At 71.0% G+C, this 57671-nt stretch carries 46 protein-coding genes and 3 pseudogenes (2 of these 49 running past the window's edge); 16 read left to right on the forward strand and 33 right to left on the reverse strand.

What is annotated here, in order from left to right:
- The 3 genes in view from ACWH4W_RS00280 to ACWH4W_RS00290 are tightly spaced (at most 45 nt apart) and all read right to left on the reverse strand, a layout consistent with a single transcriptional unit that may run on beyond the window.
- On the reverse strand, window positions 1-20 hold the start of the coding sequence (locus ACWH4W_RS00280) for an SCO2523 family variant P-loop protein (RefSeq protein WP_473073844.1). It extends 898 nt beyond the left edge of the window; 20 of the gene's 918 nt are visible here — the first part of the coding sequence; the start codon lies at window positions 18-20; its stop codon lies off the left edge, out of view.
- Between the two features lie 3 nt (window positions 21-23).
- Window positions 24-1868, reverse strand: coding sequence for an SCO2524 family protein (locus tag ACWH4W_RS00285; RefSeq protein ID WP_473073845.1), 1845 nt, complete (start codon window positions 1866-1868; stop codon window positions 24-26).
- Window positions 1869-1913: 45 nt separating this feature from the next.
- Window positions 1914-2684, reverse strand: a complete 771-nt coding sequence (locus tag ACWH4W_RS00290; protein WP_473073846.1) for an SCO2525 family SAM-dependent methyltransferase — start codon at window positions 2682-2684, stop codon at window positions 1914-1916.
- Window positions 2685-3005: 321 nt separating this feature from the next.
- Between ACWH4W_RS00290 and ACWH4W_RS00295 the strand changes: the two genes are divergently transcribed.
- Window positions 3006-3545: a GNAT family N-acetyltransferase gene (locus ACWH4W_RS00295; protein ID WP_473073847.1), complete on the forward strand. Its 540-nt coding sequence runs from the start codon at window positions 3006-3008 to the stop codon at window positions 3543-3545.
- A 233-nt stretch (window positions 3546-3778) separates the two neighbouring features.
- Here the strand turns inward: ACWH4W_RS00295 and ACWH4W_RS00300 are convergent, their stop codons facing one another.
- Entirely contained in the window at window positions 3779-4483 is a 705-nt protein-coding gene (locus ACWH4W_RS00300; RefSeq protein WP_473073848.1) for a TerB family tellurite resistance protein, read from the reverse strand.
- Window positions 4484-4671: 188 nt separating this feature from the next.
- Window positions 4672-6393, reverse strand: coding sequence for a 2-isopropylmalate synthase (leuA, locus tag ACWH4W_RS00305; protein WP_473073849.1), 1722 nt, complete (start codon window positions 6391-6393; stop codon window positions 4672-4674).
- Between the two features lie 339 nt (window positions 6394-6732).
- Here leuA and ACWH4W_RS00310 point away from each other — a divergent pair, with 339 nt between their 5' ends.
- Together ACWH4W_RS00310 and ACWH4W_RS00315 are read left to right on the forward strand one after the other, a co-directional pair.
- Entirely contained in the window at window positions 6733-7803 is a 1071-nt protein-coding gene (locus ACWH4W_RS00310) for a M4 family metallopeptidase (protein WP_473073850.1), read from the forward strand.
- 20 nt (window positions 7804-7823) lie between these two features.
- Window positions 7824-8090 (forward strand): protealysin inhibitor emfourin, encoded by a 267-nt coding sequence (locus ACWH4W_RS00315; RefSeq protein WP_473073851.1) that lies wholly within the window; start codon window positions 7824-7826, stop codon window positions 8088-8090.
- A 66-nt stretch (window positions 8091-8156) separates the two neighbouring features.
- On the opposite strand, the gene ACWH4W_RS00320 is transcribed toward ACWH4W_RS00315, so the two are convergent.
- From ACWH4W_RS00320 to ACWH4W_RS00330, 3 genes are all read right to left on the reverse strand, one after another.
- Complete coding sequence (locus ACWH4W_RS00320) at window positions 8157-8588, reverse strand: hypothetical protein (RefSeq protein ID WP_473073852.1); 432 nt, start codon at window positions 8586-8588, stop codon at window positions 8157-8159.
- 99 nt (window positions 8589-8687) lie between these two features.
- Complete coding sequence (locus ACWH4W_RS00325) at window positions 8688-16511, reverse strand: ricin-type beta-trefoil lectin domain protein (protein WP_473077375.1); 7824 nt, start codon at window positions 16509-16511, stop codon at window positions 8688-8690.
- A gap of 176 nt (window positions 16512-16687) precedes the next feature.
- The gene (locus ACWH4W_RS00330) at window positions 16688-16873 is read right to left on the reverse strand and encodes a hypothetical protein (RefSeq protein ID WP_473073853.1); all 186 of its coding nucleotides are present in this window, start codon (window positions 16871-16873) and stop codon (window positions 16688-16690) included.
- A gap of 149 nt (window positions 16874-17022) precedes the next feature.
- On the opposite strand from ACWH4W_RS00330, the gene ACWH4W_RS00335 reads away from it, so the two are divergent.
- Both ACWH4W_RS00335 and era read left to right on the forward strand, forming a co-directional pair.
- Complete coding sequence (locus ACWH4W_RS00335) at window positions 17023-20208, forward strand: FG-GAP-like repeat-containing protein (RefSeq protein ID WP_473073854.1); 3186 nt, start codon at window positions 17023-17025, stop codon at window positions 20206-20208.
- Window positions 20209-20307: 99 nt separating this feature from the next.
- Entirely contained in the window at window positions 20308-21261 is a 954-nt protein-coding gene (gene era, locus ACWH4W_RS00340) for a GTPase Era (protein ID WP_290011717.1), read from the forward strand.
- Between the two features lie 3 nt (window positions 21262-21264).
- On the opposite strand, the gene ACWH4W_RS00345 is transcribed toward era, so the two are convergent.
- Window positions 21265-22605: a GH1 family beta-glucosidase gene (locus tag ACWH4W_RS00345; RefSeq protein ID WP_473073855.1), complete on the reverse strand. Its 1341-nt coding sequence runs from the start codon at window positions 22603-22605 to the stop codon at window positions 21265-21267.
- A gap of 88 nt (window positions 22606-22693) precedes the next feature.
- On the opposite strand from ACWH4W_RS00345, the pseudogene ACWH4W_RS00350 reads away from it, so the two are divergent.
- Both ACWH4W_RS00350 and ACWH4W_RS00355 read left to right on the forward strand, forming a co-directional pair.
- Window positions 22694-24565, forward strand: a pseudogene (locus ACWH4W_RS00350) (polymorphic toxin-type HINT domain-containing protein); the annotation flags it as partial.
- A gap of 36 nt (window positions 24566-24601) precedes the next feature.
- Complete coding sequence (locus ACWH4W_RS00355; RefSeq protein WP_473073856.1) at window positions 24602-25210, forward strand: DUF6928 family protein; 609 nt, start codon at window positions 24602-24604, stop codon at window positions 25208-25210.
- 87 nt (window positions 25211-25297) lie between these two features.
- On the opposite strand, the gene ACWH4W_RS00360 is transcribed toward ACWH4W_RS00355, so the two are convergent.
- The 5 genes from ACWH4W_RS00360 to ACWH4W_RS00380 form a co-directional block, all read right to left on the reverse strand.
- Window positions 25298-26554, reverse strand: coding sequence for a tyrosine-type recombinase/integrase (locus tag ACWH4W_RS00360; RefSeq protein ID WP_247472770.1), 1257 nt, complete (start codon window positions 26552-26554; stop codon window positions 25298-25300).
- Window positions 26554-26742, reverse strand: a complete 189-nt coding sequence (locus ACWH4W_RS00365; protein ID WP_184829705.1) for a helix-turn-helix domain-containing protein — start codon at window positions 26740-26742, stop codon at window positions 26554-26556. The genes ACWH4W_RS00360 and ACWH4W_RS00365 overlap by 1 nt, the downstream gene beginning before the upstream one ends.
- Window positions 26735-28144 carry a replication initiator gene (locus tag ACWH4W_RS00370; RefSeq protein ID WP_473073857.1) on the reverse strand — a complete coding sequence of 470 codons (1410 nt, stop codon included), beginning with the start codon at window positions 28142-28144 and terminating at the stop codon, window positions 26735-26737. The genes ACWH4W_RS00365 and ACWH4W_RS00370 overlap by 8 nt, the downstream gene beginning before the upstream one ends.
- A 221-nt stretch (window positions 28145-28365) precedes the next feature.
- Window positions 28366-29721, reverse strand: a complete 1356-nt coding sequence (locus tag ACWH4W_RS00375) for an FtsK/SpoIIIE domain-containing protein (RefSeq protein ID WP_473073858.1) — start codon at window positions 29719-29721, stop codon at window positions 28366-28368.
- Window positions 29718-30050 (reverse strand): SCO3933 family regulatory protein, encoded by a 333-nt coding sequence (locus ACWH4W_RS00380; protein WP_473073859.1) that lies wholly within the window; start codon window positions 30048-30050, stop codon window positions 29718-29720. The genes ACWH4W_RS00375 and ACWH4W_RS00380 overlap by 4 nt, the downstream gene beginning before the upstream one ends.
- A gap of 210 nt (window positions 30051-30260) precedes the next feature.
- On the opposite strand from ACWH4W_RS00380, the gene ACWH4W_RS00385 reads away from it, so the two are divergent.
- From ACWH4W_RS00385 to ACWH4W_RS00400, 4 genes are all read left to right on the forward strand, one after another.
- Complete coding sequence (locus ACWH4W_RS00385) at window positions 30261-31130, forward strand: GntR family transcriptional regulator (protein ID WP_473073860.1); 870 nt, start codon at window positions 30261-30263, stop codon at window positions 31128-31130.
- A gap of 438 nt (window positions 31131-31568) precedes the next feature.
- Entirely contained in the window at window positions 31569-32132 is a 564-nt protein-coding gene (locus ACWH4W_RS00390) for a Uma2 family endonuclease (RefSeq protein ID WP_247472988.1), read from the forward strand.
- Window positions 32133-32412: 280 nt separating this feature from the next.
- Window positions 32413-32709 (forward strand): HNH endonuclease, encoded by a 297-nt coding sequence (locus ACWH4W_RS00395; RefSeq protein ID WP_473073861.1) that lies wholly within the window; start codon window positions 32413-32415, stop codon window positions 32707-32709.
- The gene (locus tag ACWH4W_RS00400) at window positions 32681-33163 is read left to right on the forward strand and encodes an SMI1/KNR4 family protein (RefSeq protein ID WP_473073862.1); all 483 of its coding nucleotides are present in this window, start codon (window positions 32681-32683) and stop codon (window positions 33161-33163) included. Before ACWH4W_RS00395 ends, ACWH4W_RS00400 begins: the two co-directional genes overlap by 29 nt.
- 196 nt (window positions 33164-33359) lie before the next feature.
- On the opposite strand, the pseudogene ACWH4W_RS00405 reads toward ACWH4W_RS00400, so the two are convergent.
- From ACWH4W_RS00405 to ACWH4W_RS00415, 3 genes and pseudogenes are all read right to left on the reverse strand, one after another.
- Window positions 33360-33672, reverse strand: a pseudogene (locus tag ACWH4W_RS00405) (tyrosine-type recombinase/integrase); the annotation flags it as partial.
- A 33-nt stretch (window positions 33673-33705) separates the two neighbouring features.
- Window positions 33706-34124 (reverse strand): annotated as a pseudogene (locus tag ACWH4W_RS00410) (transposase); the annotation flags it as partial.
- 168 nt (window positions 34125-34292) lie between these two features.
- Entirely contained in the window at window positions 34293-34733 is a 441-nt protein-coding gene (locus ACWH4W_RS00415; protein WP_473073863.1) for a hypothetical protein, read from the reverse strand.
- A 188-nt stretch (window positions 34734-34921) separates the two neighbouring features.
- Here ACWH4W_RS00415 and ACWH4W_RS00420 point away from each other — a divergent pair, with 188 nt between their 5' ends.
- Window positions 34922-35308 carry a hypothetical protein gene (locus ACWH4W_RS00420; RefSeq protein WP_473073864.1) on the forward strand — a complete coding sequence of 129 codons (387 nt, stop codon included), beginning with the start codon at window positions 34922-34924 and terminating at the stop codon, window positions 35306-35308.
- A 6-nt stretch (window positions 35309-35314) separates the two neighbouring features.
- The gene (locus ACWH4W_RS00425; RefSeq protein WP_473073865.1) at window positions 35315-35833 is read left to right on the forward strand and encodes a hypothetical protein; all 519 of its coding nucleotides are present in this window, start codon (window positions 35315-35317) and stop codon (window positions 35831-35833) included.
- A gap of 345 nt (window positions 35834-36178) precedes the next feature.
- Here ACWH4W_RS00425 and ACWH4W_RS00430 read toward each other — a convergent pair whose 3' ends face one another.
- The 7 genes from ACWH4W_RS00430 to ACWH4W_RS00460 all read right to left on the reverse strand — a co-directional run bounded on the left by ACWH4W_RS00430 (window position 36179) and on the right by ACWH4W_RS00460 (window position 42801).
- Window positions 36179-36532 carry a cytidine deaminase gene (locus tag ACWH4W_RS00430; RefSeq protein WP_473073866.1) on the reverse strand — a complete coding sequence of 118 codons (354 nt, stop codon included), beginning with the start codon at window positions 36530-36532 and terminating at the stop codon, window positions 36179-36181.
- Between the two features lie 20 nt (window positions 36533-36552).
- Entirely contained in the window at window positions 36553-36912 is a 360-nt protein-coding gene (locus ACWH4W_RS00435) for an MmcQ/YjbR family DNA-binding protein (RefSeq protein WP_473073867.1), read from the reverse strand.
- Window positions 36909-38219: a hemolysin family protein gene (locus ACWH4W_RS00440; RefSeq protein WP_473073868.1), complete on the reverse strand. Its 1311-nt coding sequence runs from the start codon at window positions 38217-38219 to the stop codon at window positions 36909-36911. Before ACWH4W_RS00440 ends, ACWH4W_RS00435 begins: the two co-directional genes overlap by 4 nt.
- Entirely contained in the window at window positions 38216-38713 is a 498-nt protein-coding gene (gene ybeY, locus ACWH4W_RS00445; RefSeq protein ID WP_473073869.1) for an rRNA maturation RNase YbeY, read from the reverse strand. The genes ACWH4W_RS00440 and ybeY overlap by 4 nt, the downstream gene beginning before the upstream one ends.
- A gap of 12 nt (window positions 38714-38725) precedes the next feature.
- A complete protein-coding gene (locus ACWH4W_RS00450; RefSeq protein WP_473073870.1) occupies window positions 38726-39796 on the reverse strand; it encodes a PhoH family protein in 1071 nt (356 codons plus the stop codon).
- A gap of 408 nt (window positions 39797-40204) precedes the next feature.
- Window positions 40205-41401: a carbohydrate kinase family protein gene (locus ACWH4W_RS00455; protein ID WP_473073871.1), complete on the reverse strand. Its 1197-nt coding sequence runs from the start codon at window positions 41399-41401 to the stop codon at window positions 40205-40207.
- 95 nt (window positions 41402-41496) lie between these two features.
- A complete protein-coding gene (locus tag ACWH4W_RS00460; protein ID WP_473073872.1) occupies window positions 41497-42801 on the reverse strand; it encodes a glucarate dehydratase family protein in 1305 nt (434 codons plus the stop codon).
- A gap of 402 nt (window positions 42802-43203) precedes the next feature.
- On the opposite strand from ACWH4W_RS00460, the gene ACWH4W_RS00465 reads away from it, so the two are divergent.
- Window positions 43204-44556 (forward strand): MFS transporter, encoded by a 1353-nt coding sequence (locus ACWH4W_RS00465; protein WP_473073873.1) that lies wholly within the window; start codon window positions 43204-43206, stop codon window positions 44554-44556.
- Window positions 44557-44726: 170 nt separating this feature from the next.
- On the opposite strand, the gene ACWH4W_RS00470 is transcribed toward ACWH4W_RS00465, so the two are convergent.
- From ACWH4W_RS00470 to hrcA, 8 genes are all read right to left on the reverse strand, one after another.
- Window positions 44727-45632 carry a ribonuclease Z gene (locus ACWH4W_RS00470; protein WP_473073874.1) on the reverse strand — a complete coding sequence of 302 codons (906 nt, stop codon included), beginning with the start codon at window positions 45630-45632 and terminating at the stop codon, window positions 44727-44729.
- Window positions 45633-45636: 4 nt separating this feature from the next.
- Window positions 45637-45990 carry a histidine triad nucleotide-binding protein gene (locus ACWH4W_RS00475; RefSeq protein WP_473073875.1) on the reverse strand — a complete coding sequence of 118 codons (354 nt, stop codon included), beginning with the start codon at window positions 45988-45990 and terminating at the stop codon, window positions 45637-45639.
- Window positions 45991-46071: 81 nt separating this feature from the next.
- Complete coding sequence (locus tag ACWH4W_RS00480) at window positions 46072-49278, reverse strand: S41 family peptidase (RefSeq protein ID WP_473073876.1); 3207 nt, start codon at window positions 49276-49278, stop codon at window positions 46072-46074.
- 45 nt (window positions 49279-49323) lie between these two features.
- Window positions 49324-49869, reverse strand: coding sequence for a hypothetical protein (locus ACWH4W_RS00485; RefSeq protein WP_473073877.1), 546 nt, complete (start codon window positions 49867-49869; stop codon window positions 49324-49326).
- 124 nt (window positions 49870-49993) lie between these two features.
- Window positions 49994-50734 carry a 16S rRNA (uracil(1498)-N(3))-methyltransferase gene (locus tag ACWH4W_RS00490; protein WP_473073878.1) on the reverse strand — a complete coding sequence of 247 codons (741 nt, stop codon included), beginning with the start codon at window positions 50732-50734 and terminating at the stop codon, window positions 49994-49996.
- A complete protein-coding gene (locus tag ACWH4W_RS00495; protein ID WP_473073879.1) occupies window positions 50731-51843 on the reverse strand; it encodes a nitronate monooxygenase in 1113 nt (370 codons plus the stop codon). Before ACWH4W_RS00495 ends, ACWH4W_RS00490 begins: the two co-directional genes overlap by 4 nt.
- Before the next feature lie 582 nt (window positions 51844-52425).
- Window positions 52426-53565 (reverse strand): molecular chaperone DnaJ, encoded by a 1140-nt coding sequence (dnaJ, locus tag ACWH4W_RS00500; RefSeq protein WP_473073880.1) that lies wholly within the window; start codon window positions 53563-53565, stop codon window positions 52426-52428.
- A complete protein-coding gene (gene hrcA / locus ACWH4W_RS00505; protein WP_473073881.1) occupies window positions 53566-54582 on the reverse strand; it encodes a heat-inducible transcriptional repressor HrcA in 1017 nt (338 codons plus the stop codon).
- Between the two features lie 152 nt (window positions 54583-54734).
- Between hrcA and ACWH4W_RS00510 the strand changes: the two genes are divergently transcribed.
- Both ACWH4W_RS00510 and ACWH4W_RS00515 read left to right on the forward strand, forming a co-directional pair.
- Window positions 54735-55463: an MBL fold metallo-hydrolase gene (locus tag ACWH4W_RS00510; RefSeq protein ID WP_473073882.1), complete on the forward strand. Its 729-nt coding sequence runs from the start codon at window positions 54735-54737 to the stop codon at window positions 55461-55463.
- 34 nt (window positions 55464-55497) lie between these two features.
- The gene (locus ACWH4W_RS00515) at window positions 55498-56307 is read left to right on the forward strand and encodes a DUF3097 domain-containing protein (protein WP_473073883.1); all 810 of its coding nucleotides are present in this window, start codon (window positions 55498-55500) and stop codon (window positions 56305-56307) included.
- Between the two features lie 147 nt (window positions 56308-56454).
- Here ACWH4W_RS00515 and hemW read toward each other — a convergent pair whose 3' ends face one another.
- A protein-coding gene (hemW, locus tag ACWH4W_RS00520; RefSeq protein WP_473073884.1) for a radical SAM family heme chaperone HemW crosses the window boundary here: on the reverse strand, window positions 56455-57671 show its 3' portion. It continues 16 nt past the right edge of the window; only the last 1217 of its 1233 coding nucleotides appear in the window; its start codon lies off the right edge, out of view; its stop codon occupies window positions 56455-56457.

The following is a 57671-nucleotide window of genomic DNA, read 5'->3' on the forward strand; positions in this document are numbered from 1 at the left end:
GAGGCCGCGAAGACGAGCACGGCTCAGCCCTCCTGTGCGGCGGCGTCCCGGGCCTGGGCCAGGGTGTCGAGTTCCCGGAGCACGGGCAGGGCGAGCGCGAAGGCGGTGGCGGGCCGGTCGTCGACCAGGCTGCGGGCGTGGTCCAGCCGGCTCTCTATGCTCCGCATCGCGCGGGCGCGGCTGCCGTCGACGCCGGTGGACGCCTCCAGCTGCTCCCTGCCGAACAGGTGCGTGGCCTCGCTGAGCAGGTCCCGGGCCAGGTCGGCGAGTTCGGAACTGCGGATGGGCTGCTGCTCGTAGAGGTTGCGGGCGGCCACCAGGCACTCGGTGACGCGCTCGGTGACGCTCCAGGACAGTCGGCGGGTGGCCCCCTCGGCGTCCGGGTAGACGGCGCGTACGTCGTCCCAGAGGCCGGCGCCGTGGCCGTCCTCGATCCTGCGGCTCCACAGGTGTTCGAAGGTCTGCTCGGCGAGGCGCAGCAGCCGGTCCTGGGCCTCGATGTTCCGGGACAGTTCGGCGAGCTGCACGGTCCGTTTGAGCAGCTGGGCGGAGAAGTCGGTCATCCGCCACTGGAGCAGCGACCCGGAGCGCTCGGACCCGGCGAGCGGCATCAGCACGCCCGGGTCGTGCAGCCGGACGACCGGGTCGTTCCTGGTCATGCGGCTGGTGACGCGGCCGCGGTCGGCGAGCCGCTCCATGATGGAGACGGTGCGGGTGAGGTCGTCGTCGGTGGCCCTGCGGCGCACCAGGTCGTGGACGAGGATGGCGGCGACGGTGAGGGAGAAGTACTCGGACTCCAGGCGCAGTCCGGTGGTCTGCCAGGGCAGGTCCTCCAGGGGCCAGCGCTCGGTCCCGAAGCGGGCGACGGCCGACCAGTACTGCTGGCTCAGCTCCCAGCGCAGCCGCAGCGCCTCGGCGAGTTTCTGCTGGTCGGCGTCGAGCAGTCCGAGGGTGAGGGTGCGCTCGGAGAACAGGTCCTGGATGCCGTCGAGGGCGACGACGGTGAAGTACACGTAGGGCAGCCGGTCGGCGATGCCGTCGGGCTGGCCCGGCACCGGGGCGTCCAGGTCGGTGATCTTGGGGGCGTCCCTGACCACGCCCCAGGCCCAGCCGCACTCGAAGAGCTGGCTCTCGTCGCGGATGGACTCGTCGACCTCGATGCCGCGGCTGAGACTCTCGATGATGGTGGCGCGCAGCGGCCGGAAGCGGCGGGCGAACTGCTGGAGGACGGCCCGGTCGGAGTGCCGGTTCTGGCCGATGACCTGGATCAGCCGCCGGCCCTGCTCGGACTCGGCGTCGAAGACGTTGACGGCGAAGGAGCGCAGCAGGCTGACCATGGCGGCGGTGAGGCGCAGGCTGGTGGCCTCGCGGAGTTCGCCGAGCGCCCGGCGCACTTCGGGGCGGGTGGTGCTGGTCTCGTAGACCTTGAGGAAGCCGAGGGTCGCCAGGCAGAGCGTGACGGACATCGAGTAGGAGTCGACGACGCCTAACTTGCCCTGCTCGTAGGTGAGTTCCTCGCTCGGGTCGACGGGCTTGAAGTACGGTCCGCCGGCGAAGGTGGGCGCGTCGTCGGGTCCGGTGTGGGTGCGCATGAACTGGGTCATCGCGGTGATCAGGTTCGGCGGGATCTCCAGCCGGCTGCCGACGCCCTCCAGCGCCTGGAGCACGTCCCGTTCGGTGGTGTCGGGCTGGTCCAGGCGGAACGCGGGGATCTCGGTGGCGGGGTACAGCAGGCAGAGCAGCCGCTCGGCGTCCGCGACACTGCTCAGCCCGTCGGTGTCCCCCCAGACGAGCTTGCCGTCGTCGAACGAGTGACGGGCCGCGGCCCGCCAGATGTCCAGCAGATGCTGGCGTGGCTTGATCTGCATCCCCCTACCCCTCGTACAGACCGTGTGCAGACATGGTCCCCGCTCCTACGTGCCCGCAATCGCCGGATTCCGCCGTCCCAGGGCGAGGATGATGCCCTCGTGTCCCGGCCGCACCATGTGGTGCAGATCGTGGATCTCCAGGTCGTCCGCCCAGTCGCTCAGGCTCTCGCGGACCCGCTCCTCGTTCACCCGGTAGGCCGGATAGCGGTGGTCGCCGACCTGGTAGCCGACGGACTCCTTCATGAAGGCGGTGGCGAACGGCGCGCCCTCGTTGAGCGCGTCCATGAAGCAGGTGACGCCGCGGCGGAACTCGTCGGGGCACTCGGACATGGAGTCGGCGACGAAGAACATGGTCCCGATGTCCCAGCGGCGCTGGCCGTCGAGGTCGAGGAGGTTGGCCCGCTCGACGCGGACGATCTCGCCGAACCGCGAACGGGGCTCGATGCCCGCGTAGGCGGGGTGCTCGCTCAACCGCTCCCAGAAGGGGTCCCAGACCGTGTCGAACCCGGCGGGGGACGCCTGCTTCTCCAGGTACTCCACATTGGGCCGGGCGTACTCCAGGAGCAGGAGCTTCTCGCACCAGGGCAGCATGGACAGCGCCGGGTAGAGGTTGGCGCCGGCGCCCACGTCGACGCCGCGTCCCGTGTACTGGGCGCCGTCCGCGAAGCACTTGCCGAAGTAGTCGCGCATCAGCCGCACGATCAGCAGATCGACCTCGAGGGGACTGCGGTAGTTGGCGTCGACGTAGGCCTCGGGATCGAACTTCGACCACGGGGCGTCGGCGTTGCGGTCCATCATCACCCTGCCGCGTTCCATTCAGTGTCGGACGAGACCGTGTGCCCTGTCTGCGTCGTCCCGGTGAACGTCGGCAGGTGAAGCAGCATCTCCGGCTTCTCGCACGGTAGGCCGAAGCGGCATGCGGAGACAGCCAGGAACACGCCGTTCCTCGTCGACGGGCGCACGGCGGGCGCACGCCACTGATCCGTGCACCCCTCAACTCGCCCTTGCACGAGGTGAGTTGACGGCCCACTCTAGCCAGAAGACGCCACCGGCCGCCACCGGAAGCAGCATTCCCTTCCGGGTGAACGCCGGTGTCTTCGCGTTGACGACATCCGCACGTCCCGACTGGGGGGTGGCATGACCGCCGAACCGCTGGAGCGCACCCTGGACCGGCCCGGGCGCCTCGGGGAACCCGACGGGTTCCCCGAGCCCGGGCACCTGGTCCTGCGGGTGGCCCGGGAGTCCGATCTGCCCGAGCTGCGCCGGCTCGACGAGGAAGTGTTCCAGGAGGTGGCCTATCCCGCCTTCCTGCTCCGTCAGCTGTTCGACGTGTACGCCGAGCACTTCCTGGTGCTGGACGACGGCGCGGGCGGGCTGCGCGGCTACGTCCTGGCCGCGACCACGGCGTTCAGCCGGGACAGCTGGATCCTCGGCCTGTGCGTGACCGAGGGGGACCGCCGGCACGGACTGGGCCGGGAGCTGATGACGGAGATCCTGGAGCTGCTGCGCCGGGACGGGACCGAGACGGTACGGCTGACGGTGGAGCCGGCCAACCGGGCCGCGATCCTGCTCTACCGCTCCCTGGGCTTCGTCCCCGAGGAGCCGGACGAGGGCCTGCGCCGGGACTACTTCGGCCCGGGCGAGCACCGGCGGATCATGCGCCTGGAGCTTCGCTGAGGCGTCCGCGTCCCGCGCAGGCCGCCCGGACGGCGTCCGCCGAAACGTCCACGTCTCACGGAGACCGCCCGAAGCCTTCGCTGAAGCGCCCACTCCTCGCGGAGACGGTCAGGACGGCGTCCGCCGAAACGTCCACGTCTCACGGAGACCGCCCGGAACCTCGCCGAAACGTCCGCATCCCGCGGAGGCCACCCGGAGAGTCCCGTCGAAACGTCCACTCCTCGCGAGGGCCGTCAGGACGGCGTCCGCGCCGCGGCCAGCAGGCGGCCGACGTCGTCGGAGCAGATGGTGAGGGCCGCCCCCACCGTGGCGAGGACGTCCCGTTCCGCGGGGGTGTACGGGCCGTCGGCCAGCGCGATCCGGGCGCCCTGGAGCAGGATCGCCTCCCGTCCGGGGCCGGCGAGGTGCGGGGCCAGCGGGTCCAGCGCCTCGTGCAGCTCGATGGACAGCCCCGCCGCGCAGGGCTCACCGGTGAAGCGGCCGGTGTCCGCCTCCAGCCCTTCGACCAGCGCGGCGAGTTGCTCCTCCGTGCAGTCCTCGATGCCGGCCGCGCGCACCCCGGCCGCGGCGGTCTCCAGGGAGGCGCGGGAGCAGGCTCCGCCCGCGGCAAGCACGGCGAGGGCGACGGTGTGGACGGCGTCCCGCAGCATCGCGGAGAAACGGGTGGTCGTGGGGTGGTCCAGCACGTCGGTGCCGAAGTGGCCGCGGCAGGCGGCGCACTCCACGGTCGGCGCGCACACCCCGCGCGGCAGCAGGGGCACGCCCAGCACGGTGAACCGGCGGCGTCCGGTGAGCCGCTGGTAGTTGCGGTCGCCGCCGCAGCCGGGGCAGAAGAACTCCCCGTCGCCGACGGCGGTCCACGCGGTGCGGGTGCCGCACAGGCGGCGCGCCCGCCGGGTGGCAGCGGTACGGCCGTCGGGTCCCCGTTCTGGCAGCACGTCGCACCTCCATCAACGCCGCACAGCACCGTCGCCGCGCTTGCGTGATGTTAGCCACATCAGGAGGCGTAGTCAGTACCCGGGACGAGACCTTTCCGTGACCTCCACGGTGATTGGCCGGTAAACGACGCCGGGCTCCGCCCGCCGGTGACGGCGGGCGGAGCCCGGGATTCACCCCGACCGGCTGATCAGCGGGCCGCGCGGTTGACCGCGGAGACGACCGCCTTCAGCGAGGCGCGGGTGGTGTTCGCGTCGATGCCGATGCCCCACAGCACCTTGTCGCCGATGGCGCACTCGATGTACGAGGCGGCCTGCGCGGAGGCGCCCTCGCTCATCGTGTGCTCCTGGTAGTCCAGCAGGCGCACGTCGATGCCGAGGCCCTGCAGGGCGTCGAAGAAGGCCGAGATCGGGCCGTTGCCGGTGCCGGTCAGGGTGGTCTCCACGCCGTCGACCGTGGCCTGGACGGTGAGGGTGTCCACGCCGTCGTGGTCGGTGGTGCTCTGGCCGCCGGCGACCTGGATGCGGCCCCACGGGTTGTCCGGGTTGGGCAGGTACTCGTCCCGGAAGACCGCCCAGATGTCGGCCGGGGTGATCTCGCCGCCCTCGGCGTCCGTCTTGGCCTGGATGATCTTCGAGAACTCGATCTGCATCCGGCGCGGCAGTTCCAGCTTGTGGTCGTTCTTCAGGACGTACGCCACACCGCCCTTGCCGGACTGCGAGTTGACCCGGATGACGGCCTCGTAGGAGCGGCCGACGTCCTTGGGGTCGATCGGCAGGTACGGGACCGCCCACTCGAGGTCGTCGACGGTGACGCCCTTGGCCTCGGCGTCGGCCTCCATGGCGTCGAAGCCCTTCTTGATGGCGTCCTGGTGGGAGCCGGAGAAGGACGTGTAGACCAGGTCGCCCACGTACGGGTGGCGCGGGTGGACCTCCATCTGGTTGCAGTACTCCCACGTACGGCGGATCTCGTCGATGTCGGAGAAGTCGATCTGCGGGTCGACGCCCTGCGAGAACAGGTTCATGCCCAGGGTGACCAGGTCGACGTTGCCGGTGCGCTCGCCCTGGCCGAACAGGCAGCCCTCGACGCGGTCGGCGCCGGCCATCACGGCCAGCTCGGCGGCGGCGACGGCGGTGCCGCGGTCGTTGTGCGGGTGGGCGGACAGGCAGACGTACGCACGCCGGGAGAGGTGGCGGTGCATCCACTCGAAGCGGTCGGCGTGCGTGGACGGCGTCGAACGCTCCACGGTGGCGGGCAGGTTGAGGATGATCTCGCGGCCCGGGCCGGGCTGGTAGACGTCCATCACCGCCTCGCAGACCTCCAGCGCGAAGTCCAGCTCGGTGTCGGTGAAGATCTCCGGCGAGTACTGGTAGCCGAAGTCGGTTTCGTCGCCCAGCAGTTTCTCCGCGTACTCCATCACCAGACGGGTGCCGTCGACGGCGATCTGCTTGATGTCGTCCTTGGAACCGCGGAAGACCACGCGGCGGAAGACCGGGGCGGTGGCGTTGTACAGGTGGACGGTGGCGCGCCTGGCGCCCTTCAGCGACTCGACCGTGCGCTCGATCAGGTCCTCGCGGGCCTGGGTCAGCACGGAGATGGTGACGTCGTCCGGGATGGCGTCCGGGTCCTCGACGATGGAGCGGACGAAGTCGTAGTCGGTCTGGCCGGAGGCGGGGAAGCCGACCTCGATCTCCTTGTAGCCCATCCGTACCAGCAGGTCGAACATCGCGCGCTTGCGCACGGGCGACATGGGGTCGATCAGGGCCTGGTTGCCGTCGCGCAGGTCGGTGGAGAGCCAGCGGGGCGCGGTGGTGATCCGCCGGTCGGGCCAGGTGCGGTCGGGGATCTGGACCTGCTCGTACCGGCCGTACTTGTGAATCGGCATGGGGCTGGGCTGCTGGCGGTTCGCCATGATGCGGGGGCTCCTCGATGGTCCGCGGGGTGTCCTGGGGGACGGCCGACGGCGCAGCGCCAAACTCCGCGGGGAGGGGGTCGGCCTCTAACGCAGACCCTCACCGCGGCAGCTAAGGAGAAGCAGCCCGAAGTCCATGATGTTCCGGAGCTTAACCGAGTCGCCCACCGTGCGGAGGTCCGTATCAGTATGCGGGACCGGACGGACCAACAGGACAAAGAGTGCCGTATACCACTCCATGCGAGGTCCGGAGACGGAACGAGGGCGGATTTCATCCGTCACGGTCACGGGGTGGTAGCAGGTAGTGACACTGCCATCACTCAGTGCGATGGTGCTGACATGACCGCGAACGGGGGCCACGAGCCCGTCTTCTGCACCATCATCCCGCCGCACGTCCTCGACCGGTTGTCCCAGTCCGAGGACCCCCTGATCCACGGCCCCGCCCGCCGCACCCTGCGCCGTGACGCCTACGAGCGCACCCAGCGCCGGCTGACCACGGTGGTCGGCGCACCGGCCGTCACCGCGCTCGCCGGAGCCGAGCCGGGCAAGCCGCAGCGCACCGTGTACGACGCCGGGCACGGCACCGACCTGCCCGGCGAGAAGGCGCGCGGCGAGGGCGAGGAGCCCGGCCAGGACGCCACCGTCAACCGCGCCTACGCCGGTCTCGGCGCCACCTTCGAGCTGTTCCTGAAGGAGTTCGGCCGGGACTCCATCGACGGCAGCGGGCTGCCGCTGGACGCCACGGTCCACTACGACCGCGACTACAACAACGCGTTCTGGAACGGCGAGCAGATGGTCTTCGGTGACGGGGACGGCGAGATCTTCCTCGACTTCACCCTCGCCGTCGACGTCATCGGTCACGAACTCGCCCACGGCGTCACGCAGTACACGGCGAACCTCGACTACTTCGGCCAGTCGGGCGCGCTCAACGAGTCGGTGTCGGACGTCTTCGGCGCGCTCATCAAGCAGTACACGCTGGGCCAGACCGCCGGGGAGGCCGACTGGCTGATCGGTGCCGGCCTGCTCGCCCCGCGCGTCACCGGCACGGCCCTGCGCTCGATGAAGGAGCCCGGCACCGCGTACGACGACGACGTCCTCGGCAAGGACCCGCAGCCGGCGACGATGGACGACTATGTGCACACCGGCCGGGACAACGGCGGCGTGCACATCAACTCCGGCATCCCCAACCACGCGTTCTACCTGGCGGCCACCACCCTCGGCGGACACGCCTGGGAGCGCGCCGGGCAGGTCTGGTACGACGTGCTGACCGGCGGGGAGCTGGCCCAGGACGCCGAGTTCACCGACTTCGCGACGCTGACCGTGAAGGCGGCGCGCGCCCGGTACGGGGAGGGCGAGGAGCTCGTGGCGGTGACCAAGGCGTGGGAGCGGGTGGGGGTGCGCACGCTGTAGTTCCGTACTAGACACGGACCATGCGTATTCAGGTACGGCGCACGGGCGGCTTCGCGGGCATCGAGCGGCAGGCCGAGGTGGACACCTCGGGGCGGGCCGACGCGGCGGAGTGGCATGCCTTGGCCGAGCAGGTGATGGCGGCCGGCGGACTCACTCCGCCGGCCGGCGTCCCGGACGGTTTCAGCTACCGGATCACGGTGGACGGCAGAACGGTGCACTGCGCGGACCCGGGGCTGACGGAGGAGCAGCGCGTGCTGATCAGGAGGGTGCTGAAGGAGGGGGCGTGAGGTGCTCCCTGGAGTGAACCAGGAACCCCGGCCCGGCGTTTCGGCCATGGCACTGACGAATCGAGGTCAGTCCCCGACAGGCTCCAGGCGAACAGGTTCGGCGCCGCCGAGATACAGCATGCACCCCGCCTCCTCGTCGTCAGATTTCTCTGGCGGCAATACGTAGATTCCCGCCGTGGGCGCGGGAGACCATCCGAGATTACGCGGAGGGTCATACTCCTCGTAATGCCCGACATGGAGACGCGTCGGCGGAATGGATACCGTGCATATGTCTCCCGCCCGGAGTTCCGATGCCGCAGGCTCAATTCGATAGGGAACCCATTCCCGGTGCGCATCACCGTACGGCAGGGCGCTCGTTCCGTCCCATCGGAAACTTGAGGAATTGTCGATCACTCCCCACGGCCACTTCACGGTGACGTACCGCGCATCGACACGGACGACCTCGGCGCTCGCGGGTTCGCAGGAGACGACCACTTCATCGCCGACCTGTGGAATCACCTTGTCACCCTCTATCCCGACACTGGACGAAACCGGTGCGCGAGAAAAGCGTCCTCGCGCACCGGTCATGGTACACCCGTGAGAACTACATTCGCTTCGTCACTGCCGTCGCCAGAACATCCGGAACGGCGACGCGTTTGGACCGCCGCGGAATCTGGGACCACCGATCACCAGGCCAGGATCCGCCGCCAGTGCGGAGTGACAGCCCCAGCAGATATTACGGGAAGCGGCACCGAAAACAATCTCCTCATTGGAGGCAAGGCTGCCGAGAATTGTCGTTTCCGCGTGTCCGCTGCCCTGCACGAAGGCGTCCCGCGCCCACTGCGGCCAGTTGTCGGGGGCGGCCCCGTCATGATTCACCGCCGTACGGATCGAAATTTCTCCCGTGGAGGTGTTGCGTACTCCGACGACGGCCGTCGTCCCATATTTACCCTGATCGCCCCTGACTCCGGGAATGGTCTCGTTCGTGGCGCGGTGGCGTGCGTGCTGCAGGACGTCCGCGGCGATTGCGGCATGGCTCGCCTCCTCGTCGTAGGGCATCTCCCCACGGCCGTCGCAGTTGTGGACGAGAACCGATGCACCCGCCGCCACCACGTAATACGTGTGGATGTCGCCGACGGTGATGTTGTAAACCGCGGTATCAGGGCTGGTCCGGCGTTCGACTGCGGTGATCTGGACATGTGTGCCGGCGCTGGTGCGGAGCCACTGTCCTGGCTGGAGGTCGGTGGCGTCGAGCCATGCGCCGAGTTCGGGGACCCAGAAGGGGTGGCCGTCGGTCGCGGTGACCTCGGCGGTTTCCTCGCCCTTGTCGCCGTCGGTGTCGATGACGACCTTGACCAGGTGCTTGAGGCCTTCGCCCTTGATCTCGGCGGTGACCGTCTCGATGCGGGTCTCGCCGGTCTCGGGGTCGGTGGCGACGACCTTGTCGCCGGTCTCGACCTCCTCGATCGGCTTCGTCGTGCCGTCGGCCATCAAGACCTTGGTGCCTGGCACGAAGCTGTTGCACGATTCGCCTTCTCCGCCGGCCTTACCCGAACCGCCGCTTCCGCTGCTGCCGCCCTTGTTGCGGGAGGAGCCGCCGGAGTTGCCGCCCGGTTTGGAGCCGGCGCTCTTGCCGCCTGCGGAGCCGTTGCTCACCGAGGAGGCCTTCGGGGCCGACTTGGCCTGGGCCTGCTTCTGGACGGGGTTGCCGGTCTTCTTGGTCTGCGCGACCGCCTTGTCGGAGGTCCGTTTCGCCTGCTCCGCCGCCTTCTTCTTGGCGCGTTGCACGGCCGCCTTCTTCGCCTTCTCGATCGCGGCCTTCTTGGCCTTCAGCGCCGCCGCCTCGGCCGCCTTGGCGGCCCTCAGCACCGCCTCGGCCGCCTTCTTCGCCTTGCGGAAGGCCTGGATGGCGTCGATCGTGCGGTCCACGGCCTTGAGCACCGAGGGGATCTTGCCCAGCTTGGTCCAGGGGATCGCCCCGATGATCAGGCTGCCGCACGACCACATGTCACCGCCGAAGCAGGCCATCGCGTCGCTGATGCCGATGAAGTCCTTCAGCGTGCTCCACGCCGCGCCCATGATCACCGAGGTGAGGGACTTGCCCATGGTGGCCTGCGCCTGGGCGACCTGGGCCGCGGACAGGCCCGCGCCCGCCAGGGCCGCGGCCCGCTCCGAGGCGGTCAGGCTGATGGCCAGACCCGTCGGGTCGGACATCGTCACCGGGTTGTTGTGCGCGTAGGCGTAGCCGTTGGACTGCAGCAGGTCGTTCAGGTCCAGCACCGGGTCGGCGGACAGGAACCGTCCCACCACCGGGTCGTACAGGCGGGCCCCCAGCGGCTGGTAGCCGGAGGAGTCGTCCCGGACGGCGCCCAGGAAACCCGTGTGGGCCTGGAGGTTGGCGCCGACCGCGCCCGCACCGCGCTGGTTGCCGAACGGGTCCTGCTTGCGGACGCGCACCGACATGGGATCGTCGAGCACCACCTCCGCGTACGTGCTGCCCTGATGGTCACCGGTGAGGGCCACCAGCCGCTCGACACCGTTGCCGTACGCGTAACGCATCACCGCGCCACCCGGGGCGGAGTAGGTCCGCTGGGTGTTGACCAGGACGCCGCCGCGCTGGACGGTGACCTCGGCCTCACCCAGGTGCAGGGTGGCCTGCTTGCCCTTGATGGTGAGCAGCTGCGCGCCGTCGGGGCCGTAGACGTAACGGGTGTCGTTCTGCGGCGACCACTGCTGCTCGGCCTTGCTCGCGTCGCAGGTGGCGAGCACCACCGGGGTGGCGCTGGCGGAGTTGCCGCCCTGGACCGTGAGGCACAGGCCGGAGGTGACGTGGACGAGCTGGGCGGAGGCGTTCCGCTTCAGCTCCTGCTGCGACGAGCCGTCGCACTTCTGCAGCTGGACCGCGGCGCCGGCGGTGTTGCCCGAGGGCTGCACGCACCAGTCGTCGTAGACGGTGAGCGTGCCCCGGTCGGGGTCGGTCTGGGCCGCGCCCGGAGCGACGGCGAAGCGCCAGCTCTGGGCCACGGACGTGTTGCAGCTGTAGAGCTGGATCGGCTGACCCGCGACCGCGTGGCCGCTCTTCAGGTCCAGGCACTTGTCGGCCAGCCCCACGTACGGGGTCTTGCCGCCCGTGCCCTGGCCCTTGATGCGGTCGATCTTGCCGTCGTGGGTCCAGGTCAGCTCCTGCTTGTCGCCGTTCTCGACGGAGGTGACGGACCTGGTCTCGCCGGTCAGCTCGTAGAGCCGCTCGGCCTCGGCCTTGACCTGGGCGCCCTGCGGGGTGGTGTAGGTCTTCGCCACCTTGGTCAGCGTGTGCGGCTGGGTGCCGTCGGCCTTGCCGTAGGCGTAGGTGGTGACGGCGTCCTCGGCGGCGGTGCCGCCGAGGTCCTTCTCGGTCAGCTTGGTGCGGTTGCCGAGCAGGTCGTACTCGTACTCCTGCCAGTAGCCGGAGTCGTCCTTGCCGGCCGCCACGTTCAGCGTGCCGTCGCCCTTCTCCGGCCCGGCGCAGGAGGTCTGCTCCTTGGCGGTCCAGGCCGTCCTGAGCTGGCCGAGCGGGTCGTAGGTGAAGCACTGCCGCTCGGCGATGCCGTCCGCGTGCTCGCGGATGGACGTGACGTTGCCGGCCGGGTCGTAGGTGTACGACCGCTCGGAGACGAGGTGTCCGCCGACGACGCTCTTGTCACCGGCCTGCTCGCGGTGGACCGAGTGGCTCTTGAGCTCGCCGCTGCCCTCGTCGAACGAGGCCGTCGTCCAGACCCGGTACGGGTGGGCGCCCAGCGCGGAGCGCAGCACCTGGCCGTAGGCGTCGTAGACCGTGTCGGCGCCGTACCAGTCCTTGCCGGAGACCGACAGGGGCTTGCCGTCCTTGTTGTAGCGGACGACGAGCTTCTCGGCGTCGAGGCGGCCGACCGCCGGGAGCGAGGCCTCCTTCAGGGCGCCGGTGTCGTCGTAGGAGTAGGCGTACGTGTAGGAGGTCTTGAACCCCCAGGTGTCGGCCAGGGACTGCGGCAGGGTCAGCGTCGTCGAGGTCGGCTGGTAGCTCTCCGTGTAGCCGTCGACGGTCTGCGTGTAGGCGGCGCCGTCGGTGTAGCGGGTGGCGGTGGCGGGCATGCCCGTGCCGCCCGGGGACGAGTCGTAGCCGAAGGTGGCCAGGAGCTGTCCGTCGGCCCCGTCCAGGCGCTGCTCGATCGGGCGCGACAGGACGTCGTAGCGGTTCCAGACGGTGATGCCGCGGGCGTTCCTGCTGGTCAGGACGCGGTCGTGGTGGTCGTACGTGGTGCGCGTGGTGCCCGTGTCCGGGTCGGTGGAGGTCACCTGCCGGCCGCGGTGGTCGTACGTCCACGTCCACGGGTGGGCGGTGTCGGCGGAGTTGACCGCCTTCACGAGCCGGCCGTGTCCGTCGTAGGTGTAGCGCATCGACGTGAAGCCGCCGGGCGCCTCGGTGTGGAAGGTGTCGACCCGGGCGGTGCGGCCGAGCGCGTCCGTGTAGACGCGGTAGGAGGAGGCGCCGGAGGGCTGGATCACCTTCGACCAGTCGGCGCCGTACTCGTAGCGGACGGCGCGGGCGGGGACCGGCTCGGAGCTGGACTCGCCGGTCTCCGGGTCCTCGACCTTCAGGTACGGCATCTCCTGCACCACGCGGCCGAGGCCGTCGTAGCTGTACCGGGTGATGTTGGGGACCGACGTGTCGGCGAGCGGGGTGAACAGCTCGCCGGTCTTCGCCTCGTGGGTGAGGTAGGCGTTGTTGGTCTGCCAGACCTCGCCCGAGCTGTTGTACAGCGTGTCGGTGATCAGGTGGCCGCCGCCGTCGGCCTCCTCCTGCGTCTGCCGCTCACGGCCGAGGCCGTCGTAGAGGACGACGGACGTCTCGACGCGGTCGTCCTTGCCGCGGCTGTGGGTGGTGACGTACGGGGGCTTGCGGTCGGGGTCGTCCGGGTCGTACGCGGGGATGGTGTAGACGGCCCGGAAGTCCGGGACGGCGGAGGCGGACGGGGTGCGGCCGGGGCCCCACGCCTCGACGAGCCGGCCCAGCGGGTCGTACTTCGCCTGGCTGACGTGGCCGTTGGCGTCGGTCGTCTTCAGCGCCGTGGAGCGGCCGGGCTCCAGTTCCTGCGTCTGCTGGTGGCCCTCGGCGTTGGTCTCGGTGACCCTGAACACCTGGCCGGTGGGCGGGAAGTACTCGATGGTGCCGGGGTTGCCGTCGGCGTCGGTCTGCTCGACCACGCGGCCGATCGCGTCGAACCTGGAGCCGCCGTCGACCTGGAAGCCGGTGCCGGCGCCGTTGAGCGACCAGGTCTGGGTGGCCAGGCCGCGGGTGGCGTCACCGAGCGCCGTGCCGTAGGCGGTGTGGTCGTACGCCGTGCGGGTGCCGCCGCTCAGCGTGGACAGGTCGCCGAAGTCGGCGTCGGCGCAGGTGGTGGGCGAGACCAGGGCCTGCTTGGTGAGGCCGATGAGGTTCTTGCCGGGGTGGTGCAGGTACTCCAGCCGGGTGCAGGACTCGTCGCCGGACCTGCCGGTGTCGCCCAGTGATTCCACCAGGGTGGGCAGGCCGTGCGTCGCCTCGAAGGTGGTCCTCGTCCGGACGACGCGCTGGGTGCGGGTGTCGTCGCCGGTGCCGGAGGACTTGGTGTACGCGATCTCCTCGGGCTCGGTGACCCGCCAGGCGATCAGCGGGCTCAGCCCGTCGCCGCGGTCGCGCCGGCCCAGCTCGGTGGCGGCGGGCACGGTGACGCTGCGGGACAGCCAGTCGGTGTCGGCGTCGGTGGCGCTGGTGTAGGTCAGCTCCTCGGCGATGCGTCCGGCGAACGCCTCACGGTCCTTGGCGATCTCCGTGCCGGTGATGTCCTTCACCGGCACGTCGTCGCCCATGCCCCGGAAGTACCGGGTGACGGCCTTGGAGCGCTTGCTGCCGACGGCCGGCTCGTCCGTGCCGGTGATGACGGTGGTCTGCTCGAAGCCCGCGAACCGCGACCAGGTGCGGGTGGACTTCTTGGTGAACTCCGCCTCGGCGAGCCTCCAGCCGGCGTTCTTGTACGCGTACGCGGTGCGGGTGCCGAACGCGCCGTCCACGTTGGGGAGTTCCTCGATGGACTCCACGACGTACTTGTGGAACCAGTCGATGTCCTCGACCTCGGGGTCGGGGTGCCAGAACTGGGGGTAGCACAGCCGGGTGTTGGACTTCAGCGCGGCGGTGTCCTTCTTGCCGGGCAGTCCGGTGCCGGTGGCACAGTCGCCGGCGGGGGCCTTGTAAGTGACGACGGTCTCGCCGCCGTACTCGTTGATGACGCGTGCGACGCGCAGGCGGGAGAAGCCGGGACGCGGGTCGTCGGGACGCATGACCCGGTTGGGCATGTCGTCCATGTTCGGCTCGAACCGCACCGCGTTCAGGGTGACGCTCTCGTCGGTGGAGCCGTTGCGGGCGTACCCGGTGCGCTGGATCGACTCCAGCCACAGGGCGGTGTTGGGGCCGGTGCGCAGGACGGGGAAGCTCTGCTTCAGCGTGTACCGGTCCACCACCTGGCGGGCCTCGGTGTCGGTGCGCCGCTGGGCGGAGGTCTGGATCTCGGTGAGGAGCTTGCGGGACCAGAACGTGGGTCCGGCGTTCCAGCACTTCTTTCCGGCCTCGCACCGCAGGTCGGCCGGGGTGTCGTACCAGATGCGGTACTTGCCCGGGTCCTTGTCGGCGAAGTTGGCGTCGGAGCAGGTCAGCGAGCCCTCGGCGAAGCAGCGTTCCTCGACCTTGAAGTTGACGCGCGCCGGGGCGGGCGCGGAAAAGATGTTGTCCTTGCGCTGGCCGTAGTCGATGCGGGTCAAGTACCCGTCGCGGTCGTAGACGACGGGGGACTTGAAGTTGAAGTTGCGGGCGTAGTAGTTCTGGTCGCTCTTCCACCACAGGGACATAGCGTTGCCGTGGACGTCCTCGACGTAGTCGAGGTTCCAGCGCCACGCCTGCGTGCACCAGGAACCGGCCCAGTCACCGGCCTTGTAGCAGTCCTCACCCGGGTGGTTGCCGTACACCGGGACGGTCAGCACCGAGTCGGTGACCGGCTTGCCCTGCGTGTGACCCGGCAGCTGGTTCAGCCCGAAGTGGTAGCGGGTGCCGTCGCGGGTGGTGACGACCCAGTACTCGCCGTCCTTCGCGCCGTTGCCGCTCTTGCCGTCCCTGATCCGCTGGATCTTCGACCCGTCGCCGTTGGCGGTGAACCACTGCTTCTGGTCCTCGTCCCACACCAGCTCGGTGGTCATGCCGCCGAGCGAGAGGGTCGCGTTGTCGGAGCCCCAGCACAGGTCCGCGGTGCGGTGGGTGGCGTTGTTGGCGCCGGCCTTCTTGGAGTCCTGACGGCAGTTGGCGTAGGTGCGGGTGATGGAGCCGGGGTTGTAGTCCCAGCCGTCGCCGATCCAGGAGGCCTGGTTGTTGGTGGCGGAGGTGCGTCCGTCGACGGTCTGCGAGGAGTAGCCGAGGGCGATCTTCGGCATGGGGCCGCCCGCGGTCTCCGGGACCTGCACCTGGTAGGCGTAGGTGAAGGCGCCGGACGAGGCGCCCGCCGACCAGGAGCCCGCGGACAGCAGCGGGGTCGCCGTGAAGTCGCCGGCGGCCGAGGCGCCCGTGTCCATGGCGCCGATGACCCGGGCGCCGGAGGAGTCGGCGGCCTGGACGGCGCCGGTGCGGGCGGACGCGGTGCGGGCCGAGACGCCGGACGGGCCGGCGGGGGCGCCCGTCGCGCCGTCCAGCAGGTCGGCGACCGGTACGGAGCCGGTCACGACGGTGTGGGTGGTGGCGTTCTTCGGCGCCTGCGCGTCGGTGGGCGCCTCCTTCGCCGGCACCTCCTCCACCGTGCTGCGCAGCTGCTCGGGGGCCGCCGTGCCGGCCTGGGCCGACATGGTCCGCGTCCCCGCGTCGTCGGCGCACTCGCCCTCGCTCGGGGTGAGGACGCAGTCGGGCAGGAGCACCAGGCCGAAGCGGTCGGCAGCCTGGGGGCCGTAGAGGTCGGCGAAGGAGGTCGTGTCGACGGCGATCGCGACCTGCGCCTCCGGGTCCGCCGTGGCCGGCGGGGTGACCTCCATGATGAGGCCCGCGACGCCGGCCTCCTGGGACACGGACGGCCCCGCCAGATCGACCGTCCATTCACCGGCGATCGCGGCGGGGTCGGTGCCCTCGGGCACCCCGAGCGCGACGGGCAGGCCGTTGGTGACCGCGACGGTGGTGCCCGGCTCGGCGTCCTCGGCCAGGGTCGCCTTGCCGGTGTCCCCCTTCCAGGGGGTGACGGCGGTCGGCGCGTAGGGGTCGACGGGGACCTCGGGCGCGGTGGTGAGGTTCTTCTCGGCCTCCTCGTCACCGTCGACCGGGGTGGCCTCGGAGAGTTCGGGCAGGTCGAGCGACGACTCGCGGCTCATGCCCGGACCGGGGACGGCCCACGCCTCCGCGCTCAGGCTGGTGACCATCAGCGTCGAGGACAACAACAGGACGGTCGCCGTCCGGCCCTGCCGGCGACGCCGTCGTTGTGACTCCGTCGAGGCCGGGCGGACGCGCCACGGCCAGGACAGGGGACCTTGAGCACGCATGCGCGTCGACTCCCACCCAGGCGATACGAATGCCCGCACCCTCTGTCATGGGCCCCTCACGCTTCAACAGCGATGCCGATCGGTTCCGCCAACCGCTGTGATGTGCGCCACGGGTGATGTGGTGCCAGACGGCCGCCAATCGTGATCTTGGGGCGATACGGCAGGGAACCCCGCGCATCCCCGCACATCCGATGATCAAAAGCCGCACTCCCGGCCATCCGCGCACCGATCGCGAGGATCACAGGAAGATCATCACGAACTCATAACTTCTTCACGGGTGGACGGAGTATGGGGACCATGTGATCGTTTGCGCGCCCGTACCCCGTGACCTGCGTCCCGGGGCTGTCCGTGCTGCCCTGTCCGCCTGGTCCACACGGGAGTGACCGCCGCCGTGTCCGCGCCGCCTCGCCTCCTCAGCCCGTTCGTGCGCACGCGCGCCCGGCTGAGTCTCACCCTCGGCCTCGTCCTGGCCGCCCTGACCGCCGCCCTGCTGCCGTGGTGGTTCCCCGACGACACGTCGGCACCCCGCGCGGACCGCGCGGACCGGGCGACGGACGCGAAGCCGGCCGCCACCGGCCCCCGGGACGAGGCCGCCGCCTCCGCCGAGGCGCGCAGCAGCCGCAAACCGGTCCTCGTCGACACGGCGACCACCGCCACCTCGCAGACCTGGGCGCTGCCCGACGGCAAGCTGCGCACCGTGATGACCGCCTTCCCCAAGCGTGCGAAGAACGCCGAGGGGCAGTGGGCGCCGGTCGACAACCGGCTCCGGCGCACCGGCGGCGGCCTGGGCGTCCGCCCGGTCAACCCCCCGGTGCCGGTGCGCTTCTCCAGCGGCACACCGGGCGGGAAGGAGCGCGCCGACCGCTCCTACGCCCGCCTCCCGCTGGCCGCCGGCCCCGGAGCCGGGGAAACGGTCCTGGCCGAGACGGTCCTCAACGGGCACACCGTCTCCTACACCTGGCCGGGCGAGCTGCCCGAACCGGTGCTCGACGGACCCCGGGCGCTGTACCCGGAGGTGCTGGCGGGCGTCGACCTGCTGCTGGTCGCCCGCGAGGAGGGCGGCTTCGCCCAGCTGCTGATCGTCAAGGACCGCGAGGCCGCCCGGAGCGAGGCGCTGGCCGAGGTCGCGTACGGGCTGCGCTCCGAGACGGCCACGTTCCACTACAGCGACGGCTCCAGCCACGTCTCGATCCTCGACGAGGCGGGCCGGGAGGTCGGCTCCGTCCCCACGCCGTTCGGCTGGGACTCCTCGGGCCGTGACCCCGAGGCGGAGCCCGGCGCGGCGCCCCGCACCTCCGTGGCCACGCCGGCCGACGTGCTGAGGCTGTCCGGCCTCAGCGGCATCGAGCCCGGCGCACGCCAGGCGCGCATGCCGATGCGGCTCCTGGGCGACGGCACCGGTGAGGCCCGCATCGACCTGGGGCTGGGGAGGACCGGGCTGCTGACCGACGCGGACACCCGTTTCCCGGTGTTCGTCGACCCCACCATCAACCCCCCGTCGCTGGCCTGGACGGTGGCGTACAAGCCGTACCCGAACAGCAGCTTCTGGAACGGCACCAACTTCAGCTCCGGAACCTCCGACGCCCGCGTCGGCCACGAGGACGACACGAACGGCACGGCACGCTCCTTCTGGCGCATGAAGTTCGACAGCACCCTGAAGGGCACGACGGTCTCCGACGCGAAGTTCAAGGTGCTCAACAACCACTCCTGGTCCTGCACCAAGCGGGAGTTCCAGTTCTGGCTCACCGGGGCGATCTCCTCGGGCACCACGTGGAACAAGCAGCCGTCCTGGAGCAGCAGGGTCGACGATCAGAGCTTCGCGCACGGCTGGTCCTCCAGCTCCTGCCCCGACGCCTATCAGTCGTTCGAGGTGGATGCGGCCGCCCAGAAGGGCGCGAACGCCGGCTGGTCCACCATCACCTTCGGCATGCGCGCCACCAGCGAGTCCGACACCCAGACCTGGCGCAAGTTCAGGGCGAACTCCGCGGTGCTGAGCGTGACCCACAACCGCAAGCCGAGCGAGCCGACCGGCGGCAAGTCCACGCCCGGCGGCGCCTGCAAGCCCGGTCCCGGCGCGGGCGTGACCATCGGCAAGACGAACATCACCCTGTCGGCGAACGCCAAGGACGCCGACGGCAACCTCCGTGAGCTGCAGTTCCGCTTCTGGAAGAACGGCGGGACGGTCCCGGCGGCCAGGATCGCCAAGCCGAACTCCAGCGGCACCGCCACGGTGCAGATCCCCGTCACCTTCCCCCTGACCGACAAGACCACCTACTCGTGGGACGTGCGCGCGGTGGACACCGAGAACGCGGCGTCCAGCTATTTCCCGCCGAACACCAACGAACCCTGCCGGATCACCGTCGACGCCACCGCCCCGCCGCAGCCGGAGATCGAGAGCGAGGACTTCCCGCAGGCCACCTCCGACGGCCTGACCTGGGCGAAGAACCCCTTCGGCACGACCGGCTCGGTGACGTTCGTCTCGACCGGCGCGACGAGGTTCCGCTACACCATCGAGGGCCTGAAGTGGATCGAGGTGACGGCCACGAGCGGAAAGGCGACCGTGAGCCTGGCACCCGCCCACGCGGGACCGAACTGGCTGCTGGTCCATGCCTACGACGCCTACGGCAACCAGAGCGTCCGCACCGACTACGCCTTCTACGTCCCGCCCCGGGACAAGGCCGACGCGCCCTGGGACACCGGCGGTGACGGCCTCCCCGACCTGCTCATCGTGGACGCGGCCGGCAAGCTGATGAACTGCGTCGGCAGCGAGGGCGGCGAGCTGTACGGCTGCCTCGGCGCCGCCTACACCAAGGACGACAGGACCGGCGAGACCACGCTGCACCCCGCGAACCACTGGTACGACCCGGCCACCGGCAAGGCCGCGCTGATCACGCACTACGCGGACGCCTTCCCCGGCGACGGCGCCACCGACCTGTTCGCGGTGACCCCGGACGGCAAGGCGTGGCTGTACCCCGGTGACGGCTACGGCAGCTTCGACGTGGGCGAGCGGATCGCGATCCGGCTGCCGTCGAACGCTCCCGCGCCCTCCACGTGGACCCAGATCAGGGCGGTCGGCGACATCACCGGCGACAACCACCCCGACCTGGTCCTGCGGGCCGGCACCGAGTTCTGGACGCTGTCCGGCTACACCGGAGGCACCTTCCGGGAGGCCACGCTGATGACCTCCAGCGCCTGGGCCCGGCGCGAGATCGTCAACGTCGCCGACATCAACGGCGACAAGACACCCGACCTGCTGTGGCGCAACCTGGACAACGGCAACATGTACGTCCGGCACGGGCGGCCCGGCCCCGTCAGCGGCAGCGTCGACCTGGTCTCGCTGAAGCACGCCGCCGACTCGCTCAACGGCGACGTGGGCTACGGCGTCAACTGGTCGGAGGCCAACGTGGCGACCGCGCTCGGCATCCCCGACGTCAGCGGCGACGGCATCCCGGACATCTGGGCGCGGCTGCGCTCCGACGGCGCGACCCGGATCTACCACCCGTCCCGGGCCAGCACCGGCCCCTCGGTGAAGACCGTGCTGAACGTGGACTGGAACGCGGTCAAGGCCTTCGGCTGACGACCGCGGCGGCACCCCTGACGGGCCCCGGCCTCCCCCTGTGGGAGCCGGGGCCCGCGGTGGTTCGACCGGGCCCGGGGATCAGGGAGAATGGTCGGCATGAGTGTTCGTACCCAGTCATCCGACCAGCCGGCCGACGCCGTCCACCGGGCCGGCTTCGCCTGCTTCGTGGGCCGTCCCAACGCGGGCAAGTCCACCCTCACGAACGCTCTGGTCGGGCAGAAGGTGGCGATCACCTCGAACCGGCCGCAGACCACCCGGCACACCGTGCGCGGCATCGTGCACCGGCCGGACGCGCAGCTGATCCTGGTGGACACCCCCGGGCTGCACAAGCCGCGCACCCTGCTCGGCGAGCGGCTGAACGACGTCGTGCGGACCACCTGGGCGGAGGTGGACGCGATCGGGTTCTGTCTGCCCGCCGACCAGAAGATCGGCCCCGGCGACCGTTTCATCGCCAAGGAACTGGCCGGGATCAGGAAGACCCCGAAGATCGCCGTCGTCACCAAGACCGACCTGGTGGACGGCAAGGCGCTCGCCGAGCAGCTGATCGCCGTCGACCAGCTCGGCAAGGAGCTGGGCATCACCTGGGCGGAGATCGTCCCGGTGTCGGCCACCGCGGGCAAGCAGGTGGACCTGCTCGCGGACCTGCTGATCCCGCTGATGCCCGAGGGCCCCGCGCTGTACCCGGAGGGCGACCTCACCGACGAGCCCGAGCAGGTCATGGTCGCCGAGCTGATCCGCGAGGCCGCCCTGGAGGGCGTGCGCGACGAGCTGCCGCACTCCATCGCCGTGGTCGTCGAGGAGATGCTGCCGCGCGAGGACCGCCCCGCCGACAAGCCGCTGCTCGACATCCACGCCAACCTCTACATCGAGCGCTCCAGCCAGAAGGGCATCGTCATCGGCCCCAAGGGCAAGCGCCTGAAGGACGTCGGCATCAAGTCCCGCAAGCAGATCGAGGCGCTCCTCGGCACGCCGGTCTTCCTCGACCTGCACGTCAAGGTCGCCAAGGACTGGCAGCGGGACCCCAAGCAGCTGCGCCGCCTCGGCTTCTGACCGTCACCGGCCGGGCCGGCCCCGCTGCTCGCGCAGCAGCTCCCGGTACCAGGCGTACGACGCCTTCGGCGTCCGCCGCTGCGTCGCGAAGTCCACGTGGACCAGACCGAAGCGGCGGGCGTACCCCTCCGCCCACTCGAAGTTGTCCAGGAGCGACCACACGAAGTAGCCGCGCACGTCCACGCCCGCCTCCACCGCCCGGTGCAGGGCGCGGACGTGGCCGTCCAGGTAGGCGACGCGGTCGGTGTCGTCCAGGCCCTCGTACGCGCAGCCGTTCTCCGTGACGACGACCGGGGGGAGCCGGTCGCCGTAGCGTGAGCGGAAGCCGGTGAGCAGCTCGGTCAGCCCCTCCGGGACCACCGGCCAGCCGAAGTCCGTCACCGGGTACCCGTCGATCTCCCGTACGGAGAAGGGCAGTCCGGCCGGCATCCGGACACCGCCGAACTCGGTCTCGGCGCTCTCGGCGTCCTCGGCGCCCTGGGGTGCGCCCACCCTCGTCGGCGCGTAGTAGTTGATCCCGTACCAGTCCAGCGGCTCGGCGATGACCTCCAGATCCGCCTCGACGTCGCCCGGCATCAGCTCACCGATGCCCTCCGGATAGCGGCCGAGCAGCAGTGGTTCGGCGAACAGGCGGTTGAGCAGGACGTCGTAGAAGTCCGCGGCCGCCACGTCCGCCGCGTCCTCGGAGGCGGCCCAGGTCGGGCCGTGGGAGTTCGCGACGCCGATGTCACCGGCCCCGGCCGCGCGCAGCGCCCGTACCGCCAGGCCGTGCGCCAGCAGTTGGTGGTGGGCCACCGGCAGCGCGTCGAACAGCAGCGTCCGGCCCGGCGCGTGCACGCCCAGCGCGTGGCCCAGCAGGGTGTGCTCGGCGGGTTCGTTCAGGGTGATCCACTTCGTCACCCGGTCGCCCAGCCGCGCGACGACCCCCGTCACGTACTCCGCGAACCTTTCCGCCGTGTCCCGCTCCAGCCAGTCCAGGTCCGCCGGGAGGTCCCAGTGGAACAGCGTCGGCACCGGCCGCACCCCCGCTGCCAGCAGGTCGTCGACCAGCCGGTCGTAGAAGTCAAGACCGCCCGCGGCCCGCACCCGCGGCCAGGACACCGAGAAGCGGTACGCGTCCACGCCCAGGTCCGCGAGCAGCGCCACGTCCTCGCGGTGGCGGCGCACGTGGTCGCAGGCCACGGCCGCCGTGGAACCGTCCCGCACCCGGCCCGGCTCGGCCGTGAACACGTCCCACACGGACGCCTCGCGCGCGTCGATCGCGCCCTCGATCTGGTGCGCCGAGGTCGACACACCCCACAGGAAGCCGGCCGGGAAACGGGGCACCGGACGCGTCGTCACCATGCCCCGGATCATCCGCACCGGCTCCCCTCGGCGTCAACGCCCTTGCCGCTGAACCGACATCACCGGGGCGTTCGCATCCCGGGCCCGGACCCCGGGTGGCGCGGTGATGCGTTACGCGTACGGCAACGGTGTCGAGCGGCTGGTGGCCCTCACCGGTGACCATCAGGGCAGCACGTACGCGGAGGTGGTGCTCGACGATCCCATGTCGGTGCGCGTCCGCAAGCAGGACCCGTTCGGCAACCAGCGCGGTGCGGGCGCGGTCGGCGCCAACCTCCAGGCCCACACGGGTTTCCTGGGCGCCGTCCGGGACGACTCCTCCGGCTACCAGCCGCTGGGGGCCCGCCTGTACGACCCGGTGGTGGGACGGTTCCTGTCCGCCGACCCGGTGCTGGACCTGAACGACCTGCTGCAGTCCAACGGCTACGCCTACGCGCACAACAACCCGGTGACGATGTCCGACCCGACGGGTCTGGCCATCAGCCTGACCGCCTCGGAGCGGGCCGCGGCCCTGGCGGGCGCGGGCCTGTCCGCGGCCCAGGTCGCCCAGGCGCAGGCCACCATGGGCAAGTCCCTCACCTCGGTGATCATGGGCGCGGCGTGGAGCACGCTGAAGGACTTCATCGGCATCAGCGACGCGATGGCCTGCTTCGGCGGTGACATGTGGTCGTGCGGCAGCGTGATCATCGGGGCGATCCCGTTGTTGAAGCTGGGCAAGGTCCCCGACGTCCTCAGGGCCGTCGACCGCACGATCGACGCCATCCAGGCCTTCCGCAAGGCGAAGAAGGCGGCCGAGGCGGTGCTGAGGGCCGCCAAGGCGGCCGAGGCGGCGGCGCTGAAGGCCAAGAAGGCCGCGATCGAGAAGGCGAAGAAGGAAGCCGCGCAACGCGCCAAGAAGAAGGCGGCGGAGCAGGCGAAACGGACCTCCGACAAGGCGGTCGCGCAGACCAAGAAGACCGGTAACCCCGTCCAGAAGCAGGCCCAGGCCAAGTCGGCCCCGAAGGCCTCCTCGGTGAGCAACGGCTCCGCAGGCGGCAAGAGCGCCGGCTCCAAACCGGGCGGCAACTCCGGCGGCTCCTCCCGCAACAAGGGCGGCAGCAGCGGAAGCGGCGACTCGGGCAAGGCCGACGGCGACAGCGGTGACTCCTGCGATGTCGCCAACAGCTTCGTGCCCGGCACCAAGGTCTTGATGGCCGACGGCACGACGAAGCCGATCGAGGAGGTCGAGGCCGGCGACAAGGTCGTCGCCACCGACCCCGAGACCGGCGAGACCCGCATCGAGACGGTCACCGCCGAGATCAAGGGCGAGGGCCTCAAGCACCTGGTCAAGGTCGTCATCGACACCGACGGCGACAAGGGCGAGGAAACCGCCGAGGTCACCGCGACCGACGGCCACCCCTTCTGGGTCCCCGAACTCGGCGCATGGCTCGACGCCACCGACCTCCAGCCCGGCCAGTGGCTCCGCACCAGCGCCGGCACCCACGTCCAGATCACCGCAGTCGAACACCGGACCAGCCCCGGCACGACAGTCCACAACCTCACCGTCAGCGACACCCACACGTACCATGTACTTGCCGGGACCACGCCAGTTCTGGTTCACAACGCCGGAGAATGTCCCATTACTGGGATCCCGCATGGCGCGATGGGAGAAAGTGCCACACTGGAGCGGCTTCAGACCTCGGGCTACACGAATATCACCAGAGAGGTGCGGTTCAAGAATAGCCAAGGTGACGTTTTCCGTGCGGATTTCGTTGCCCAAGATCCATCGGGAAACTGGGTGGCAGTGGAAGTCAAGACTGGGCGCGGAGCGTCCCTGACTGACAACCAGAGGCTTGGATACGCCGAGCTCGGTCACGGTGGGGCAATTCTGAACACGAGCAGGCTCCCAGGACTGAAGAAGGGGAGTAATGTCACCATGAGGGTGGAGGTGGATCTGTGGCATTGCCCCGATTGCGGACCGTGAAATTCCAAGCAGACAGTGATGTGTTCGGAGGTTCCGATGGGATCTAAGGCTGCCATTCTGGTGCTCACGGATGAGCGCCCGGAAGGTCTCTTCCGTGGTGCTGTCGGGTGGGATCGGACCAGGTCACTGGACCTAGCAGCGAGGTTCCTGGGGGGCACTCCTCGTGAGTCGGGCGTACTTCCACTAGACCTGGCTGTCTGGCCGGAGGACGGGGCAGCGTGTGTGGCGAGTTTTCCGCACTTTGACGTTGTCTGCTCACGCAAGATAGCTCGGGATCATCCAAGCGACCTCGTGAGTGAGGCTGCCCGCTTGACTGGAAAGAGGAGCGCTTATGCGGTATGCATGGAGAGTTCCGAAGATTGGGCTTCGATTCTTGCTTGGTCCCCCACTGGGCTCCTTCGGGCAGTAAGTCTGAGTCCGAGATCGGGAGTGATCGAGGATGCGGGGCAGAAGTTCCCGTTCGAGCAGCCCTTCTGGAATGGTCAGCGCCCGGTTCAGGCGAGTAGCTATCGACTTCCGTTCCATCCAATCGACCTGGGGAATGAGGCTCTCCGATACTTTTTCGGCTTCATCCTTGAAGGGAAAGAAGATGATCTCTGCGTAGATCCCGAAGAGGTTGAGATTCCGGTCTTCGACCCTTCTTGACGGCAACGTTGACGGCAACGCAGCCGGACGCCGGCGGCCCCACGAGGTACCTCGTGGGGCCGCCGGCGTTTCTGAAGGTGGTGCGCGTCAGGGGGTGGCAGCCGTGCCGCTGGGGGCGGTGTCAGCGCTGAGGGCGTTGCTCAGGGTGGTGATGGCAGCTTGTTGGAGGCGGGGGCGGACGTGGGCGTAGACGGCGGCGGTGACGCCGATGTGGGCGTGCCCGAGGAGCTCCTTGATCACGACGAGTTCCACACCCTGCTCCAAGAGGAGCGTCGCAGCGGTATGGCGAAGATCGTGGAACCGGATACGGCGGAGGCCCGAGCGGTTGAGGAGGGTGGTGAAGGCGCGGGTAAGGTTGGTGGGGTCGATGGGGCGGCCGGTGGGCGTGGTGAACACGTAGCCGCTCTCCTGCCACCCGTCCCCGGCAGCCGCCCCTTCCTGTTCCTGCCGCCGTCGATGGGCTTGTAGCGAGTGTATGCAAGTAGCAGGCAGGGTTATGCGGCGTTCGGAGCTGGTGGTCTTCGTCGGCAGGGTGGTCAGGCCCCGGCTGCTGGTGCGCTGAAGGGTGCGACGGATGTTGGCGGTCCCGCTGTCCAGGTCGAGGTCGCTCCACTGAAGACCGAGGAGTTCGCCCTTACGTAGCCCGGTGTGGAGGGCGAGTTCGAACAGGGCCTGAAGGCGGTGGTCTTCGGCGGCACGGAGGAGTTGGCGGGCCTCGGCAGCGGTGAGGGGTTCGGTGCGCTTGGGGCGGGGAGTGCTGGCCGGTACGTTCCGGGCGACGTTGCGCGGGAGTTCGTCCTCGCGGACGGCGTGCTGGAGTGCGGATTTGAGGACGGAGTGCACGTAGCTGACGGTCAGCGGTGAGAGCCGTTTGCCGCAGCAGTTCCCGGCCGAGCAGCAGATGCCTTGGGTGTCGAGTCCTCGGATGCAGCACTGGCACTGGGTGCGGAGTTGGTCGAGGAAGGCGCGGACGTCCTTGGTGGCGAGCCTGCCGAGTTTCTTCTTGCCCAGGATCGGGTTGATGTAGAGGCGGGCGGTGGCGCGGTAGCGGGTGTGGGTGGTCTCGCGGAGCTGATGCACGGCGATGTTGTCGAGCCAGTGCTGGAGATACACCCCGATAGCGCAGTCCGCAGCCGGTGCTGGGAGGCCGCGGTTGTTGGCGGCCATACGCTCGGTCAGCTTGTCCACGGCCTCCTTGCGCGTGGACCCGTAGACGCGGGTGCGCTTGCGGGTGCCGCTGGTGGTGAGGACGTAGCCGGCGGCTTCCCAGCGGCCGTCCTTGCGCTGGTAGACGGTACCTTCGCCGTTGGCGCGGGACTTTCGGGCAGAACGCGGGGACGGCATCAGGCGGTGGCTTCCTGTTCAAGGCGGGAGTGGACGAAGTCGGCCAGCGCGTGGGCAGGGATGCGGCGGGCCCGGCCGATCGTGATCGAGCGGAGCTGGTGGGAGCGGAGGAGGTCGTAGACGGCGGAACGGCCGATCTTCAGGTAGGCCATGACCTCGGGCACGGTGAGGAGTTCGCCGTCACGCACCACCAACCACCCCCGCTCCAGGGCCGGAGGCAGAGCCCGCTCCCTGTGCTGGGGTGACGAGGGTGGCGAGGCGTTCCAAATCGGGGGTGAGGCCGGTGCCGGCGAAGACCCAGTGAGAGATCACCAGCGTCGACTTTTCGTCCTCCGGGCCTGTTCTGTCCGGGTCGTTGAGAGCGTTCTGGTAATCGGCGCGGGCCTGGCGGAGCTGGGCGAGCGTGGTGGAGTACTGGCGGGTCTTGGTGGAGAAGTGGCCCCGGAAGCCGAGCATGTGCGCCCAGGCGCGGAGTTTGAGATGGGCGAGGTCGCGGCGGGCGCCGAGCTGCCAGGCCGTGCGGATCATCCGCTCCGCGTGTATGGGGACCTGGTAGGCGGGGAGTTCCGCGATGAGGCGCAGCCGGCGGTCGAGGGTGCCGGTGGCGCCTTCGGCTTCCTTGGTGGCGTACTTCGCCACATACGCGGCGACAGCCTTGTCCGTGATCTTCCTACCGTCACAAAAGTCGCCGCTGCGTATCGGCCGTACGTCCAACTGCTTGCCGAACGTGAACTGGAGGGAAGTGCCGTCAAGTTCGGGTCCGATGACGGTGGTGCGGGTGGCGGCGGCGTGGATGGCGTCGGTGAGCATCGCGGTGGTGGCCCAGGTGGGTGGTGGGGTGGTGGTGCCGTCGGGTCCGTCGAGGCGGATGACGGCGTGGAAGTGGACCAGGCCGCGTTTCTGGTATTCAGCGACCTTCGCATACGACACCTTCACCACCGAGGCGAGGCTGCGTTGGGTGAGGCCGCCGATACGGGCGACCTCGCGGCGGAGGTTGAGGATGAACCGGGACCAGAGGACGGGCGCGTGGGCGTTCCACAGGACCGCGCCCTGGTAGTCGTAGCGTTCCGGGTCCAGTGGTGAGCCGAGCCGGGTGTCGCCCTCACCGTGAGCATGACCGCAGCGGCAGCGCTGGACGGCCTTGCTGCCGGGGCGGGTGGGGCGGTTGTGGACAGGCCCGAAGGAGGGGGCGGTGAAGGTGGCGAAGACGCGGGGGTGGGAGGCAACCGTGTCGGGGACGGTCTTGCCGCCGCGCAGGCCGGCGGAGATGAGCTGGTAGGTGTCGCGGCGGTAGATCTCGGCGCAGGCGGGGCAGCGGGTGGTGCGGCGGTTGCCGCAGCGCATGAGCAGGTGTCCTGCGGGGAGGTCGGCGGAGTCGAGGTGGCGGAGGATCTCGCCGGTGGCGGGGTGGACTTCGGTGCGGTGGCCGTCGAGGCGGACGGGCTGTGCGCATCCGCGCAGGGAGGCGAGCTGGCGGACGAGGGCGGGGAGTTTCCCGGCGGTGGCGAGCCGGGTGAACGGGGCCAGTGCGGTACCGGACGCCGCGTCGGTGGCGGGTGTGGGGGTGGTGCGGGTGGTCAATGCGGGCATGGCCTTTCTGCCGTACGGCGAACAACCGCAGCGGCGGGAAGACGACAAGGAAGGAAGAAAAGGACGGGAGGGGTGGTGAGAGGGCCGCGGGCCCGGCAGGGGCGAAGGGACGAGAGGCCGTGGTGCCTCTGCCGGGCGGTGGGTGTGGCGGCGTGACGTGGCGGAGAAGCCGGAAACGTCAGGACGGGCTGAAGCCGTGGGAGCCGGAGCCCGAGAAGGGCTTACGCGGCCTTGGTGAAGTCCGTCGTGCCGGGAAGGGGCCGGACTTGGTGGCCTGTGGTGGTGAGGGTGTCGTTGATGCGCCAGCAGGCTTCGGTGGGCAGGTGCACGGCCCGCATGCGTACCGGTGTGGGCGTGCCGGGGGTGGAGGTGATGGCGACGCCTGGGGGGAGGGTGCGGTCGGCGGCGGTGATGTCGAGGTCGCGGCCGTCGGGGAAGAGGTGGAGGTAGTCCTCGGTGGTGTCGACGCGGTGGCAGATCCGGGTGGACAGGTTGGTGCGCAGCGCGGTGGTGAGCACCTCTGCCGAGGGCTTTTGGGTGATCAGCCACAGCCTCACGCCGTATTTGGCGCCTTGGGAGGCGATGGCGAGGAGGTGGGCCTCGAAGCGTTCGCGGGCCTTGCGGTCGGTGTGGCGGGTGTAGTGGGCGACCTCGTCGATCACCACCACGAGCAGCGGCAGTTCCGGGCTGAACTCGGTGATCTTGTCTGTCCGTGCCGTCCAGAACAGGTTTTCGCGGCGGTGCATCTCCTCGCGGATCTCGGCGAGGAGTTCGCTTGCCTGGTCGGGGTGGGTGGTGTCGCTGACGCGGTGGGCGGTGATCCACCACGGTGCGGCGGCGGCCAGGTTCGGGTCGATCACCACCAGCCGCACATCTCGCATGAGGGAAGCGTGCGCGAGAAGCGTGTTGACGGTCACCGACTTGCCCGACCGGGTCACCCCCGCGATCAGCCCGTGTGCACCGGCGGCGAGGTTGAGGCGGACAGGGTGTCCGTCCTCGTCCTGGCCGAGCAGGACATCGTCCCGGCAGGACAGCGAGCCGGGCTCCACCGCCGGTGCCCCGTCGTCACGGACGAGGGGTGAGGGGAGCGGGGTGTCGAGGGGTTCGCGCCGGAAGCCGCGAACTACGACGCTGCCGGGTTTGGGTTGGCTGATCTTCATCCGCTGCATGCCCCACGCGTTGCGCAGGTCGTCGGCGGCGTCCTGCCAGGCTTCGCGACCGGTGGTGGGGAGGGTGGTGGCGGTGACGGTGACGCCGAACTCGTCGGCGTGCACCTTGATGCGGGGCAGGCGCACCTTCGGCTCGCCGGGCCGGCCGTCTCTGCCGGGCCTGGCGGGTTCGGTGACGGCGAGGCCGACCTGCGGGGCGAGGAGTCGCCAGGTGCGGCGGATGCGGCGGGACTGCTCCAGGCTCACCCGCGTCTCGGCGTCCGCGCGGAGCCAGCGGACTTCCGTGTAGAAGGTCCGGCAGGTGACCACGGCGCCGCCGAGGGTGGCGAAGGGGGTGAGGAGTTGGAGGGTGACGGTGGCCGGGTCGAGGCCGGCTATCTGGTGGAGGAGGGTGAGGGGTTCGGTCATCGGGCCGCCTTGGCGTTGACGGCGGTCGCGCGGTAGGCGATGCCGTGGCGGGACTGGCCGTTGAAGACCGACTCCCACGGTGTGGCACACAGCCCGTCCACCGATATCGCGGTGCCCGGGAGGGCGTTCTTGGCGATGCCGGTCTCCGGGACGGTGACGGTGATCATTTCGGCGCGTCCGTCGAGGACGAACATGACGTCGGCGAGGACGAGCGGGGTACCGCTGTCGCGGTCGACGGCGATCTCGCCGGTCTGCCGGTCCTTCACCTTCGGGCGGACGGCACCGAGCATCAGCGCGGCGTTGCTGGTGTCGACAGGGATGACACGCATGGAGGGGGCCTCTTTCAGGGGGAGGGCATGGGGACAGGAGCTGGATCACCAGGGCACGGGTGATCGAGGAGCTACAAGCATAGCATCCAATCCCAGCCCATCCAACTCCATCCCTGCCTTCTTGGTTCGACCTCATCCCTGAACGGGTAGCCTGGACCTCTCACGCGCCGGCTACGACGGCGTGCGGACTGAGTGGGAAGGCGGCTTGGGTTGGTATCCGGTGACGGGACTCTGCTGGCGTTCGAGCGGATCGCCGAGGACTTGAAGCAGCAGATCCGCGACCACGCCCTCACCCCGGGTGCGGCGCTGCCGTCGCAGTCCCAGCTGATGAAGCAGTACGGGGCGTCCAGCCTGACCGTGCAGAAGGCCATGGCCCTGCTCCGGGACGAGGGCTGGGCCGTCTCCCGCCCCGGCAAGGGCACCTTCGTCAGCACGCGCAGCGACTTCGGCCACGCCTACGAGACCATCACCACCGACCTCGAACGGCTCATCCGTCAAGGCCACCTCGCCCCCGGCGTGAAGCTCCCCTCACGGCAACAACTCGCCGACCAGTACAAGGCACCCGTGACCGTCGTCGACGCTGCCCTCGACCGCCTCATCGACGACCACTGGCTGAGTCGCGACGAGAACACCACCGACGTCCACGTCCAGGACGCCGACCATCCGGCCATGGCCAACCGACTCGCCCACGCCGCTCTGATCCGGAAGATCGACGACGGCAGCCTCCCCGAGGGCACCGAACTCACCGCCGAGGCCGCAGCCGACCTGCTCGGCACGGACGTACGCACCGCGCAGCAGGCACTCAACCTGCTGATCATGGAGCACAAGGCCGCCCGCGTCCGCCGAGGCATCACCGCCAACGACGGCGGGATGAAGGTCGAGGAAGTCACCGTCATTGGCCCTGGACCAGGCCAGGCGGCACCGGGAACTATCGAGGTCTTCACCGGACTCAGCCCCGAGGAGATGCAGGCACGGGTTCGCATCGACGTACTCGCTGACGCACTCGAGGACGCCCTTGCTCAGATCCAGGAGCTCCGCGACCGACTCGACCGCCTCGAAGGCAAGCACACCCGCGACTGACCACCTGGGGTACAGCTACCGGCCGAGGACCGCATCCTGGCTGGTCAGGGGCTGTCGTAGTGAGGTTGCGTCGAAACTTTCTCTGCGGTTTCGAGGCGGGCCCGCTGACGCGGACCCGCGCGCGGCCGGGTCGCGGGCCCGGCTGCTACAGCGCCGCCCCGCCGCCCGACCCGAGCCCCTGGCCGCGCAGAGACAGTGCTCCGGGACGGCCGGTCGACCGCAGGGCCTCTCGACGCATCAGCACTCGACAGACCAGGTCAGCCGTGTGTGAGCCATGCCGATACCGCCACCGGCAAAGAGTCTGGCAGCACACGTGTTCGGAGTCTCGCTCATGACAGCGAAAGCCCGTGTCAGCAGGTAAGAGCGCCCGTATGCTGGCCGTGTACCGCCTGCCGGGCATCCCGTGGCTCGCAGGGCGGACGAGGAGGTGAAAGGGACATGAGCGTTGCCATCGACCACACGGGGCCCTGGACCGTCGCCGACGTCCTCGCCCTGCCCGAAGACCGCACCACCCGCTATGAACTGCTGGGGGAGTCCCTCGTAATGTCCCCCGCCCCCGGCATCCGCCACCAGCGTGCCTCGCTCAGGCTCGCCATGATCCTTCACGCGGCAGCCCAGGCTGCCGAGGCGCCGGTCGAGGTGCTGGAGGCCATCAACGTCATCCTGCCCTCCGGCCTTGTCGTCCCTGACCTTGTAGTGACCGATGCTGGCGCGACCGCCGAGGACGGCGTCAGCGTCGACGCCGACGGCGTACAGCTCGTGGTCGAGCTCGTCTCTCCCGGCAACCGCACCGTGGACCGCAAGTTCAAGCCGATGCTCTACGCCGAGGCCGCCATCCCACACTTCTGGCGACTCGAGTTCGACCCAGCTCCGATGCTTGTCGTCTACGAGCTGGAAGGCGGCCAGTACGTGGAGCGGACGACCGCCCTCGCGGGAGCGACCACCCGCCTGGATGCCCCGTTCCCTGTTGCAATCGATCCGGCCGGACTTTCCCGGCAGTAGTTGCCTTCTGACGGCAACGCCGACGGCAACAGGCCCCGCCAACGGCGGACGCCGACGGATTTCCACGGACCGACGAACCGGCGCTGACCTGCGAAAACGCAGGTCATAAGCCCATGCCCTCCACACGTACTATGTGCTGGCGGGCGCCACGCCGGTCCTCGTACACAACTGCGGGGGTTCAGTACGCGGCCATACTGCGGCATGCACGTGTGCTACGGGTGGGACTCCGGTTGGTCCGATCAATGCTCATCTCGCCGGCAGTACCCACCCGGTCACAGGGGTGCCGTTCGATGCCCAGGGGTTCCCGGACTTCAGCGCCTATAGGGACCCGAACACGCCAGATGTCGTCATCACCTTGACCGGCAACAGGAGAAAAGACTTCGCGGCGGCTGATAAGGCAGCCGGTATCACGGCGGCATATCGAAAAGGAAAGTGGACATGGAATCATCACCAGAATTGCGGAGTGATGCAACTGGTTGATATGTCCGTTCACGCCAAGACCGGCCACACTGGTGGTTTCTCGATATGCTGGAGGGGAGTTCGCAGTCATGATCTTCGATCAATCGGAAGAATCTGAGTGGGTTGGCCCACAGGTAGATGTCGAGATGATTCGGCGAGCCGAGGAAGCGCTTCAGGTAAAACTGCCGAAGAGCTACGTCGAGCTGCTTTTCCTCCAGAATGGCGGTGTGCTGCGAAACCGTTGTTTCCCTACCCAATTTCCCACGTCGTGGGCGCCTGATCATGTGTGCATTGATGCGATCTGGGGAGTGGGGGGCGAGTGCGGAGTGGATGTCCTGTCACGCGATATGATCACCGAATGGAGATATCCCGAAATCGGTGTCGTACTCGGAGCAACTCCCTCTGCCGGGCATGACACCGTGATGCTCGATTACTCCTTGTGTGGGCCGACTGGTGAGCCTTCTGTTTCGTATGTTGATGAAGACAGAGTGCCGAGACGTATTGCTAATTCATTCTCAGAATTTCTGCACGGACTCGTCTCGTGTCGAACGTACGGTGATGACGTGGACTGATCTTTGAGCAGTGAACTATTCCGGTCGTGACCGGATCGGGAATCGAGTGGCCCGCGACGCGACGGAGCCCTGTCGTGTCACTCCTAACTCAGTCCAGCCGGCCACGCGCGGCAATCGCACACAAAAATTGGGTGCCCTGCCAGGCGGTACCTGGCAGGGCATCTGCGTGGAGTGACGGCAGTAATTGACGGCAACGTCAGCGGACGATGGCTCCAGACAGTGGTGGGTCGTTGTCGTCGCGGGTCGGATCGTGGTCAGTAGGACCGTCGAGGTCGGTGCTCAGGGTGTCTGATGGCGTCGCGCTGGAGACGGAGCCTCACGTGGGCGTAGACGGTGGCGGTGACGCCGATGGGGGCGTGGCCGAGGAGTTCCTTGATGACGACGAGGTCGACGCCTTGTCCCAGGAGCAGGGTGGCGGTCGAGTGCCGTAGGTCGTGGAAGCGGATGCGCCGGAGGCCGGCCTCACGGAAGAGTGCGACGACGGCGCAGGTGAGGTTGGTCGGGGCGATCCCTCTGTCCTATACCGTCGTGAACGCGTCCTGTCGTACTGCCATGTGGGCGGCCAGTTCCGGCTTGGTGGCGGAGACTGTGGCCTCGTTCGGTCCGGGGGCTCGGCAGCGGTCGGGATCGGCGGTTCACGAGCACGGCACGTACAGCTTTCGATCCACTGCTGCGTGCCTGCGCTCGTCGGCGTAGACGAGGTACGCAGCGGCCTGAAGTTCTCGATCCGCCCTGCGGTGCCGGTGTACTGCGCTGGACCTCGATGGCGTCGGTGGCCTTCTTCGCGTCACTGGCCTCGTCAACCACCGGTACCGCACCCGGATCGTGCAGGTGCTCCACCACATACTGGCGCACATCATCGCGCACCAGGGCGGCATCCCATCCAGCCGGGTCTTTCCGGCCCTCGGCGATCGGCCAACGGGTCCTTGCGCGGCAGGCCCGACAGCAGCCCTCGTGCCATTTCTCGTACAGAGAAATGGAGTTCGCCCCATGCGAACCGGCCTGCCAGTCAGACCATCAGGTCTTTGAACGCCTCTTGCCGCCGGACAGGGTTACGCCGTGGCCCACGACCAGCGGATGATCTTCATGTGTCGACACAACAGACTCTCAACGGTGGCCGTCTCCGTCTCTAGGCCATCCAGCAGTACAGGCGGTGCTCCCGCTCGCCGGTGCTACGAGCCAGCCTGGACAGATCACTCAAGGTCCTGGTCGCAATCTCCTCGTCAAACGCCTCTCCATCCGCCGCCCGCTCCTCGATCCACAACCGGCTGACTTCGATCAGCCGGGACTGGTCGCTGGCGGAAAGCGCGTCTTGAAGGGATCTGGAAACGGCGAAGACCACGGGGCCGTCCCAGCCGTCGTCGGGCTCAGCGACTGTCTCGGGCTCATCAGCGGCGACGAGCTCTGAGAAGCTCCGACCGGTGAAGATGCTCTCCCACTCGATCAGCGCCTCTTCAGCGTCGAAGTTGCCGTACTCCAGCGGCTCGAAAGCCCTGTCGGGGCCGCCGTCCACGACCGCGGCCGCAACTTCGTGACTCGGTGCCACAAAGAACTTGACGATGATGCTCACCGAGGCATGGTCCCTAATCGACCGACCTCGGTCCACCTGCCATCTGACTGCCCCCGAAGGGCGGCTCCAAGCCCGGCGGCAACTCCGGCGGCTCCTCCCGCAACAACGGAGGATCGAGCGGCGGCGGTGGCTCCGGCAAGGTGCCCAGTTCGCGAGGGGAATCCGACGACCGGCCTCCAAACGTCGATGTGGACCGCGCACCGGAAAACTGGAACGTCGACGACCGCCTCGCCGAGGTTTCCGAGCGGGTGCCAACGTACGCGCTGTTCGCCTCTAGTGCGCGGACGAGGAGTCGCACCTACGTCGGGGCTATTAACACGCGTACCGGTGACACGGTCCTTGCTTTTTCCGGCGGCGGTCACTGCGCTGAAGGCAACGCTCTGCTCGCCCTGGGAGGCAACCTGAATGAAGTGGTGTTCACCCACGCCTATACCTTGGTTCGGGAGAACAATGAGGGTCGGAGATGGTCGGCCGTGTTGAAATCTGTGTGCGCCAACTGTCAAGCGGACTATCCAAGCCTTGACAACTTCGTGCCCGGCATCACTGCCGATCCGGGTGGTCCTTGGGGAAGGTAAGGAACAGTGGAGCTCTTCGAAGTCGAACTGCGCAAGGTCGACTGGGAGCGGATGGAGTGTGGCTGTGGTGAGTCCGCAGCCCACCTGCCCGACAAAATCAGGGACCTGTTCTCCCTCGAGGAGGATCACGGCGATGGTGGTGCCTTCATCACGGCGCTGCACGACCACGTCATGACTCCCGCCGACAGTCTGCTCCCAGTCTCGGCTGCGTTCGTGCCGGTGGCCTGCGCCGTCTTGACGGGGCGCCTGTCGGAGTCGGCCAGGCGAGAGACGCTTGGGTGGATTCTGCGAATCCTCGGGCCTGCTGTGGACAGTGACAGCTCAATTGCTGTGAATTGCGTGAAAGCAGCGAGGCAAGGGCTGTGGACGCTGTACTCGGAGGTCGCGCATGGCGACTCGGAGGCCGGCGCAGCCTATGCGTTCGAGTCGTTGATGCTGATCGAGGAGGATCTCGACAGGCTGCGCGCCGTACAGGCCGTTGCAGCTGATCGCCTCCCGTGGGGCCTACGGGCGGAGATGATCTGAGCGGTTGTCGCCTCGGTTACAGAAGCCTGCGTTCAGGGAACCAGACGACCAGGTAGGTCATCCCTTCTGGTGCCTGGCCCGGTCCGCCCGCGTCATCAGCCCCGAACTCGTGGCGCTCCATGAGCAGCGGCCTCTCGTCGCCATGGACAGATCTGTTCCGCATCGTCTGTCCTGCATGGGATCCGGCTCCCTTTCGGTATGTGCCAGGAAGAGGGAGGACCGCGGGGGAGCTGCTCGGATCGTCGGCAGGTGGGGGCCGGACCCACTGCGTCACGCCGGCCGATGGCTTCCTGCCGGGCCGGCGTGTCCGCCCTCGATGCGCGGGAGGCTTGCGGGCGGGCCGGTTCAGCCCGCCGTCACCGTCTCCCGGACCGTGCCGTCCGGCCCGGCCACCAGCACCGGCGTCTGAGCCCCGCCCAGGTCCCGTACCGCCGCGCGGTCCTCCGCGGAGGCCGACTCCGCCTCCGTCACCACCGCCGCCGCCTCCAGCGAGGTCGCGCCGGACGCCACCGCCATCGCCACCGCCGTGCGCAGCGCGCTGAGCTGCAGCGAGTCCAGGGCGACCGTCCCGGCGGCGTACGTGCGGCCGGTCTCGTCGCGTACGGCCGCGCCCTCGGGCACGCCGTTGCGGGCCCGGACGGAGCGGGCCAGGGTGACGATCTTGCGGTCCTCGGGGTCGAGGTCGGGAGTCTCGGTCATGACCCGAGCATAAGGGGGCGCTACGGGCGGTCGAGGCGCAGGCGTTCGGCTCGGGGCAGGCCGGCGACGACCAGGTCGTAGGAGTCCTCGACCAGCTCCGTGACCAGGCGGTCCGGCAGGGCTCCGTCCACCGTCACCGTGTTCCAGTGGCGCTTGTTCATGTGCCAGCCGGGGGCGATCAGGTCCGGGTGCTCGGCGCGGAGCCGGATCGCGTCCTGCGGGTCGCACTTGAGGTTGACCTTCAGCGGCCGCGCGCCCAGGTCCGTCAGGGCGAACATCTTCCCCAGCACCTTGAAGACCGAGGTCTCCGGGGTGAAGGGGAACTCCTCCACCGCCGCGTTGAAGGACAGGCACAGGGCGCGCAGCCGCTCCGGGGTCATTCCTCCGTCGCCTCCTCGCCGGACGGCGGGTCCACCGGGCCCACCGGCTCCACCAGCACCGTCACGATCTTGTTCCGGCGTCCGGCCGCCGCCTCCGCCGTGAGCCGCAGCTCGCGCCCGTCCGGCAGCTCCACCACGGACGACGCGCCCGCGATCGGTACCCGGCCCAGTCGCTTGGCGAGCAGTCCCCCGACGGTCTCGACGTCCTCGTCGTCGAACTCCTCCAGCCCGTACAGCTCGCCCAGGTCGGTGATGTCGAGGCGGGCGGTGACCCGGTGGCGGCCCTCGCCGAGCTCCTCCACCGGGGGCAGCTCGCGGTCGTACTCGTCGGTGATCTCGCCGACGATCTCCTCGAGGATGTCCTCGATGGTGACGATGCCCGCGGTGCCGCCGTACTCGTCGACGGCGACGGCGACGTGGTTGCGTTCCTTCTGCATCTCGCGCAGCAGGTCGCCGGCGTTCTTGGTGTCGGGCACGAAGAACACGGGCCGCATCGCCGTGGACACCAGGTCGCTCTCCGCGTCCCGGCTGACGTGCGTCCTGCGGGCCAGGTCCTTCAGGTAGACGATGCCGACGATGTCGTCCTCGCTCTCGCCGGTCACCGGGATGCGGGAGAAGCCGGAGCGCAGGGCGAGGGTGAGGGCCTGGCGGATGGTCTTGTACCGCTCGATGACCACCAGGTCGGTGCGCGGCACCATCACCTCGCGCACCAGGGTGTCGCCCAGTTCGAAGACCGAGTGCACCATGCGGCGCTCCTCGTCCTCGATCAGCGACTCCGCCTCCGCGAGGTCCACCAGCGCGCGCAGCTCCGCCTCGGAGGCGAAGGGGCCGTGCCGGAAGCCCTTGCCGGGCGTGAGGGCGTTGCCGATGAGGATCAGCAGCGAGGGGATCGGGCCCATGATCCGGGCCAGCGGCACGAGCACGTACGCGGCGGCCGTGGCCGTGTTCAGCGGGTGCTGCCGGCCGATGGTGCGCGGGGAGACCCCGACGGCGACGTACGACACCAGGACCATGACGGCGATGGCGATCAGCAGCGCCTGGGCCGTGCCGTCGAACTCGCGCACGCTGCCGTAGGTGATCAGCGAGGCGGCGGACATCTCGCAGATGATGCGGACCAGCAGCGCCACGTTGAGGTAGCGGGTGGGGTCGGCCGCGATCCGGGCGAGCTTGGCACTGCCCCGGCGGCCGGACCGTACGGCCTCCTCGGCGCGGAAGCTGGAGACGCGCGCGATGCCGGCCTCCGCGCACGCGGCGAGCCAGGCGACGACGACGAGCGCGAGCGCCCCCAGGACCAGTGGGGCGCTCATGAGACGGTCGGGGCCGGAGAGGGGCCGGTGAGGCCCTTCTCCGCGCGCCAGCCGTCCACGATGGCCGCCTGGAGGCCGAACATCTCGGCCTTCTCGTCCGGTTCCTCGTGGTCGTAGCCGAGCAGGTGCAGCACCCCGTGGACGGTGAGGAGCTGGAGCTCCTCGTCCATGGTGTGCCGCGTGGGCGCCTCGGCGCCCTGTCTGGCGGCGACCTCGGGGCAGAGCACGATGTCGCCGAGCAGCCCCTGCGGGGGCTCGTCGTCGTCCTTGGACGGGGGGCGCAGTTCGTCCATGGGGAACGACATGACGTCCGTGGGCCCGGGCAGGTCCATCCACTGGATGTGGAGCTGCTCCATGGCGCCCTCGTCCACCACGATCACCGAGAGCTCGGAGAGCGGGTGGATGCGCATCCGGGCCAGTGCGTAGCGGGCGATGTCGAGGATCGCCTGCTCGTCGACCTCGGTTCCGGACTCGTTGTTGACGTCGATCGACATCTGGTGCTCGGTCTACTTCCCCTTGTGCCCGGACCGGCCGCGGCCGCCCTTGTGGGCGCCGTTCTCGGTGCCGTGCTGGCTGTCGTACTTTTCGTACGCGTCGACGATACGGCCCACCAGCTTGTGCCGGACCACGTCGTGCGACGACAGCCGGGAGAAGTGGACGTCCTCCAGGCCCTCCAGGATGTCCTGGACCTGGCGCAGGCCGGACTTGGTGCCGTCGGGCAGGTCCACCTGCGTCACGTCACCCGTGATCACGATCTTCGAGTCGAAGCCGAGGCGGGTGAGGAACATCTTCATCTGCTCGGGGCTCGTGTTCTGGGCCTCGTCGAGGATGATGAAGGCGTCGTTGAGCGTGCGGCCGCGCATGTACGCCAGCGGCGCGACCTCGATGGTGCCCGCGGCCATCAGCCGGGGGATCGAGTCGGGGTCGAGCATGTCGTGCAGCGCGTCGTACAGCGGGCGCAGGTACGGGTCGATCTTCTCGTAGAGCGTGCCCGGCAGGAAGCCCAGCCGCTCGCCCGCCTCGACCGCGGGCCGGGTCAGGATGATGCGGTTGACCTGCTTGGACTGCAGGGCCTGCACCGCCTTGGCCATGGCCAGGTAGGTCTTGCCGGTACCGGCGGGGCCGATGCCGAAGACGATGGTGTGCTTGTCGATCGCGTCCACGTAGCGCTTCTGGTTGAGCGTCTTGGGGCGGATCGTGCGGCCGCGCGAGGACAGGATGTTCTGGGTGAGCACCTGGGCCGGGGTCTCCTGGCCGTCGCTCTCCCCGCTGTCGCTCGCCTTGAGCATGGCGATCGAGCGTTCCACTGCGTCCTCCGTCATCGGCTGCCCGGTGCGGAGCACCAGCATCATCTCGTCGAACACGCGCGAAATGAGGGCGACCTCCGTGGCGTCGCCGACCGCGCTGATCTCATTGCCCCGGACGTGGATGTCGGCCCCCGGGAAGGCCTTCTCGATCACACGCAGGAGGGCGTCTCCGGATCCCAGCACGGTCACCATGGGGTGCTGGGCGGGGACGGTGAACTGCACTCTCGCCTGCCCCTGCGCGGGGGTGTGAGCTGTGGGTGTATGAGTCATGGGCCGGCTCTGAGGCCTGCGGTTCCTCCTCGTCACGGCCGCGCAGCTGAGGGCGGCCTCGCGACTTCCAGGGTACGACGGAGGGGTGACAAGCTCGTAGGCCTTTTATCCGACCGGACGATCGACCCCGTTCGCCCTCTTCCCCACGGGCGCTCCCTCACGCGGCTCCCTCTCCCCACGGGCGCTCTCCACGCCGCCCTCCCGCCCCACGGGCGCTCTCTCACGCCGCTCCCTTTCCCCACGAGCGCCGTCTCACGCCACCCCGCCGCCTCCCCACGGGCGGCCGTTCCCCGCACCACCCCGCCGCCTCCCCACGGGCGGCCGTTCCCCGCACCACCCCGCCGCCTCCCCACGGGCGGCCGTTCCCCGCACCACCCCGCTTCCCGGTGGCCCCTCCCACGCCGGCTCTCACGCCGGCCGGCGGAATCCGATCGTCGGCACGGCCCGCCGCAGCGGCCACGGGCGCACCGCCTCCTCCGGGACCAGCCCGGCCAGGAAGCCGTACCGGCGCAGCGCGGCGGGGTCCTGTCCCTCGACCGACTGCACCCGGTGCCACCACGCCGCGATCTCCGCCCATCCCGGCGCGGACAGCGAGCCGCCGAACTCCTGCACGGACAGCGCGGCCGTGAGTCCTCCGAAGGCGAGCCGGTCGGCCAGCGGCCAGCCCGCCAGGGAGCCGGTGACGAACCCGGCGACGAACACGTCCCCCGCCCCGGTCGGGTCCAGCGCCTCCACCTCGATCGCCGGGACCGACGCGGTCTCCCCCGTACGCCGGTCCACCGCGTACGCGCCCTCCGCGCCCAGGGTGACCACCGCCACCGGCACGTACGCGGTCAGGGCGTGGGCGGCGGCGCGCGGGCAGTCCGTGCCGGTGTACCGCATGGCCTCCTCCGCGTTCGGCAGGAACGCCTCGCAGTGCCGCAGGTCGGGCAGCCGGGCCAGGTCCCACGCCCCGCTGTCGTCCCAGCCGACGTCGCCGAAGATCCTCGTCCCCTTGCGCGCCGCCTGCGCGATCCACGGGGCGCTGTGACCGGGTGTGAGGGAGGCGACGGCGGCCCGCGCGCGGGGCGGGCACGAAGGCAGGTCCGCGCCCGGAGGGCGTCGTCCGAGGGCGGTGGCGGGCGACGGGCGGGCGGGCTCCTCGGGGGGCGGTTCGTGGCCGTGGGAGACCATCGTGCGCTCGCCCTCGTACGCCATGGAGACGGTGACCGGGGAGTGCCAGCCGGGGACCGTGCGGGACGGGGAGAGGTCGATGCCCTCGCCCTGCTCCAGCGCGTCCCAGCAGTACTCGCCGTAGTGGTCGTCGCCGAAGGCCGCCGCGAGGGAGGTGCGCAGGCCGAGCCGGGCCAGGGCGGTGGCCATGTTGGCCACGCCGCCCGGGCTCGATCCCATGCCGCGCGCCCAGGACTCGGTACCGCGCACGGGGGCGCAGTCGAGCCCGGTGAAGACGATGTCGAGGAAGACGGTGCCGGTCAGGTAGACGTCCCAGGGCGGGTCGTCCGGGCCGCGCAGGGCGGCGAGCGGGTCGATCTGGGTCGGACAGGACGGTCCCGCGAGGGGTTCCTTCCCGGCTCTCCTGCCGTTCCTCTTCCCGGTGGACGCCATCACGGTGCGCTCCCTGACGTGGTGCGGTTTCAGCCAGTGTGCACCACACCGCCGACAGCGGGAGCGCCGTCACGCCGGGCCGCCTCCGGGCGCCGTCACCAGCGGGGCACGGCCGGCCGCGTCCAGGCCGGGTCGGCGGTCCGCATGGCGGCCGCGTCGTCGCGGTCGCGCAGCGCGCCGTCGTCGTCCAGCCACCGTCGGTGCAGGAACGCCAGCCGGTCGCGGTCGAGTTCGACGCCGAGGCCCGGCGCGTCGGGGACGCGGACCGTGCCGCCCTCGAAGGCGAGCCGCTCGGTGAGGACGTCCTCCGACTGCCAGGGGTAGTGGGAGTCGCAGGCGTGGTGCAGGTCGGGCACGGTCGCCGCCACGTGCGTCATCGCGGCGAGGCTGATGCCGAGGTGGGTGTTGGAGTGCATGGAGACGCCCACGCCGAAGGCGCGGCAGATCGCCGCGAGGTGCCGGGTGTTGCGCAGTCCGCCCCAGTAGTGGTGGTCGGAGAGCACCACCTGCACGGCGTCCCGGGTGAACGCCTCCTTGATCTCGGCGAACGTGGTCACGCACATGTTGGTCGCGAGGGGCACCTCGGTCCGGGCGGCCACCTCGGCCATCGCGGACGTGCCGAGGGTGGGGTCCTCCAGGTACTCCAGGACGTCCCCGAGCTCCTCGGCCACCTTCAGCGAGGTCTCCACGGACCAGGCGCCGTTGGGGTCGAGGCGCAGCGGGTGCCCGGGGAAGGCGGCGGCCAGCGCGCGGACGGCGGCGATCTCCTCCCTCGGCTCGAAGACGCCGCCCTTGAGCTTGAACGACGTGAAGCCGTACCGCTCCTTGAACCGCCGGGCCTGCTCGACCACGCCCGCCGGGTCGACGGCCGCGCCCCAGTCGTCCTCCTCCGCCGCGACGCCCTCCGGGTGCTCGGCCCACTTGTAGAACAGGTACGCGCTGTACTCGACGGCGTCGCGCACCTTGCCGCCGAGCAGGGCGTGCACGGGCAGGCCGAGGCTCTTGCCGAGGGCGTCGAGGGACGCGACCTCGAGGGCGGAGAGCACGGACAGCCGCAGCTTGTCGGCGGTCTGCACGCCGCGCAGCCCGCCGACGTCCACCTGCCCGGAGACCCGGGCGGCGTCGACGGCGACCTGGTCTGCCTCGGCGAACAGCCGGTTCAGGTCGTCGACGCGGTGGCCGGCCAGCCGGTCGGCGAGCGGGCGGGCCAGGTTCAGGTACGTGGTGTCGCCGTACGTCTCGCCGAGCCCGGTGATCCCGTCGGCGGTCACCACCTCCACGATCAGCCGGGGGGTGTACGGCTGGTGCACGCCCTGCGTGTTGAGCAGGGGCGGGTCGGCCACCAGGACCGGGGTGAGGCGGACCTCGGTCACGGTCAGGCCGGAGGCGGGTGCGGTCACGGGGCGGCTCCTACGAGGTCGGGTCCGGCGGCGGGCGGGGGCCTGAGGGTGGCGGGGCGCGGGCGGACGGACGGGCGGGCTCATCTCCGTATGTGGACGATGTCCATGTATGAGAACGAAGGCTAGAGGGGTGAATCGGAGGGCGTCAACGGTGCGACGGGCGGCCGTCCGGCGACGCCGGGGCGGGGGCGCGGCGGCCCCGGACAGGCGAAAAGCGCGCTGCTACCCAGCGCCTGAAACCCCCAAACGCAAGAGTGACTTAGATCACATCGATCTCACTCCCGTTGCGCCGTCCCCGCTTGATACAAATTGCCCGCGCGTTCTCGTCCGTCGACGGCCGTCGCCCCCTCCTCTCCTTTCTCGCATATCGCACCGTCCCCTTCGCACGCCCTGGGAACGCCCGTGTACGCCCCTCGCACCACCCCCTGGCCCCTCGTCGCCCTTTTCACGGCCGGGTACCTCGCCCCGTACCTGCTGCCGACCACCGTCGGCCGACTGGAACGCGGCCTGGATCTCTCGGCCACCCAGGCGGGGGCCGTCGGCAGTCTGCTGCTGCTCAGCTCGGCCACGGCCGGGTTCCTGCTGGCCTCCCGCGTCGAGCGGACCGGGGCCCGGACCCTCGCCCGGCTGGGCCTCGTCCTCGCCGCCGTCGGTTACGGCGGGGCCGCGCTCACCACCGCCGTCCCGGCCGTCGTCGCCGGGGCCGTGATCGGCGGGTTCGGGTCGGGCACGGCCACCACGGTCGCCGCGACCCGGATCGCCGCGGAGAAGGACCCGCACCGGGCCTCCGCCCTGGGCCTGCTCAGCGTGTCCGCACTGGCCGGCGCGGTCTACCTGACGGTGCCGCACCTGCCCGGGCACGGACTCACCCTCGCCGCCATCGCCCTCACCGCGCTCGCGGTGTGGCCGTTGACCTCCCGGCTGCCCGGCGGCACGTCCGGCCCGCTCGCGGCGGAGACGCCGGAGACGGCGGAGGCCGACGGCACCGGCACCCCCCGCCTGCCGCACCGGCGGTCGGGGATGGTGCTGGCCGGGGCGATGCTGCTGTGGTCCCTGGCGCAGAACGCGCTGTGGGGCGTCAGCGGGCGCATCGGCGTCGACCAGGCGCACCTGTCCGAGCCGACCGTGGGCGTGGTCTTCGCGGTGGCGCTGGGCGCGGGACTGCTGGGTGTGCTGGGCGCGGGCGCGCTCGGCTCACGGCTCGGGCGTGCGCTGCCTATCGGCGGCGGCACGGTCGTCATCGCCGGCTGCATCGCGCTGAGCGCCTCCGCGACCGGGCTGGGGAGCTTCGCCGCGGGCGAGATCGCCTGGAACACGGTCTATCCGGTGGTGCTGTCGTACCTGATCGGGCTGGCCGCCTCGCTGGACGCGCGGGGGCGCTGGGCGGTGCTGGTGGGCTCGGCGTCCTCGCTGGGCACCGCGGCCGGGCCGCTCACCGGGAGTGTGCTGTCCGCGCAGGCCGGCTTCCCGGTGATGGGCGCGGTGCTCGCGGTGGGGCTGCTGCTGGTCGCGGTGCCGATGACCGGGGTCGCGCTGCACACGGGGGGACGGCCGCTGCTGCCGGGAGCGGTGCGGCGGCGAGGTGGTCATCCGGCGGCGCTGGTCGCCGCGACGACGGGTACCCCCTCGGGCGCGGTGCCGGAGGTCGGGGCGCCGGAGCAGCCGGTCGTCGAGATCCCCCTCGACGGGACGCCGGCTCCCGCGCAGGGCGCCTACGACACGGCGGCGGCCACGCGGGCGCCGGGCGGGGTGTGAGAGTCGCGTGGGCCACGGGCGCCGGGCCCCGCTCCCGGCGACGGGGGCGCACACGCGAGCCGGCGGGCAGGCGCCTCCTCCAGAGGGGGTACCCCCAGGTCCTCGAGGCACCGGGGAGGCGCGACTGCCCGCAGCCGCGTCAGCGGCGGAGCGGCTGAGCGCCGCCGCGGTCAGCGGCGTTTCGGGAGCGGGACGCGCTGCAGGTCGCGGGCCACGGTCAGGCCGGCGTCGTAACCCGCCGCGCGGGCCTGGCGCTCGAACTCCTCCGGGTCGGAGTACCGCTGGCTGAAGTGCGTGAGCACCAGGTGCCGTACGCCCGCGTCGCGGGCGACCCGCGCGGCCTGGCCGGCCGTCAGGTGGCCGAACTCGACGGCCAGTTCCTCGTCCTCGTCGAGGAACGTCGACTCGATCACCAGCATGTCGCAGCCCTCGGCGAGCGCGTACACCCCGTCGCACAGCCGGGTGTCCATGACGAACGCGAACCGCTGTCCGCGCCGGACCTCGCTGACGTCCTCCAGGGCGACCCCGCCGAGGGAGCCCTCGCGCTGGAGGCGGCCGACGTCCGGGCCCTCGATGCCGTGCGCGGCGAGCCGGTCGGGCAGCATGCGGCGGCCGTCGGGCTCGACCAGCCGGTAGCCGTACGCCTCGACGGGGTGGGAGAGCCGGCGCGCCTCCAGCGTGTAGCCGGGGGTGCGGACGAGCGGGCCGTCGGTGTCGACGGGAGCCTCGAGGAGGGCGACGGTCTCGCGGTAGGCGGTCGCGTACCGCAGCCGGTCGAAGAACCGCTGACCGGAGCGCGGGTAGTGCGCGCTGACCGGGTGCGGCACCTTGTCGAGGTTGATCCGCTGGATCACCCCGGCGAGCCCGAGGCAGTGGTCGCCGTGGAAGTGGGTGACGCAGATCCGGTCGATGTCGTGCGCCGCGACCCCGGCGCGCAGCATCTGCCGCTGGGTGCCCTCGCCGGGGTCGAACAGGAAGCCTTCGCCGTCCCAGCGCAGCAGGTAGCCGTTGTGGTTGCGGTGCCGGGTCGGGACCTGGCTGGCGGTGCCGAGCACCACCAGTTCACGGACGGACAACGGTCTATCCGGGGGGCCACTCGAGACCGCGGCCGCCCAGGACGTGGGCGTGCGCGTGCCACACGGTCTGGCCGGCGCCGCTGCCCGTGTTGAACACGATGCGGTAGCTCTCCAGCTTTTCCTCGTCCGCGACGGCCTGCGTCTCGCGCAGGACGTCCGCCGCGACGTCGGGCGCCGCGGCGGCGAGGGCCGCGGCGTCCCGGTGGTGCGCCTTCGGGATCACCAGGACGTGCGTGGGCGCCTGGGGGTTGATGTCGCGGAACGCGACGGTCGTGTCCGTCTCCCGCACGATCGTCGCCGGGATGCTGCCCGCGACGATCTTGCAGAACAGACAGTCGTCCTGAGGTTCCCCTGCCATACGCCCTCCTCGGCCCGGTGATCACCACTACAGAGGCATGCTACCGACCCCGCCGCGGGCCGTCGTGCCGCCCGCACGCGGTCACGGCAGCTCCGGCGGCGCCTTCGCGGGGGCCGTCTCCAGCGCCTCCAGCGCCAGCCGCACCGCCTCGTCGAGCTGGACGTCCCGCCCGGCGGCGTGGTCCTGCGGCCGCTGGACGACCTCGACGTCCGGGTCGACTCCGTGGTTCTCCACGTCCCAGCCGTACCCCTCCAGCCAGAAGGCGTACTTGGGCTGGGTGACCAGCGTGCCGTCGACCAGCCGGTAGCGGCTGTCGATGCCGATGACGCCGCCCCACGTGCGGGTGCCGACGACGGGGCCGATGCCGAGCGCCTTGATCGCCGCGTTGACGATGTCGCCGTCGGAGCCGGAGAACTCGTTGGCGACGGCGACGACGGGTCCCCGGGGCGCGTCGCGCGGGTAGCTCTCCGCGCGCATCCCGCGCGGCAGGTCCCAGCCGACGATCCGCCGGGCCAGCTTCTCCACCACGAGTTGCGAGGTGTGGCCGCCGCGGTTCTCCCGGACGTCCACGATCAGTCCCTCGCGCAGCACCTCCACCCGCAGGTCGCGGTGGATCTGCGCCCACCCGGGCGCCTGCATGTCGGGGACGTGGATGTAGCCGAGCCGGCCGCCGGACCTCTCCAGCACGTACGCCCGCCGGCCGGCGACCCAGTCGTGGTAGCGCAGCGGCTCCTCGTCGGCGAGCGGCACGACGACCGCGTGCCGCGGCTCTCCTCCGCCGGCCGGCGACACGGTCAGTTCGACGGGCTTGCCGGCCGTCCCCACCAGCAGCGGCGCGGGGCCGGTCACCGGGTCGACCGGCTGTCCGGCGACGGCGACGATCGCGTCGCCCGGCCGGATGGCGACGCCGGGCGCGGCGAGCGGTGAGCGGGCCTCCGGGTCGGAGGTCTCGGCGGGCAGGACGCGGTCCACCCGCCAGCTTCCGTCCTCGTGCCGGGAGAGGTCCGCGCCGAGCAGTCCCTGCCGGGGACCGCTCCCGGAGCCGCCGCGCGGGGTGACGTAGGCGTGCGAGGTGCCGAGTTCGCCGTGCACCTCCCACAGCAGGTCCACCAGGTCGTCGTGGGTGGCCAGCCGGTCGAGCACGGGACGGTAGCGGTCCAGCACCGCGTCCCAGTCGACGCCGCTCATGTCGGGACGCCAGAAGTTGTCCCGCATGATGCGGCCGTTCTCGTCGAACATCTGCCGCCACTCGGTGGCCGGGTCGACGAACTGCCGCACCCGGCCGAGGTCGACGGTGATGTTGCTGTCGCTGTCGTCGTCGCCGGAGGCGCGCCGGTCGCTGGGCACGACCTTCAGGCGTCCGTCGGTCCACAGCAGCACCCTCTTGCCGTCGCCGCTGACCTCGAAGTGGTCGGCGTCCACGGCGAGGTGCTCGACGCGCTGCTGGGCGAGGTCGTAGCGCTCCAGGTCGGTCCTGGGGTCCGGGCCGTCGGGCGTGGCCCGGGACGCGCCGAGCACGCCGCGCACCGGGTGGCGCAGCCACAGCACGCCGTCCTTGGCGGCGCGCAGGTCGCTGTAGCGGGAGGCCTCGACCGGGAACGGCACGATGCGGTCGGCGAGGCCGTCGAGGTCGATGCGCGTGGTGGGGGCGCCCTCGCTGTCGGGGGTCTCGTCCCGGTCCGGGGTCTCGAAGGGCCGGCCGTGCCGCTGCGGCCCGAACGGCGACGGAGTGGTCGCCGCGAGCGTGATCAGGTACGGCCGTACGCCCTCGACGAAGGCCAGGTCGAAGACGTGCTCGTCGTAGACCGGGTCGAAGGAGCGGGTGGACAGGAACGCGAGGTGCTTGCCGTCGAGGGTGAAGGCGGGCGCGTAGTCCTGGAAGCGCAGCGGGGTCGCCTCGGTGACCGACAGGTCGGTGGTGTGGGCGAGCTTGATCTGGCTGAGCGGGCGCGGGCCGGGGTGGGACCAGGCGAGCCAGGCGGAGTCGGGCGAGAAGACCAGCCCGGAGACGTCGCCGTCCTCGCTGCGGTCGACCTCGCGGACCTCGCCGGTCTCCCGCTCGACGAGGAGGACACGGCCGTCGTGGGAGGCGATCGCGGCGCGGCTGCCGTCGGGCGCCATCGCCAGCTCCACGACCCGGCCGAGCCGTCCGGCGGCCAGGCGGCGCGGGGTGGCGCCGGGGGCCGGTCCGGTGGCGGGGGCGAACTCCAGGGCGTCGTCGCCCTCGGCGTCCGTCACCCACACCACCCATTCCTCGCCGTCCGCGCGGAAGACGCGCGGACGGCGGGCCCGGACGCCCGGGGTGGCGGCGAGCGCGCGGGCCGGGCCGGAGCGGTGGGTGACCCAGTGGACGGTGCCGCGCACGCAGACGGCGCTGCCGCGCGCGGTGTGGTCGGGGGACGCGGAGCCGAACCAGCGGGCCGCGTTCACCGGGAACGGCCGGAGGTCGACGCGCTGGCCGCCGAGCCGTACGTCGAGGCGGCGCGGCTCGGCCCCGTCGAGGTCGTCGAGGGTCCACAGCTCGCCGGCGCTGGAGTACACGACCCGGCTGCCGTCGGTCGCCGCGTGGCGGGCGTAGAAGCCCTCCAGCGGGGTGTGGCGGCGCAGGTCGGAGCCGTCGGCGAGGGAGGAGTACAGCGCTCCGGTGCCCTCGTGGTCGGAGAGGAACGCGAGCCTCTCCCCCACCCACAGCGGGTACTCGATGTTCCCGTCGAGGTCCTCGTGCAGCCGGACGAACTCGCCGTCGCCGGCGCGGTCGATCCACAGCTTGCCCGCGGTGCCGCCCCGGTAACGCTTCCAACTGGCCGCCTCGCGGCCCATCGTGGCGGACAGCAGCACGGTGTGCGGACCTTCGGCGACGTCGCCGACCGGCCCGTACGGCAGGGTGTCGGCGGGGCCGCCGTCGAGCGGCACGGCACGCGCCCAGGTGCGGCGCAGGCTCGCCTGGCCGTAGGTGCTCAGCGCGAGGACGCGGCCGTCCGCGGTCCAGCCGCGGACCTGGGTCCTCGGGCTGCCCCAGTGCGTGAGCCGCCGGGCGGGGCCGCCGTCGACGGGGGCGACGTGCACCTCGGGGGCGCCGTCGCGGGTGGAGGTCCAGGCGACGGTGGTGCCGTCCGGGGAGATCCGTGGGTGGTTCACCGGCACGTTGTCCGCGCTGACCCGCCAGGCGCGGCCACCGTCGAGCGGGGCGAGCCACACGTCGTCCTCGGCGGTGAAGGCGACCAACTCGCCGTGCGGGTGCGGAAACCGGAGGTATGCGCTGGATGCGACCGATGCAGGCTGTGTCACCCGATCACCCTAGGGGGGCGCGTCCGGTCCGGCCAGGGGTTCGGATCACTTGCCCTCGACGGGGCGACAGGAGGGGTACTGGTCGCACCACACCGTCGTGGTGACGGTCACGGTCACGGTGGGCCGCGGGCCGCGCTGTGCCGGCTCGCCCACGGGGGGCGGGCTCTCGGAGTCGCAGTCGCCCAGTCCCTCGACGTGGAACACCTGCCGGCCGTCCACCTTCGCGGTGATGTCCCCCCGGATGCAGGCGTTGTCGACGGCGTGGGTGACCCGTCCGGTGACGGTGATCTCCTTGCCGCCCTCGGTCTCGCCCTCGCAGTCGACCGAGGCGGCGGTCCTCTCCGAGCCCGGCGAGGCGGAGGACCCGCCCCGGTCGCCGAACGACGCGTTGCAGGTGAGCCAGCGGACCCTGTCCTTCTGCCGGTTGAGCTCCTCGGTCACGGTCCCGTCGGTGGTGAGCGCGACGGCCGCGGAGCTGAGGTCGCCGCCCTCGCAGGCCGTGACGCCGGTGACGGCGGCCACGGCGAAACCGGCGGCGACCGCGAGTCGCCGCCCTCGTGTTCCCCGCGGGAACCTTGTCATCGCCCCCATGTACGGCAGCGTGCCACCGCCGCCCGCGCGGCGGTAGGGCGCATTGGGCCACGCTTGGCGCCCCCGGCACACCCCCTCCGGCGGTCACGGAGCGGGGTCCGGAGCGAGTCCCCGTGACGTGAGGTCAGGACCAGCGTCCGGTGCGTCCCAGCAGCAGCGCCGCCGCGGCCGTCCCCGCCGTGGACGTCCGCAGCACGCTCCGCCCCAGCCGGTACGCCCGCGCCCCGGCGCTCTCGAACAGCGCCAACTCCTCGGGGGACACCCCGCCTTCGGGACCGACGACCAGCACGATCTCGCCGGAGGCGGGCAGCGGAACCGTGGCCAGCGGCTCGGTCCCGCTCTCGTGCAGCACCGCCGCGAAGTCCGCTTCGGCGAGAAGTGAGGCGACCCCCTTGCCCGTCGCCGCGTCCGCGACCTCCGGGAACCGCACCCGACGCGACTGCTTGCCCGCCTCCCGGGCGGTGGCCCGCCACTTGGCGAGGGACTTGGCGCCCCGCTCGCCCTTCCACTGCGTGATGCAGCGCGAGGCCGACCACGGCACGATCGCGTCGACACCGACCTCGGTCATGGTCTCCACGGCCAACTCGCCCCGGTCGCCCTTGGGCAGCGCCTGCACGACGGTCAGCCGGGGCGTCTGCGCCGGCTCCTCGACGACCTCGCCGAGCCGGACGATCAGCCGGTCCTTGCCCTCGGCGCCGTCCACCTCGCCCGCGGCCCAGCGGCCCGCGCCGTCGGTGAGGACGATCTCCTCGCCGGCCCGCAGCCGCTTCACGGCGACGGCGTGGCGTCCCTCGGGTCCGTCGAGCACGTAGCGGCCGGTGCCGTGCGTGTCGAAGTGGTCGACGACGAAGACGGGGGCGGTCATCGGGCGCCTCCCGTCAACGCCGCGCGGGCGGCGGCCAGTTCGGCGACGAGCACGTCCACCAGCTGTCCGGCGGGCAGTGCGCGGGCCATGCGGTGGCCCTGCCCCGCCCACAGCGCGAGCCCCTGCGCGTCCCCGGCCTCGGCGGCGGCCTTGCGCAGCGGCGCGGTCAGGTGGTGGACCTCCGGGTAGGCGGCGGGGGCGTACGGGCCGTGCTCGCGCAGGAAGCGGTTGACCAGGGCGCGCGCGGGGCGGCCGGTGAAGGCGCGGGTGAGCTCGGTGCGGGCGTGAAGGGGGTCGGTGAGGGCCTGCTTGTGCAGGGCGTGCGCGCCGGACTCGTGGGCGGCGACGAAGGCCGTGCCGAGCTGGGCCGCGCTGGCGCCGGCGGCGCACACGGCGGCGATCTGGCCGCCGCGCATGATGCCGCCGGCGGCGACGACGGGGATGCCGACGGACTCGCGGACCTGGGCGACCAGGGACAGCAGTCCGATGCCGCCGCCGTCGGTCTCCGGGACGTCGCGGTGGGTGCCCTGGTGGCCGCCGGCCTCGACGCCCTGGGCGATCACCGCGTCGGCGCCGGCCCGTTCCACGGCGCGGGCCTCCTCGGGGGTCGTGGCGGTGACCAGGGTGAGGGTGCCGACGCGGTGCAGCGCGTCGATCACCTCGCGGGCCGGCACGCCGAAGTGGAACGACACGACCGGCACGGGGTCGTCGAGCAGCACGGCGAGCTTGGCGTCGTAGCCGTCGTCACGGCCGCTGTCGGGGTCGCCCAGCTCCGTCCCGTACCAGGAGGCCTCGCCGGCCAGCTGGTGGGCGTAGACGCCGACGGCGGCGTTGGAGGGCGCGGCGTCGGCCGCTCCGGCGGCGCCGGTGCTCGCACCGGGAGTCTCGGGCTGGGGCAGGAAGAGGTTGACGCCGAAGGGGCGGGAGGTGAGTCCTCGCAGCTGCTTGATCTCCTGGTACATCCCGTCCGCGGTCTTGTACCCGGCGGCCAGGAAACCGAGCCCGCCCGCCTCGGACACGGCGGCGGCGAGCTGCGGCACCGATACGCCGCCCGCCATGGGCGCCTGCACGATCGGGTGCGGGAAGAGATCGGTCAGTACGGAGGACATGACCGCATGGTGTCACGTCCCCCGACCAACTCCGAAGCGGCCCTTCCCTTGGCATAAGCCACTTTTCGCCGGGCCGCCGAACACGGTGGCGGCCCTTCGCGAGGGGCCTGGTCAGCGGCCGTTGACGCGCCCGTCAGGCGGGGGAACGGCCCCCGCTGACCCGGCCCACCGTGCTTCCCCGGGGGACACCCCCCGGCGCACGCACACCGGTCACCGCCCGTTGAACGCGTCCTTCAACCGCGAGAACAGCCCCTGCTGACCGTGCTTCCCCGGGGAACGACCCCCGGACCCCCGGCAGCACGACCCGACCCCGGCGCACGCACACCGGTCACCGCCCGTTGAACGCGTCCTTCAACCGCGAGAACAGCCCCTGCTGACCCGGCTGACCGTGCTTCCCCGGGGAACGACCCCCGGACCCCCGGCAGCACGACCCGACCCCGGCGCACGCACACCGGTCACCGCCCGTTGAACGCGTCCTTCAACCGCGAGAACAGCCCCTGCTGACCCGGCTGACCGTGCTTCCCCGGGGAACGACCCCCGGACCCCCGGCAGCACGACCCGACCCCGGCGCACGCACACCGGTCACCGCCCGTTGAACGCGTCCTTCAACCGCGAGAACAGCCCCTGCTGACCCGGCTGGAACTGGCCCGTGGGCCGTTCCTCGCCGCGCAGCTTGGCCAGCTCGCGGAGCAGGCGCTCCTGTTCCGGGTCCAGCTTGGTCGGGGTCTGCACCTCGACGTGGACGACGAGGTCGCCCCGGCCGCCGCCGCGCAGGTGGGTGACGCCCCGGCCGTGCAGCGGGATCGACTGGCCGGACTGGGTGCCGGGCCTGATGTCGACCTCCTCCATGCCGTCCAGCGTCTCCAGCGGCACCTTGGTGCCGAGCGCCGCCGCGGTCATCGGGATGGTGACCGTGCAGTGCAGGTCGTCGCCGCGCCGCTGGAACGTCGGGTGGGGCAGCTCGTGGATCTCCACGTACAGGTCGCCGGCGGGGCCGCCGCCGGGCCCGACCTCGCCCTCGCCGGCCAGCTGGATCCGGGTGCCGTTGTCGACGCCGGCCGGGATCTTCACCGTGAGCGTGCGGCGGGAACGCACCCGGCCGTCGCCCGCGCACTCCGGGCAGGGCGTGGGCACGACCGTGCCGAAGCCCTGGCACTGCGGGCAGGGGCGCGAGGTCATGACCTGGCCCAGGAACGACCGGGTGACCTGCGAGACCTCACCGCGGCCGCGGCACATGTCGCACGTCTGCGCGCTGGTGCCGGGCGCCGCGCCCTCACCGCTGCAGGTGGTGCAGACGATCGCCGTGTCGACCTGGATGTCCTTGGTCGTGCCGAACGCGGCCTCGTCCAGCTCGACCTCGATCCGGATCATGGCGTCCTGGCCGCGGCGGGTGCGCGAGCGCGGTCCGCGCTGCGAGGCCGTGCCGAAGAACGCGTCCATGATGTCGGAGAAGTTGCCGAAGCCCCCGGCCCCGAAGCCGCCCGCGCCGCCGGCGCCGCCGGACTGGGACAGCGGGTCGCCGCCGAGGTCGTAGACCTGCTTCTTCTGCGGGTCCGACAGCACCTCGTAGGCGGCGTTGATCTCCTTGAACCGCTCCTGGGTCTTCGGATCCGGATTGACGTCCGGATGCAGCTCGCGGGCGAGCCGCCGGAAGGCCTTCTTGATCTCTTCCTGCGACGCGTCGCGGCGTACGCCGAGTACGGCGTAGTAGTCCGTGGCCACCTATGACTCCGCCAGGATCTGTCCGACGTACCGTGCCACTGCGCGTACCGCTCCCATCGTTCCGGGGTAGTCCATGCGGGTCGGTCCGACCACGCCGAGCTTGGCGACAGCCTCGCCGCCCGAACCGTAGCCGACCGACACGACGGACGTGGAGTTGAGTCCTTCGTGGGCGTTCTCGTGACCGATCCGTACGGTCACACCCGGATCCTTCGCCTCGCCGAGCAGCTTGAGGAGCACGACCTGCTCCTCCAGCGCCTCCAGGACGGGCCGGATCGTGAGGGGGAAGTCGTGGCCGAAGCGGGTGAGGTTGGCGGTACCGCCGATCATCAGCCGCTCCTCGTTCTCCTCGACGAGCGTCTCCAGGAGAGTGGAGAGCACCGTGGAGACCGTACCGCGGTCCTCGGTCTCGAAGGCCTCCGGGAGATCCTCCACCAGACCCGGCACATCGGCGAACCGGCGGCCCGCGACCCGGCTGTTGAGCCGCGCCCGCAGGTCGGCCAGGGACGCCTCGCCGAACGGCGCCGGGCAGTCGACCATCCGCTGCTCGACCCGGCCGGTGTCGGTGATCAGCACCAGCATCAGCCGCGCCGGGGCGAGGGACAGCAGCTCCACGTGTCGCACCGTCGAGCGGGTCAGCGAGGGGTACTGCACCACGGCGACCTGCCGGGTGAGCTGCGCGAGCAGCCGCACCGTGCGGGCCACGACGTCGTCGAGGTCGACGGCGCCCTCGAGGAAGTTCTGGATGGCCCGCCGCTCGGGCGGGCTCATCGGCTTGACGCCGGCCAGCTTGTCGACGAACAGCCGGTAGCCCTTGTCGGTGGGGACGCGCCCGGCACTGGTGTGCGGCTGGGCGATGAAGCCCTCCTCCTCCAGGGCCGCCATGTCGTTGCGCACGGTGGCCGGGGAGACGCCGAGGTTGTGCCGCTCGGTGAGCGCCTTCGACCCCACGGGCTCCTCGGTGCCCACGTAGTCCTGGACGATCGCGCGCAACACCTGGAGCCTGCGTTCACTGAGCATCGCGCACACCTCCAGCTGGCTTCCGCCCGGTAACGACTCTGGCACTCTTCGCACGCGAGTGCCAGACTTCCCCGGCCCAGTGTACGGCCGGGGGGTACGCCGTCGGCAAGGCCGGTCCGCCGGGCGTCGCCGTCCCCGCTAGCGTCACGGACATGACCGTGACTTGGGAAGAGGCGGGATGGGAGCGACTGGCGCCGGGGGTCGGGCGGCGCCGGCTGCCGGGGTGGGACTGCACGGCGGGGCTCGTGACGGGCGCGGACGGCGTCCTGGCCGTCGACGCGGGCTCCTCCCTCGCCGAGGGCGCGCGGTTGCGGACCGAGGCGCGGGAGCTGACCGGCCGCCGTGTGACGCATCTCGCGCTCACCCATCCCCACTTCGACCACGTCCTCGGGGCGCCGGCGTTCGCGGGCGCGGAGGTGTACGGCGCGGTGGGTCTGGACATCGCGCTCGCCGGGCGGGGGCGCGAGGAGCTGCGCGCGGACGCGGTGCGCTGGGGTCTCGACGCGCGGGCGGCGGACGAGGCGGCGGACGCGCTGGTCCCGCCCCGGCACGCGGTGTCCGGCGCGTGGACGCTGGACCTGGGCGGCGGCCGTCAGGCGCTGCTGGCGGACGTCGGCCCGGGCCACACCGCGTACGACCTGGCGGTGCTGGTGCCCGGCGACCCGGGGGTGGTGTTCTGCGGCGACCTGGTCGAGGAGTCGGGCGAACCGCAGGCGGGCCCGGACGCCGTGCCGTCCCGCTGGCCGGCCGCGCTGGACCGGCTGCTGCGGCTGGGCGGCGAGGACGCGGTGTACGTCCCCGGCCACGGAGCGGTGGTCGACGCGGCCTTCGTACGGGCCCAACGGGACACGCTGGCGGCCCGGTTCGGCGTGTCGGACTGATCGTCTCCGGGGCGATCCTCGTATCGTCGGCGGAATGCGCCAGTACTCCGCCGATCTGACCCCTCCGTGGAAGAAGCCGCAGTCCGTGCCCGAGGTGCCGGCCGAGCCGGGCCTCGTGGTGGAGGAGCCCGGCACCGGTTTCTGCGGCGCGGTGATCCGCTGCGAGGCCGGCACGGTGACCCTGGAGGACCGCTTCGGCAAGCACCGGGTGTTCCCGCTGCGGCCGCGCGGGTTCCTGCTGGAGGGCCGCGTGGTCACGCTGGTCCGTCCCCCGTCGGGCCCCGCCCGGCCCGCCCGCACGGCGTCCGGCTCGGTCGCCGTCCCCGGCGCGCGGGCACGGGTCGCCCGCGCGGGGCGCATCTACGTGGAGGGCCGGCACGACGCCGAGCTGGTCGAGAAGGTGTGGGGCGACGACCTGCGCGTCGAGGGCGTGGTCGTGGAGTACCTGGAGGGCGTGGACGACCTGCCGGCGGTCGTCGAGGAGTTCGCGCCGGGGCCGGACGCACGGCTGGGGGTCCTGGTGGACCATCTGGTCCCGGGCTCGAAGGAGTGGCGGATCGCCCAGGAGGTGACGAGCGAGCACGCGCTGGTGGTCGGTCACCCGTACATCGACGTCTGGGAGGCCGTGAAGCCGGCGTCGGTCGGGATCGAGGCGTGGCCCCGGGTGCCGCGGGGACAGGACTGGAAGACCGGGGTGTGCCGGGCCCTGGGCTGGCGGGTGGCGAACACCGGGGAGGCGTGGCAGCGGATCCTCGGCTCGGTGCGGTCGTACAAGGACCTGGAGCCTCAGCTCCTGGGGCGGGTCGAGGAGCTCATCGACTTCGTCACGGCGCCGTCGTCCTGACCGTCTTTCTCTCGCCCCCGAAACGCCGGAGGGGCTGTCAGCAGCCCCTCCGGCGTTTGAGGACGAGGCCCGAAGGGCCGAAAGGGGGTCTGGGGCGCAGCCCCAGGGACGGGACGGGGAGGGGCGGCGGGGGTGAAGGAACTCCGGTCAGTCGACCAGATCCCGGACCACGGCGTCAGCCAGGAGGCGTCCCCGCAGGGTGAGGGCGGCCCGGCCCTCCGCGAAGGGCTCGGGACGGAGCAAGCCGTCCGACAGGGCGCGCTCAGCAGCCGCACGCCCCTCCTCACGCAGGAGATCCAACGGCACCCCGTCCCGCAGCCGGAGCTCCAGCAGGATCCGCTCGACCCGCCGGTCCTCCGGGGACAGCACCTCCCGCCCCGCCCCCGGCGACCGCCCCTCCGCCAACGCCGCCGCGTACGCGCCCGGATGCTTCACGTTCCACCAGCGCACCCCGCCCACGTGCGAGTGCGCCCCGGGTCCGGCCCCCCACCAGTCGGCCCCCCGCCAGTACAGCTCGTTGTGCAGGCAGCGCCCCGCGTCCGAGGTCGCCCAGTTCGACACCTCGTACCAGGAGAACCCCGCCTCCGACAGCCGCTCCTCGGCGATCAGGTACCGGTCCGCGTGGACGTCGTCGTCCGTCATCGGCACCTCCCCCCGCCGGATCCGGCGCGCCAGCTGCGTGCCCTCCTCGACGATCAGCGCGTACGCGGACACGTGGTCCGGCCCGGCGCCGACCGCCGCGTCCAGCGAGGCGCGCCAGTCGTCGTCCGACTCCCCCGGCGTGCCGTAGATCAGGTCGAGGTTGACGTGGTCGAACCCGGCCGCGCGGGCCTCGGCGACGCACGCCTCGGGGCGGCCGGGGGTGTGCGTGCGGTCGAGGACCTTCAGCACGTGCCGCCGGGCGCTCTGCATGCCGAAGGAGATCCGGTTGAAGCCGCCGGCCCGCAGCTCGGCCAGGTAGGCGGGGTCGACGGACTCGGGGTTCGCCTCCGTGGTCACCTCGGCGTCGGGCGCGAGCCCGAACTCCTCGCGGACGGCCGCCAGCATCCGCACCAGGTCGCCGGCGGCGAGCAGCGTGGGCGTGCCCCCGCCGACGAACACCGTGCGCACCGGCCGCGGGTCGTCGCCGAGCACCTTGCGGGCCAGCCGGACCTCGTCGACGAGCGTCTCGGCGTAGTTGTCGCGGGAGGCCAGCACGCCGCCGGTGCCGCGCAGCTCGGTCGCGGTGTAGGTGTTGAAGTCGCAGTAGCCGCAGCGGGTCGCGCAGTAGGGGACGTGCAGGTAGAACCCGAGGGGGCGGTCGGCCGCCCCGGCGAGCGCGGACGCGGGCAGCGCGCCGTCGGCGGGGACGGGCTCGCCGTCGG

This window comes from Streptomyces sp. DSM 120436 (assembly GCF_055778765.1).

What these genes read in the sequence shown, in the direction of transcription:
- ACWH4W_RS00285 (WP_473073845.1), bottom strand. Translation starts at nt 1,868, where the DNA reads ATGCAGATCAAGCCACGCCAGCATCTGCTGGACATCTGGCGGGCCGCG.
- ACWH4W_RS00290 (WP_473073846.1), bottom strand. Translation starts at nt 2,684, where the DNA reads ATGGAACGCGGCAGGGTGATGATGGACCGCAACGCCGACGCCCCGTGG.
- ACWH4W_RS00295 (WP_473073847.1), top strand. Translation starts at nt 3,006, where the DNA reads ATGACCGCCGAACCGCTGGAGCGCACCCTGGACCGGCCCGGGCGCCTC.
- leuA (WP_473073849.1), bottom strand. Translation starts at nt 6,393, where the DNA reads ATGGCGAACCGCCAGCAGCCCAGCCCCATGCCGATTCACAAGTACGGC.
- ACWH4W_RS00310 (WP_473073850.1), top strand. Translation starts at nt 6,733, where the DNA reads ATGACCGCGAACGGGGGCCACGAGCCCGTCTTCTGCACCATCATCCCG.
- ACWH4W_RS00315 (WP_473073851.1), top strand. Translation starts at nt 7,824, where the DNA reads ATGCGTATTCAGGTACGGCGCACGGGCGGCTTCGCGGGCATCGAGCGG.
- ACWH4W_RS00325 (WP_473077375.1), bottom strand. Translation starts at nt 16,511, where the DNA reads ATGGTCACCAGCCTGAGCGCGGAGGCGTGGGCCGTCCCCGGTCCGGGC.
- era (WP_290011717.1), top strand. Translation starts at nt 20,308, where the DNA reads ATGAGTGTTCGTACCCAGTCATCCGACCAGCCGGCCGACGCCGTCCAC.
- ACWH4W_RS00345 (WP_473073855.1), bottom strand. Translation starts at nt 22,605, where the DNA reads ATGGTGACGACGCGTCCGGTGCCCCGTTTCCCGGCCGGCTTCCTGTGG.
- ACWH4W_RS00355 (WP_473073856.1), top strand. Translation starts at nt 24,602, where the DNA reads ATGGGATCTAAGGCTGCCATTCTGGTGCTCACGGATGAGCGCCCGGAA.
- ACWH4W_RS00360 (WP_247472770.1), bottom strand. Translation starts at nt 26,554, where the DNA reads ATGCCGTCCCCGCGTTCTGCCCGAAAGTCCCGCGCCAACGGCGAAGGT.
- ACWH4W_RS00370 (WP_473073857.1), bottom strand. Translation starts at nt 28,144, where the DNA reads ATGCCCGCATTGACCACCCGCACCACCCCCACACCCGCCACCGACGCG.
- ACWH4W_RS00375 (WP_473073858.1), bottom strand. Translation starts at nt 29,721, where the DNA reads ATGACCGAACCCCTCACCCTCCTCCACCAGATAGCCGGCCTCGACCCG.
- ACWH4W_RS00380 (WP_473073859.1), bottom strand. Translation starts at nt 30,050, where the DNA reads ATGCGTGTCATCCCTGTCGACACCAGCAACGCCGCGCTGATGCTCGGT.
- ACWH4W_RS00390 (WP_247472988.1), top strand. Translation starts at nt 31,569, where the DNA reads ATGAGCGTTGCCATCGACCACACGGGGCCCTGGACCGTCGCCGACGTC.
- ACWH4W_RS00400 (WP_473073862.1), top strand. Translation starts at nt 32,681, where the DNA reads ATGATCTTCGATCAATCGGAAGAATCTGAGTGGGTTGGCCCACAGGTA.
- ACWH4W_RS00430 (WP_473073866.1), bottom strand. Translation starts at nt 36,532, where the DNA reads ATGACCGAGACTCCCGACCTCGACCCCGAGGACCGCAAGATCGTCACC.
- ACWH4W_RS00435 (WP_473073867.1), bottom strand. Translation starts at nt 36,912, where the DNA reads ATGACCCCGGAGCGGCTGCGCGCCCTGTGCCTGTCCTTCAACGCGGCG.
- ACWH4W_RS00440 (WP_473073868.1), bottom strand. Translation starts at nt 38,219, where the DNA reads ATGAGCGCCCCACTGGTCCTGGGGGCGCTCGCGCTCGTCGTCGTCGCC.
- ybeY (WP_473073869.1), bottom strand. Translation starts at nt 38,713, where the DNA reads ATGTCGATCGACGTCAACAACGAGTCCGGAACCGAGGTCGACGAGCAG.
- ACWH4W_RS00450 (WP_473073870.1), bottom strand. Translation starts at nt 39,796, where the DNA reads ATGACTCATACACCCACAGCTCACACCCCCGCGCAGGGGCAGGCGAGA.
- ACWH4W_RS00455 (WP_473073871.1), bottom strand. Translation starts at nt 41,401, where the DNA reads ATGGCGTCCACCGGGAAGAGGAACGGCAGGAGAGCCGGGAAGGAACCC.
- ACWH4W_RS00475 (WP_473073875.1), bottom strand. Translation starts at nt 45,990, where the DNA reads ATGGCAGGGGAACCTCAGGACGACTGTCTGTTCTGCAAGATCGTCGCG.
- ACWH4W_RS00485 (WP_473073877.1), bottom strand. Translation starts at nt 49,869, where the DNA reads ATGGGGGCGATGACAAGGTTCCCGCGGGGAACACGAGGGCGGCGACTC.
- ACWH4W_RS00490 (WP_473073878.1), bottom strand. Translation starts at nt 50,734, where the DNA reads ATGACCGCCCCCGTCTTCGTCGTCGACCACTTCGACACGCACGGCACC.
- ACWH4W_RS00495 (WP_473073879.1), bottom strand. Translation starts at nt 51,843, where the DNA reads ATGTCCTCCGTACTGACCGATCTCTTCCCGCACCCGATCGTGCAGGCG.
- hrcA (WP_473073881.1), bottom strand. Translation starts at nt 54,582, where the DNA reads ATGCTCAGTGAACGCAGGCTCCAGGTGTTGCGCGCGATCGTCCAGGAC.
- ACWH4W_RS00510 (WP_473073882.1), top strand. Translation starts at nt 54,735, where the DNA reads ATGACCGTGACTTGGGAAGAGGCGGGATGGGAGCGACTGGCGCCGGGG.
- ACWH4W_RS00515 (WP_473073883.1), top strand. Translation starts at nt 55,498, where the DNA reads ATGCGCCAGTACTCCGCCGATCTGACCCCTCCGTGGAAGAAGCCGCAG.